Below are 55,946 nucleotides of genomic sequence, written 5' to 3' on the forward strand. Positions count from 1 at the left end.
CGAGATGATGCCGTCGCCACCACAACTGGCCGCCAAATCCTACGTGCTCATGGATGCCAACAGCGGCAACGTGCTGGTGGAGAACAACGGTGACCAGCGTCTGCCACCGGCCAGCCTGACCAAACTGATGACCGCGTACATTGCCACGCTGGAAATCCGTCGTGGCCAGATCGGTGAAAACGACCCGGTGACCGTCAGCGAAAACGCCTGGCGCACCGGCGGTTCGCGGATGTTCATCAAGGTCGGCTCGCAAGTCACTGTCAGCGACCTGCTGCACGGCATCATCATCCAGTCCGGCAACGACGCCAGCGTCGCGGTTTCCGAGCACATCGCCGGCAGCGAAGACGCCTTCGCCGACCTGATGAACAAGACCGTCGCCGATCTGGGCATGACCAATACCCACTTCATGAACCCGACCGGTCTGCCGAACCCTGAGCACTACTCGTCGGCTCACGACATGGCGATCCTGGCGCGCGCGATCATCCACGAAGACCCGGCTCACTATGCGATCTACTCGCAGAAAGAGTTCTTCTGGAACGGCATCAAACAGCCTAACCGCAACCTGCTGCTGTGGCGCGACAAGACCGTCGACGGTCTGAAAACCGGTCACACCGACGAAGCCGGCTACTGCATGGTGTCCTCGGCCGTACGTGACGGCATGCGCCTGATCGCCGTGGTGTTCGGCACCAACAGCGAAGTGGCCCGCGCCGCCGAGACCCAGAAGCTGCTGACCTACGGTTTCCGCTTCTTCGAAACCCAGACCTTCTACCAGAAGGGCACCGAACTGGCTCAGGCTCCGGTGTGGAAAGGCACTACCAGTCAAGTCAAGGCCGGCCTGGCACAAGACCTGACCATGACCCTGCCGAAAGGCCAGCTGAAGAAGCTCGCTGCCAGCATGACCATGAACCCGCAACTGACCGCGCCAATCGCCAAGGGCGACGTGATCGGTAAAGTCGAAGTGAAACTGGACGACAAGGTGGTGCACAGCGCCGACCTGATCGCCCTGGACGCTGTCGAGGAGGGTGGTATCTTCCGCCGCATGTGGGATAGCATCCGTCTATTCTTCTACGGCTTGTTCAACTGATTTGAGTTGACCTGCATGGCCCCGTTCCGATCCGGAGCGGGGCCTTGTTCGTTACCGGGCTTACGCTTACGAGGCCGTTACGCCATGACCGATACCGAAGTAAAGGCGCCAAAGATCGAATTTCCCCAGGTTGATTATCCGGTTAAGGTGATCAGCGATACGGGCGTCGGCAACAAAGACAAGATCATCGACATCGTCAAGAAACACGCCAAGATCAACGATGAGCGTGTCGACGAGCGTCAAAGCAGCAACGGCAAGTACACCACCATCCAGTTGCACATCGTCGCGACCGACCAGGATCAGCTGTACAACATCAACAGCGAACTGCGGGCTACCGGTTTCGTGCACATGGTGCTGTGATGCCGGGCACGCTGGGCTTTCGCGAGCTTGGCCAGATGGCTTACGAGCCGGTCTGGCAGGCCATGCAACGTTTCACCAACGAGCGTGGCACCACGGCCCCGGACGAAATCTGGCTGGTCGAGCACCCGCCGGTGTTCACCCAGGGCCAGGCCGGCAAGGCCGAGCACCTGTTGCTGCCGGGGGATATTCCGGTGGTGCAGGTCGACCGCGGCGGTCAGGTGACCTACCATGGCCCCGGCCAGCTGGTGGCGTACCTGCTGCTGGATGTGCGCCGACTCGGTTTCGGCGTGCGCGATCTGGTCAGCCGCATGGAGCGCTGCCTGATCGAACTGCTGGCCAGCTACGGCGTGACCGCCGTGGCCAAACCGGATGCTCCCGGCGTCTACGTCGACGGAGCGAAGATCGCTTCTCTGGGTTTGCGGATTCGCCACGGTTGTTCCTTTCATGGCCTGGCCCTGAACGTGGACATGGACCTGGAGCCGTTTCGACGGATTAATCCCTGCGGCTATGCCGGGCTGGCGATGACCCAGCTGAGCGAGCACGCAGGATCGATTGAATTTGCCGAGGTAAGTGCCCGGCTGCGCGCGCAGCTCGTCAAACACCTCGACTATGCTGAGCAGACGACCCTGACGGGCGGAATCGACTGATATGACTACTGATGCAGTGCAAACCATGATCCCGACGCTCGACGTGACCGAGCGCCCGGCCCCGCGTCCCAAGGTTGAAGCCGGCGTCAAGCTGCGCGGCGCCGAGAAGGTTGCACGCATCCCGGTGAAGATCATTCCGACCACCGAACTGCCGAAGAAACCCGACTGGATCCGCGTGCGCATCCCGGTTTCGCCGGAAGTCGACCGCATCAAGAGCCTGCTGCGCAAGCACAAGCTGCACAGCGTCTGCGAAGAAGCGTCCTGCCCGAACCTGGGCGAGTGCTTCTCCGGCGGCACCGCGACCTTCATGATCATGGGTGATATCTGCACCCGTCGTTGCCCGTTCTGCGACGTCGGCCACGGTCGTCCGAAGCCACTGGACGTCAACGAGCCGGAAAGTCTGGCCATCGCCATCGCCGACCTGAAACTCAAGTACGTGGTGATCACCTCGGTTGACCGCGACGACCTGCGTGACGGCGGTGCCCAGCACTTTGCCGACTGCATCCGCGAAATCCGCAAACTGTCGCCGAACGTGCAGCTCGAGACCCTGGTCCCGGACTACCGTGGCCGCATGGACATCGCCCTGGAAATCACCGCGGCCGAGCCGCCGGATGTGTTCAACCACAACCTGGAAACCGTACCGCGCCTGTACAAGGCTGCGCGTCCGGGTTCGGACTACCAGTGGTCGCTGACCCTTCTGCAACGCTTCAAGCAGATGATGCCGCACATTCCGACCAAGTCCGGCCTGATGCTGGGTCTGGGCGAGACCGACGACGAAGTCATCGAAGTCATGAAGCGCATGCGCGAACACGACATCGACATGCTGACCCTGGGCCAGTACCTGCAACCGTCCCGCAGCCACTTGCCGGTGCAGCGTTTCGTGCACCCGGACACCTTCGCCTGGTTCGCCGAGGAAGGTTACAAGATGGGCTTCAAGAACGTCGCGTCCGGCCCGTTGGTGCGTTCTTCGTACCACGCCGACGAGCAGGCAAAACTGGTCAAGGCCGAGCTTCTCGGTTCCTGATTCAGCGCTGAATGAAAAAATGCCCGCCGGGGTTTATCGCCCGGCGGGCATTTTTTTGCCCGGCCTACACTCGTGACTGACTTTTCCTGCAATCTGCGGCGCGGCCGAGCCTCTTCTGTTTGTCGCCGTTCCTGACTACTGTGTGAGCATGACTTCACACAGGGAGATCCATGGATGACCGTTCGACCGACCCACACCCTTTTTCCGCACAAGCCTGTGCCTGCGCTGCCGTCGGAAGGGCTGATAGGTGTCATTGCGCCCGCCGGCCCCGGCACGCTGGATACCGAAAAGGCCGTTCAGTGGATGCGCGCCCGGGGTTATGGTTTGCGAGTGTTCCCCGGCGTCTACGAGAAGGATGGCTATCTGGCCGGCAGCGACGAGGTGCGGCTCAACGATCTGCACGCGGCGTTCGCTGACGAAGAGGTGGATGCAATCATTTGCCTGCGCGGTGGCTACGGCACGCCGAGGTTGCTGGACCGGATCGACTACGACCTGCTGAGCCGCCATGCCAAGCCCTTCGTCGGTTACAGCGACATCACCGCGCTGCACCTGGCCATCAGTCGCTACGCCGGGTTCGTGACCTTTCATGGGCCGTTGTTGAATGCCGATCTGCTGGGAGACAAGGAGCCGCCGACGGTGACGTCGTTCTTCGCCATGCTGCGCGGTCAGTTGAAGGCCGGCAGTGTGATGAGTCATCCGGCGGCTTATCCATTGACCACCGTGGAGCCAGGTCTTACCCACGGGCGTTTGCAGGGTGGCAATCTGGCGATGATCGCCGCGACTTTGGGCACGCCTTACGAAATCGATGTCGAAGGGGTGATTCTGCTGATCGAGGACATCAACGAACCGTTGTACCGGATCGACCGCTTGCTGACCCAGATGCGTCTGGCGGGCAAGTTGGCCAGATTGCGCGGCGTGCTGGTCGGGGATGTGGCAGGCGTGGATGTCGAAGCCTTGAACCGCTTGCTCAAGCAGACCTTTGAACCGTTGCGGATTCCGGTGCTGTCCGGCTGGCGCAGCGGGCACTGCGATCCGAACCTGACGTTGCCGCTGGGGGCGCTGGTTCGACTGGACGCAGGGAAGAAGGAGTTGATGCTGGAGCAAGACGTAGTGATTCGCTGACCGAGCCACAAAAAAAGACCGCCGCCTGAAGAGGCGGCGGTCTTTTTGTTTTACTGGTTACGCAGGCTTTCCAGCAGCTTGTGCGTCGGATAACCGTCCGCCGGCCAGCCGAATGATTGCTGTGCACTGCGGATCGCTTTGCGCGTATTGGCGCCGATGATCCCGTCTGCCGCACCGGCGTCATAGTTGCGCGCGGTCAGCAGGTTTTGCAATTCGATCCGTTCGGTGCGGCTCAACGGCAGATCGTCTTTTGGCCAGTTGCCATTGATCAAGCCGGCACCGTTGAAGCGCTCGGACAACAGGCTGACGGCCAGTGCGTAGGACGACGAATTGTTGTACTTGAGGATCGCCCGGAAGTTATCGAGGATCAGGAACGCCGGGCCACGATAACCGGCCGGCAGCAGCAGGGCGGCGGACAGTTGCTCGGAACCGGCCGGCAGCAGCAGGGCGGCGGACAGTTGCTCGGAACCGGCCGGCACCTGGCCGCCGTTCGGCAGGATCACGCCCAGTTGCCGCCATTCGGCGACGCTCTTGCGAATCGCGCCGTCGGCCAGGGTGTAGTTGAAACCGCTCGGCAGTTGCACTTCGAAGCCCCAAGGCTGGCCACGCTGCCAGCCGGAGCTTTGCAGGTAATGCGCGGTGGACGCCAAGGCGTCAGCCGGGCTGCCCCAGATGTCGCGGCGACCGTCACCGTCGAAATCCACGGCGTGGGTGTTGTAGGTGGTCGGGATGAACTGGGTCTGGCCCATGGCGCCAGCCCAGGAGCCGAGCATTTTCTCCGGCGTGATGTCGCCCTGTTGCAGGATCTGCAGCGCCGCGATCAGCTGCGCATGGGCAAAGCCCGGACGGCGGCCTTCATAGGCCAGGGTAGCCAGCGAGTTGATCACCGACTTGCTGCCCTGGAACTGGCCGAAATTGCTTTCCATCCCCCATACCGACACCAGCGCCTGACGATCGACGCCATAACGCTGTTCGATGCTTTGCAGGATGTCGGCGTACTGGCTGATCAGGGCCTGGCCTTTGCGCACGCGCAAGGGCGAAAGGGCACCGTCCAGGTATTCCCACACCGGCCGGGCAAATTCCGGCTGGCTGCGGTCGGCGCGAATCACGCTGGCATCGAAGCTGACATTGGCGAAGGCACGGTCGAACAGGTCGGCACGAATGCCGGCGGCCAGAGCTTCCTTGCGGAAACCGGCCTGCCATTCGGCAAAGGTCTGGGTCGGTTGCAGATCGAGGTTGTCACCGGACGGCACTACCGGCGGGATGACCGCTGGGGCTGGGGCTGTGGCAACGGGGACGGTCTGAAGCGGTTGAGCGTCGGCGGCGGTTGGTTTTTCCGCGCAGGCGACGAGCAGTACGAAGCTGGAGGCAGCGATCAGTTGGCGCAAGGGCCAACGACGGGAAAGACTGAGGGGCATGCACAGGTCCAGGGGATACGAATCAGGTGCAGACCTTAACATGAGGAGGGGGTGCTGTGCTTCAAGCGGCCAGAAAGTAAGAAGCCTCCCAGCTGTCAGACTGGAAGGCTTCGCGGCGGTAGCTGCCTTTACCCTTGGTTGGTCGTTCCTGGCGGCTGCGGAACAGGGGTTGGGCGACGATGGATTTGGCCTTGTTGTGGCCATGTTTCGATGGCTTTTTGCTCATGAGGATTCTCTCGATCGAGTGGGGTTTTGCGCGGCAGATAATCTGCCGATCTCGAGCGTCTGTCTATAGGACCGAGGGCGGGATGTTCTGTAGGAAATGGACTCGGTAAAAAAAAGGGATCGCAGAGTGCGATCCCGGATTTCATTCGGCAGGCAAGGTCAGACGCTGACCGGCCATCAGCAGCGCCAACCGGCTCAGGCTCATCCACGGCGAGCCCGCCGCCTGGCCCTTGATCTGCGCATCGATGCGCTGGGCTTCGAGCAGCAACTGCGCCCAGCGTTGCGCCGAGTAGCGTTGCAAGGCCTTGCTCATCAGCGGTTTGCGCTTGTCCCAGACCGGCGGCTTGGCCTGACTGAAGCACTTGTCCAGCGGCGTGCCCTGACTGTATTGCAACGAGATGTTAGCCAGCAGGCGCAACTCCCGGGCCAGGGCCCAGAGGATCACCGGCGGTTCGACCCCTTCACCGCGCAGCCCTTCGAGCATGCGCAGGGCGTGAGCCGGTTCGCCGTTGAGCACCGCGTCGGTCAGGCCGAACACGTCAAAACGCGCACTGTCGGCCACGGCCGCCTGTACGGTTTCGACGGTGATCTGCCCGCCCTCGGCCATCAGCTTGAGCTTTTCGATCTCTTGCGCAGCAGCCAGCAGGTTGCCTTCGACCCGCGCGGCAATCAGCTCGACCGCGTCCTGGCTGGCTGACAGGCCGGCCTGGGACAGGCGCTGACGAATCCAGCTTGGCAACTGGTTGGCGTCCACCGGCCAGATCTGCACGAACTGGGTCTGCTGACCCTCGACCAGCGCCTTGCCCCACTTGGTTTTCTGCGCGCTGCCGTCCAGCTTCGGCAGGCTGATCAACAGCACCGTGTCTTCAGCCGGGCGCGAGCAGTATTCGATGAGTGCGGCAGCGCCCTTGTCACCGGGCTTGCCCGAAGGCAGGCGCAGTTCCAGCAGGCGTTTTTCGGCGAACAGCGACATGCTGGCGCCGGCCTGCAGCAACGTCCCCCAATCGAAATTGGCGTCGGCGGCGAAGACCTGGCGTTCGTCGAATCCTTGCTGACGGGCAGCGGAGCGAATGGCGTCGGCAGCTTCCTGGCACAGCAGCGGGTCATCGCCGCTGATGATGTAGACCGGCGCAAGGGCGCCTTGCAGGTGTTTGCCGAGTTGGGCGGGAGCGAGCTTCATAAGAAAGGGCGAACGGGGCGCCTGAGCGCCCCGAACGTCTTACTGCTGCGGCAGTTCGAGCGGCGACTGACGCGGAGTTTCCGCTTCAGCCTTCTGCGCCGCTTCGAGGGCGTCGGCCTCTGCCTTGGCACGGGCGTTGGCGGTTTGCTGCAGAGCGTCCAGCTGTGCCGGCGTCAGCTGTTGCAGACGCAGCATCATGCGCTGAACCAGCTCGCGGCGGGTTTCACGGCGTGCATCGTTGGCTTCCTGGTCGGAACCCACCAGGTTGTTGCCGTCGTGGATGAACACTTTCTGCACTTCAAGCTTGTCGCTTTTGAGCAGCAGGTCTTTTTCGCCACGGATATCGTAGGTCAGCACGGTGCTCACCTGATATTCGCCAGTACGACCGGCGCCGGCATAGCTGAGGATGCGCTGAGTTTCTTGCTCATCGGCCAGGTACAGTTTGTATGGCGCACCGGAAATGATCTTGACGCCGCTGGCCTCCAGCACCTGACGCAGTTGCGTCACGGTTTCGCCGTAGGCGTTGCGGGCGCTCAGATCGAGCTCCTTGATCGACAGTTCGTTGGTGCCGGTACCACGCAGCTGGAAACCGCAGGCGCTCAACAGGACGGCGAGGCCCATCACCAGCAGATTGCGTTTGATCATTGTGTTGCTCCCCTTGAAACCATGTGGGCCGACTCTGTGGCCCGAAAGGTTTTACTGGGCGTCAGGCTCACCTGACGCCCGATCCAATTAGCTGGCGACGATATTGACCAGTTTCCCGGGCACTACGATCACTTTGCGAATCGTCAGGCCGTCAACGAAACGCAGCACGTTTTCGTTGGCGCGGGCTGCCGCTTCGACTTCTTCACGGGTGGCGGCGGCCGGCATTTCGATCTGGCCACGCAGCTTGCCGTTGACCTGGATCACCAGGGTCAGGCTGTCCTGCACCAGCGCGCTTTCGTCCAGCACCGGCCAGCCGGCGTCGATCACCGGATCGGCGTGGCCCAGGCGGTTCCACAGCTCGTGGCTGATGTGCGGCGTGATCGGAGCCAGCAGCAGCGTTACGGTTTCCAGACCTTCCTGAACCAGTGCGCGATCCTGTTCGGTCGCTTGCGCGGCTTTTTCCAGCACGTTCATCAGCGTCATCACCTGAGCGATGGCGGTGTTGAATTTGTGGTTCTGGCCGACGTCGTGGCTGGCCTGCTTGATCGCCTGGTGGATCGCGCGGCGAATGACTTTCTGCTCGTCATTCAGGCCGGCGATGTCCAGTTTGCCCGGCAGGCCCTGAGTGATGTGGGCCTGAGCCAGACGCCAGACGCGCTTGAGGAAGCGGTGCGAGCCTTCCACGCCGGAGTCCGACCATTCAGCGCTCATGTCAGGTGGCGAGGCGAACATCATGAACAGACGGCAGGTGTCGGCGCCGAACTGGTCGATCATCGACTGAGGGTCGACACCGTTGTTCTTCGACTTGGCCATCTTCTCGGTGCCGCCGATTTCCACCGGCAGGCCGTCGGCGATCAGCTTGGCGCTGATGACCTTGGCCTTGCTGTCACGCTCGAGTTCCACGTCCGCCGGGTTGAACCAGGTGTAGGCACCGTTGGCTTCGCGACGATAGTAAGTCTCGGCGACCACCATGCCCTGGGTCAGCAGGTTCTTGAACGGCTCGTTGGAGCTCACCAGGCCTTCGTCGCGCATCAGCTTGTGGAAGAAGCGCGCGTAGAGCAGGTGAAGAATGGCGTGTTCGATACCGCCGATGTACTGATCCACCGGCAACCAGTGGTCGGCCGCGGATTTTTCCACCAGACCGCCTTCAAAGTGCGGCGAGGCGTAACGGGCGTAGTACCAGGACGACTCGACGAAGGTGTCCATGGTGTCGGTTTCACGCTTGGCAGGCTGACCGCATTTCGGGCAAGCGCACTCGTAGAACTCCGGCATGCGCGCCAGCGGCGAACCGGCGCCGTCCGGCACCACGTCTTCCGGCAGAACGACAGGCAGTTGGTCTTCCGGCACCGGCACGTCACCGCAGGCATCGCAGTGGATGATCGGGATCGGGCAGCCCCAGTAGCGCTGACGGCTGATGCCCCAGTCGCGCAGGCGGAACTGGGTGCGCGAGGCGCCCAGCTCTTTCTTGATCAGGGCGACTTCCATGGCGTCAAACGCGCCAGCGAAATCCAGACCGTCGAATTCGCCGGAGTTGATCAGCGTGCCGTGCTCGCCGTAGGCGTCCTGCCATGGCGCCGGATTGGTTTCACCGGAGCTGGTGCGCACCACGGATTTGACCGGCAGGTTGTACTTGTGGGCGAACTCGAAGTCGCGCTCGTCGTGCGCCGGCACAGCCATGACCGCGCCGTCGCCGTAGTGCATCAGCACGTAGTTGGCGACCCACACCGGCAGTTTTTCGCCAGTCAGCGGGTGCTCGACGAACAGGCCGGTCGGCAGGCCTTTCTTCTCTTGGGTGGCGACGTCGGCTTCGGCGACGCTGCCGCCCTTGCATTCGGCGATGAACGCTTGCAGCTCGGGGTTGTTCTTCGCGGCGAGGGCGGCCAGGTGGTGCTCGGCGGCTACGGCGACATAAGTCGCGCCCATCAGGGTGTCCGGACGGGTGGTGAAAACTTTCAGGGTGCCGCTTTCGCCGATCGAGTCGACGTTGTACGGGAATTGCACTTCCATCCCGCGCGACTTGCCGATCCAGTTGCGCTGCATGGTCTTGACCTGCTCGGGCCAGCCAGTCAGTTCGTCGAGACTCTCCAGCAGCTCATCCGCATAGGCGGTGATCTTGAAGTAGTACATCGGGATTTCGCGCTTTTCGATCAGCGCGCCGGAACGCCAGCCGCGACCGTCGATCACCTGTTCGTTGGCCAGAACGGTCTGATCGATCGGGTCCCAGTTCACGGTGCCGTTCTTGCGGTAGATCACGCCTTTTTCGAACAGGCGAGTGAACAGCCATTGTTCCCAGCGGTAGTAATCCGGTTTGCAGGTGGTGACTTCGCGCGACCAGTCCACCGCCAGGCCCAGGCTGCGCAGCTGGGATTTCATGTAGGCGATGTTTTCGTAGGTCCACTTGGCCGGGGCCACGTTGTTCTTCATCGCGGCGTTTTCCGCCGGCATGCCGAAGGCGTCCCAACCCATAGGTTGCAGAACGTTCTTGCCGAGCATGCGCTGGTAGCGGGAGATCACGTCGCCGATGGTGTAGTTGCGCACGTGCCCCATGTGTAGCTTGCCGCTGGGGTAAGGGAACATCGACAGGCAGTAGTAAGTCTCCTTGCCTGGCTGTTCACTGACTTCAAAGGACTTTTGCTCGTCCCAGAACGACTGGGCGGCGGCTTCGATTTCACGGGGCTGATATTGTTCGTGCATGGCTACTTTTGTACTGGATAGGGGTGGCCTAATCCTCTTCAATGCGACGTTCGGGGCGTGCCGGACGAGCTGGAAGTGGAGTTACAGGAAGCGCCGTAGCATACATGACCGCGCTCGGCCTAGGGAAACCCTGATTGCAGCCGTTTGACCGGCTGAAATCGCGGCGAGGGCCGTTGGTCGCGGCGTGCAGCCGGTTTGTGCAGCGAAGCTAAGCTCTAACTGGGGAGTGAGTCTTATCTTCAATGAGGTGAGGGATGGTGGAGTCACAGCAAAAAAACGTTACCAAACCCGAGTTGTACGAGCGGTTGATCGATCGTCTGGGTATGGCCCTGGACGCGGCAAAAACCGCTGGAAGGCTGCGCGACGAGCGCCCCCTGGAGCTGGAATTGCGTGGCTTGAGTCCCGCCGAGTTCAAACTGGTCAAGGCCTATCTGGATCGCAGTGAGCGTGAAACCCACGGATACCTGTCACAAGCGGTGAAACAACTCGATGCAGCCCATACGGCCAATGTCATCTGGCTCAAGGACAAGGCGCCCGGCAGAGACCCCGTCAAGGTTCGGACTCTGCAGGCCAAGTAAACGCATGGCAGGTCAAAAAGCGGATCTTTTTCAACAGGATCCGACCCTACTGGTTGTCGCGCTGTATCAACCCACTTAGGCTTCGGGCATCTCTGGAGATGCTCGATGCCTTTTCGTTATTTCATTAAACAACTTCTATTGCCGCCCGGCCTTCTTTTGCTGCTGTTGCTGGCGGCCTGGTGGCTGCGTCGCTCGCGGCCACGGCTGGCGGGGCTGTGTTTTGCCCTGGGGTTTGGTGGCTTTTTGCTGATGAGTCTGCCGGTGGTCGTGCAGTGGGGCGCCAAGGCGCTGGAGCGCGAGCCGCCGCTGGCCCGGGAAGCATGGACAGGCCTGGCGCAGCGCGCCGATGCGATTGTGGTGCTGGGCTCCGGTCGCGAGCGCGGCGATCTGGCCTGGGGCGAAGATCAACCGACCGGTGTTGGACTGGAGCGCCAACGTTATGCGGCGCGACTGGCCAAGGCGTCGGGGTTACCGATTCTGACCAGCGGTGGCCTGCATTACGGTACGCCGCCGACTGAAGCCAAATTGATGGCCGACTCGTTGCGTGATGATTTCGGTGTGACGGTGCGCTGGCAGGAAGGGGAAAGCCGCACCACTTGGGAAAACGCCGAATTCAGCGCCAAAGTGCTGTTGCCGGAAGGCGTCAAACGCATCGTGCTGGTGACCCAGGCCTGGCACATGCCGCGTGCGGTGTGGAGTTATCAACAGGCTGGATTTGAGGTGGTGCCGGCGCCGGTCGGTTTTCTCGGTACGGACAATGCCCGGCCATTTGGCGGCTGGCTGCCGGAGTTCAAATCGATCTGGCAGAGCGGGCAGTTGATGAACGAGGCGGTGGGGCAGATCGGTTATTCGCTGTTCTACCGAGGAGGTGACAGCGCCGAATGATCACTCCCGCGCAGAACGCGGGAGTGAGCGGGTTTTCAGAGTGTCTTGGACATCCGGTTGGTCATCAGCGCCCAGCCGAACAGCACTACGCACAGGATGATCAGCGGCCACGAGCGCCATTGCAGATACGGCGTCAGGTTGTGCATCGGCACCACTTCACCGTACAGCACGCCCTGTTCAAACTGCGGAATGCGCTCCGTGATCTGGCCGAACGGGTTGATCAGCCCGGTCACGCCGTTGTTGGTCGCGCGAATCATCCAGCGTCCGGCTTCAAGCGCGCGCATCTGCGCCATTTGCAGGTGTTGCAACGGGCCGATCGACGTACCGAACCAGGTGTCGTTGCTGATCGTCAGCAGCAGATCGCTGCGTGCCGCCAGGCCTGCGGCGAACTCCGGATACACCACTTCGTAGCAGATGAACGGCGCGATCTGATATCCCTTGGCCTGCAACAGGGCCTGATCGGCAGGGCCGCGGGCGAAGTCGGACATCGGCAGGTCGAAGAATGCGATCAGCCCGCGCAGGATGTCCTGCAACGGTACGTATTCGCCGAACGGCACCAGTTTCTGTTTCAGATAAGTGCCATCGCCTTCGCCGACTACGGTGATGCCGTTGAAGAAGCGTTTTTCGTGACGGACCATTTCGCGGATCGGCACGCCGGTGATCAGCGCCGATTTACGCTCGGCGGCGAAGTTGCCCATCATGGTCAGGTAGCCCTCGGCGGACTCCTTGAGCACCGGGACAGCGGTTTCAGGCCAGATCAACAGGTCGACCGGTTTGGAGCGGAAGCTCAGGTCGCGGTACAGCGCCAGTTGCGCATTGAGCTCGGCCGGGTCCCATTTCATGCTTTGTGCGACGTTGCCCTGAATCGCGGCAACGGTCAGCGGCGCGCCCGCCGGGCTGGTCCAGGCATGGCCCTTCAGCGCAATGCCCGCCGCCCATGGGCCGATCAGCAATAGCAGGCCAGCGGCGATGAAGGCTTTGCGGCGGGTTTGCAGCAGCCGCGGAGCGTTGTAGATCAGTGCAGCAGTCAGTGCCAGGACAAACGACACCAGCCACATGCCGCCCACGGGTGCGAGCCCGGCCAGCGGGCCGTCGAGCTGGCTGTAACCGGAATACAGCCACGGGAAACCGGTGAGAAACCAGCCACGGAAAGCTTCCTGGCCTACCCATAGCGCCGCAAACGCCAGGGCGTCGGCCACCGGCGCTTCATTGCGCCGCAACCAGCGCGCCCAGAGCCACGCGGGCAGGGCGAAGAACCAGGCAATGGCCGCCGTAAAGATCAGCATCAGGAAACCGGCCAGCAGCACCGAAGCGCCGCCGAAATGGTGGATGCTGTAATAGATCCAGCTGGTGCCGGCGCCAAACAGGCCGAAACCGAAGCACCAGCCACGACCCAGAGCCTGGCGCGGACTCAGCTCGCGCAGGCCCGCATAGAACAGGCCGACCGCCAGCAAGGCCAGCGGCCAGAGATCGAACGGTGCCAGAGCGAAGGTGGTGATTGCACCGGCCGCCACGGCCAGCAGGTTACCGGGCCAGCCGGGGCGGGTTGTCCAGCGCATTTCAGTCCTTAAATTTACCGGGCGATTGGCGTGAGTCGCAGCAAGTGAATCCGACGGCTGTCGGCGTTCAGGATGCGGAAACGATAGGCGCCGATTTCAGTGATTTCGTTGCGTTTTGGCAAGTGCCCGAACGCGCTCATCACCAGCCCGCCGACGGTATCGAACTCGTCGTCGGAGAATTCGCTGTCGAAGAACTCGTTGAAATTCTCGATCGGCGTCAGGGCCTTGATCAGGAAATCACCGCTGGGCAGTGGCTTGATGTAGCTGTCTTCTTCGACGTCGTGCTCGTCTTCGATGTCGCCGACGATTTGTTCAAGCACGTCTTCGATGGTCACCAGACCGGCCACGCCACCGTATTCGTCGATCACGATGGCCATGTGGTTGTGGTTGGCGCGGAATTCACGCAGCAACACGTTCAGGCGCTTGGACTCCGGCACGAAGGTGGCCGGGCGCAGCAAGTCCTTGATGTTGAAGCTGTCGCCGTTCTCCTTGAGGATCAGCGGCAGCAGATCCTTGGCCAGCAGCACGCCCATCACGTCGTCATGGCTTTCGCCGATGACCGGGTAGCGCGAGTGGGCCGAGTCGACCACGGCAGGGAGGAATTCGCGGGGTGTCTGGGTCGCCTTGATGCTGATCATCTGCGAGCGCGGCACCATGATGTCGCGAACCTGCAGGTCAGCCACCTGGATGGCGCCTTCGACGATGGCCAGCGCTTCGCTGTCCAGCAGTTTGTTCTGATGTGCATCGCGCAGCAGCTCAAGTAGCTCCTGACGGTTCTTCGGCTCGTGGGCAAAAGCCTGGGTCAGTTTACCCAGCCATGACTTTTGCCCGTTGCTCGATCGATCTTCGCTCATAGCGATTACTCTGAATCCTTTGTTGTAACAGTAGGGGATGTTTCGGTTTCGTCGTCCGCGTACGGATCGGGATAACCCAATTCGGCAAGCAACTCGCGTTCCAGTGCTTCCATTTCCTCGGCTTCCTCGTCATCTATATGGTCGTAACCAAGCAGATGCAAGCAGCCGTGAATGACCAGATGTGCCCAGTGGGCCTTTAGTTCCTTGCCCTGTTCGGCAGCTTCGCGCTCGACCACTGCCACGCAGATCACAAGATCGCCCAGCAATGGAATGTCGAGAAACTCATCGGGCACTTCGGCGGGGAAGGACAGGACGTTGGTCGCGTAATCCTTGTGCCGCCAGGTGTGATTCAGTTCGCGGCCTTCTTCCTCGTCGACCAGACGAATGGTCATTTCCGAGTCAGCGGTGCGCTGGCGCAGGGCCAGTTCGCACCATTGGCGGAACTCGGCTTCGGTCGGCGCAGACGCTTCGGTCGCGATTTGCAGGTCAAGCTCAAGCATCGTGGCGGGTGTCCTTTGGCGCTTCATCAGCGACACGCGTCTCGAAGCGCTCGTAGGCTTCGACGATGCGTTGCACCAACGGATGGCGCACCACGTCTTTGGGCTGGAAGTGGGTGAAGCTGATGCCCGGCACATCTTTCAAGACTTCGATGACGTGATGAAGTCCGGATTTGGTGCCGCGCGGCAGGTCGACTTGGGTGATGTCGCCGGTGATCACGGCCGTTGAGCCGAAACCGATCCGGGTCAGGAACATCTTCATCTGCTCGACGGTAGTGTTCTGGCTTTCGTCGAGAATGATGAAACTGTTGTTCAGCGTACGGCCGCGCATGTAGGCCAGCGGCGCAACTTCGATCACCTGACGCTCGATAAGCTTGGCCACGTATTCGAAACCGAGCATCTCGTAGAGCGCGTCGTAGAGCGGGCGCAGGTACGGGTCGATCTTCTGCGACAGATCGCCGGGCAGGAAGCCGAGTTTTTCACCCGCTTCGACCGCCGGACGCACCAGCAGGATGCGGCGGATCTGTTCACGTTCCAGCGCATCGACGGCGCAGGCGACAGCCAGATAGGTCTTGCCGGTACCGGCCGGGCCGATGCCGAAGTTGATGTCGTTGCCGAGGATTTCCTTCACGTAGCGCAGCTGATTCAAGCCGCGTGGGCGAATCATGCCTTTCTTGGTGCGCAGGGCGACGGAGGCTTCGGCGGGGGCGTGGTTGTCCAGTTGCTCGACGGCCGATTCCTGGAGGAACAGGTGAACCGTATCCGGCGACAGCTCTGAACCCTTGGTTTCCCGGTACAGGCGGCGAATCAGGTTTTCCGCGGAAGTGGTGAGCTTGGGTTCGCCGATCAGCTCGAACTGATTGCCGCGGTTGCGGATCTCGATGGCCAGGCGCTGTTCGATCAGGCGCAGGTGCTCGTCGAACTGCCCGCACAGATTGGCGAAGCGGCGAGCCTCAAAGGGCTCGAGGATAAAACGATGTGGTTCGATGGGTGCGTTCAAGGTCGTATTTAGCCGCCCTGGGGCAATTAGGATGAAATCAAGGATAACGCCAGCGGCGTGGGTGCGAAAGCTCTTAAAAAGCCTTGCATCGATTCAGCCGTCTGGCGGGGTCTCCTTGCGGTGTTACGGGATCAGCGAGCCGCGCAGCGAGTGCGGTTGCGCCGCGTCGATGTGCACGTCGGCGAACTGGCCGATCAGGGTCGGATTATCGCAGCGGAAGTTGACGATACGGTTATTCTCGGTGCGCCCTTGCAGCTCGCCCGGGTCTTTCTTCGAATAATCGGTCACCAGAATCCGCTGGACCGAACCGACCATTTGTCGGCTTATCTCGAACCCTTGCTGATTCAAGCGGTGCTGCAAGGCGTTCAGGCGTTCTTTCTTCAGTTCTTCCGGGGTGTCGTCGGCCAGATCGGCGGCCGGAGTGCCCGGGCGCTGGCTGTAGACGAACGAGTAGGAAAAATCGAAACCGACGTCGGCAATCAGCTTCATGGTCTGTTCGAAATCTTTCTCGGTTTCCCCCGGGAAGCCGACGATGAAGTCCGAGCTGATGCAGATGCCCGGTACGGCGGCGCGCAGCTTGCGCAGCTTGGATTTGTACTCCAGCGCCGTGTGGTTGCGCTTCATCGCGGCCAGGATCCGGTCCGAACCCGACTGCACCGGCAAGTGCAGGTGCTTGACCAGTTCCGGCACTTCGGCGTGGGCCTGGATCAGGCTGTCGGAAAACTCCAGCGGGTGCGAGGTGGTGTAGCGGATGCGGTCGATGCCATCGACCGCCGCGACGACGCGGATCAGTTCGGCCAGGTCCGCCAGGCGACCGTCGTGGGTCAGCCCGCGATAGCCGTTGACGTTCTGCCCCAGCAGGGTCACTTCACGCACGCCGTGTTCGGCCAGGTGAATGATCTCGGCGATCACGTCGTCGAACGGCCGGCTGACTTCTTCGCCGCGGGTGTAAGGCACCACGCAGAACGTGCAGTACTTGCTGCAGCCTTCCATCACCGACACGTAGGCGCTTGGTCCATCAATGCGCGGCTCGGGCAGGTGGTCGAATTTTTCGATCTCCGGGAACGAGACGTCGACTTGCGGCAGCTTGCTGATGCGCGCGGCGTCGATCATTTCCGGCAGGCGGTGCAGGGTCTGCGGGCCGAACACCACGTCGACGTACGGGGCGCGATCACGGATCGCCGCACCTTCCTGGCTGGCCACGCAACCGCCGACGGCGATCACCATGTCCGGGTTTGCCAGTTTCAGTTCGCGCCAGCGGCCGAGCTGGGAATACACCCGGTCCTGGGCGCGTTCGCGGATCGAGCAGGTGTTGAGCAGGATCACGTCGGCATCTTCGGCGCGCGCCGTGACTTCCAGGGCCTGGTGTTCGCCCAGCAGATCGACCATGCGCGAGCTGTCGTACTCGTTCATCTGGCAACCGTGGGTTTCGATGTAAAGCTTCTTGGCCATGGAATAGGGTCGTCACGTGGTTCAAAGAACCGCGCATTATAGGGAACATGTCCCCAGGTTCCTACCGCTGCGCGTCCGGTGGCTATGCTATAGTTCGCGCCCTCATTTTTACCCCGATGTCGTCCGCCCGCCATGACCAAACGCGAAGCTCCAATCTACAAGGTGATTTTCCTCAACCAGGGCCAGGTGTTCGAAATGTACGCCAAGCAGATCTATCAAAGTGATCTGTGGGGTTTCCTGGAAGTGGAAGAGTTCGTCTTTGGCGAGCGCACGCAAGTGGTCGTCGACCCGAGCGAAGAAAAGCTCAAGGCGCAGTTCGAAGGCGTGGTGCGCAGCTTTGTGCCGATGCACTCGATCGTGCGCATCGATGAAGTCGAGCGTCTGGGTACGCCAAAGATCAGCGAAGCCCGTGGCGGCGTTGGCAACGTGATGCCGTTTCCGGTGCCGATGCCCGAGAAGTAAACCGTAAGACCGAGTCGCCTCATTCACGAGCAAGTCCGCTCCCACAGGGATATTCATTCCTATGTGGGAGCGGGCTTGCTCGCGAAGAGGCCAGAAAAATCTATAGAGAAATCAGGGAAGAGGCGAAAACGGCGTACGCCCGTCGGCGCTCTGCAATTCCATCAGGTATTTACGGAAAATTTGCCCGAGCACTTGCGTGGCAGTCTCAAGATCTTCGCGGGACATTTTTTCGGAGACTTCGTCGGCCGTATCCAGCGCATCTTCAGCACCGTTGACCGCCGCCATTTTCAGCACGATGTAGGCCTGAATGTTGTTGGCCTGCACGCCTTCGCCGTGGAAGAACATGGTGCCGAGCTTGAATTGCGCCTGGGCGTGGCCTTGCAGCGAGGCCTTTTCGAAATAGCTCAGGGCTTGATTGAGGTCGCGCGGCGCGTTTTTGCCGTCGTAGTAGAACTCACCCAACTCGTATTGCGCTTGCGCATCCCCTTCATCCGCTGCCTTTTGGCAGGCGGCGAGGGCCTGCGTGACATCTTGCGGCTGAGTATTGAGGGTGCAGCGACCCATCGCCGGGATCAACAACGAGTTGCCGCCTGCTTGTGCATGTGCGAGCAGCGGCTGAAGGAGCAACAGGCAGCCCAAGGCAAGGGTGCGGCCGGTGCGGTTCATGGGAATCGACTTACCTCTGAAGGGCGCGCGGACCCGTCGAGGGATCCAATAAGCGCGCATTATGAAATAAGCAGGGCCATCCTTACAAAGTCTTTACTCGATTTTCTGCTGCGCGGGAAATATATCGCCCACTTTAGGGGAGATTTTTGGCAGGAGTGTCGGAAAAGACGTGCGGATGTAGGAGAACGCTGACGCTGGCAATGGCCAACGTCAGCGGCGGGGCGTTTTACTTCAACCTGGCGAAGGCGCGCTCGGCGGCGTCGAGGGTCAGTTTCAGCTCGGCTTCGCCATGGGCGATCGAGGTGAAACCGGCTTCGAAGGCGCTCGGTGCCAGGTACACGCCACCTTCCAGCATCAGGTGGAAGAAGCGGCCGAACAGCGCTGCATCGCTGGCCATCACGTCTTCAAAAGTAACAATGTCGTCGGCACCGCTGAAGTACAGACCGAACATGCCGCCCGCCTGGGTGGTCACGAACGGAATGCCGGCGGCATCGGCGCGCTGTTGCAGGCCGTCTAGCAGACGTGTGGTGTAGTCGGTCAGCTCGGCGTGGAAACCCGGACGGCTGATCAGGCGCAGAGTGGTCAGGCCGGCGGCCATCGCCAGCGGGTTACCCGACAAGGTGCCCGCCTGATAGACCGGGCCCAGCGGCGCGATGCGCTCCATGATCGAGCGCTTGCCGCCGAAGCAGCCGACTGGCATGCCGCCGCCGATGATCTTGCCGAAGGTGGTCAGGTCCGGGGTTACGCCGTAGTAAGCCTGGGCACCGCCGAGGGCGACGCGGAAACCAGTCATCACTTCGTCGAAAATCAGCACCACGCCGTGTTTGTCACACAGGCTGCGCAGGCCTTCGAGGAAACCCGGCGCCGGCGGTACACAGTTCATGTTGCCGGCCACTGGCTCGACGATGATGCACGCGACGTCCTGGCCGACTTCGGCGAGCATTTTTTCAACCGCGTCGATGTCGTTGAACGGCAGGGTCAGGGTGTGTTTGGCGAACGCTGCCGGTACACCGGCCGAGCTTGGTACGCCCTGGGTCAGTGCGCCGGAACCGGCCTTGACCAGCAGGCTGTCGGAGTGACCGTGGTAGCAGCCTTCGAACTTGATGATGCTGTCGCGGCCGGTGAAACCGCGGGCCAGACGGATCGCGCTCATGGTCGCTTCGGTGCCGGAACTGACCATGCGCACCATCTCCATCGACGGCACTAGCGAGCAGACCAGATCGGCCATCTCGGTTTCCATCGCGGTCGGCGCGCCGTAGGACAGGCCGTGTTGCAACTGGTTACGCACCGCGTCCAGCACGTCCGGGTGGCTGTGGCCGAGGATCATCGGGCCCCAGGAGCCGACGTAATCCACATAACGCTTGTCGTCTTCGTCAGTAACGTAGGCGCCTTCGGCGTGCTTGAAGAACAGCGGCGTGCCGCCAACGCTCTTGAACGCGCGAACCGGCGAGTTCACGCCACCGGGAATGTGTTTCTGGGCGTTGGCAAACAGGGTTTCGGAACGAGACATGATCGGGCTCTCAGACTTTTAGTAATTCATTGAAGGCGCGGGCGCGGCGGGTCACTTCGGCGGTGCTGTCGGCGCCGAACAGGCCGTGGACCACGGCCAGCAGATCGACACCGTGGGCCACCAATGGCGCAGCGTTGTCGAGGGTGATGCCGCCGATCGCGCAGATCGGCAGGTGCAGGGTGCGTTTGGCCTCGTCGAGCAGATCGAGGCTGCAACTCGGTGCACCAGGTTTGGTACTGGAATTGAAGAAACGACCGAAGGCGACGTAACTCGCGCCTTCTTTGGCGGCCTGTTCGGCCAGTTCAAGCTGCGCGTGGCAGGTCGAGCCGATGATCGCCTTGGAACCGAGCAGGGCGCGGGTCGGCGACAGCGGGCCGTCGGTCTGGCCCAGGTGTACGCCGACGTTCAGTCGTGCGGCCAGTTCGGCGTCATCGTTGATGATCAGTTGCGTCTTGTAGCGTTCGCACAGATCGCGCAGGGCTTCGGCCTCACGCAGGCGACGGGCTTCGTCGCTGCTCTTGTCGCGGTATTGCAGCAGGGTGACGCCGCCTTCCAGCGCCGCCTCCACGTAGGACAGAAACTTGCCGGCCAGCAACTGGCTGTCGGTGATGGCATACAGGCCACGTAGTTTCATCGCGCAGACCTCAGGCTCGGAACATCAGGAACAGAAATCCAGCGGCAGGCGACGCGGCACGAACTGGCCTTTGCCCAGCTGTTCGGCATCGCGCAGGGTGCGCCAAGTGTAATCCAGCGCAGTGCGCACGGCGCTGGCGAGGTTTTCGCCCAGTGCCAGGCGACCGGCGAGGGTGCTGGCCAGGGTGCAACCGGAACCGTGATAGCTGCCCGGCAGGCGCTGGCACTTGAAGGTTTCGCGCAGGCCGTCGCGGCTGTACAGGCGATTGTGGATTTCGGTTTCGTCGCCGTGACCGCCGGTGATCAGCAGGTTCTTGATGTACGGCAACAGTTTTTCAGCACACTCGTCCGCGGTGCCTTCTGGCAGTTCGGCGAGGATCCGGGCTTCGGGAAGGTTGGGGGTGGCGATGATCGACAGTGGCAGCAGGCGTTCGCGCATGGCGTAGCCGACTTCGTCCTTGCCCAGGCGTCCGCCGCCGCCGGCGCGCAGCACCGGGTCGCAGACCACTGGCAAGTGCGGGTGCGCCTGGAGCAGTTCGACGACGGTGTCGACCATTTCCAGGGAACCGAGCATGCCCAGTTTCACTGCCGCGACTTCTGAATCGTTGAGCACGGCATTGGCCTGGGCCAGTACCCACTCACGGTCGAGGACGCGAAAGTCAGTGACGTTGACGGTGTCTTGCACGGTCAGGGCGGTGACGGCCGGAGCCGCATGGCAACCCTGAGCGAGCAGGGCTTCGATATCTGCCTGCAGGCCGGCGCCACCACTGGGGTCGTGGCCGGAGAGACAGAGGACAACGGGGCGTGAGCTGTAGATATTCATGGTGCGCGAGCTTACCACCAAACCTGTTTTTCGGGTGTTGTGGCGCAGCGTCCTGCCGATAACACGGATAGCGGATCCGCAGCGCTTGTCACAATTTGACCGAGCAAACAGCTCTAGTCCGGCGCTCTGCTCTGGAACGCCCGTTCTAGAGCCTTCGTCGAAAAAATTTCCATGGTGCTCAATGGCCATCAACGGCTATGCTAGAGTGGATCCAAACCAATAACAGGTAATACCGGTTTTACGTCATCTCAAAGGGAATGGGGGGCTTCCTGACACAACCGGCCAAGCCACGCTGGGGCTTCAATGCGCTATTTGTTGATGTTGCTGTTCTGTTTGCCCCTCCTGGCAAGCGCCGTCGAGTTCGACGAGTTCACCCAGAGCCTCCCGCTGGGTCGATCCCTGCAAGTTTTCGAAGACCCGAGCGGTCAGGCGAGCATTGCCGACGTCCGCGCGCAAGCCGCCGCCGGAAACTTCAAACCCCATGACAAAGCCACGCTCAATGCCGGTTATTCGCGCTCGGCGTTCTGGCTGAAGATCGACCTGCATTACCGCCCGACCAATCCGTCGGCACAGCGCAGCTGGTTGCTGGAGCTGGCGTATCCGCCGCTCGATCATCTCGACCTGTATCTGCCCGATGCCGCCGGCGACTACCGTCTGGTGCGGCAGACCGGGGACGCCTTGCCGTTCGCCAGTCGCGAGATCCGCCAGAACAATTACCTGTTCGACCTGGCGTTCAAGCCGGATCAGCAGCGAACCGTTTATCTGCGGTTGTCCAGTGAAGGCTCGATCCAGGCGCCGGTGACGCTGTGGTCGAGCACCGCGTACCTCGAAGACCAGCCGGTGCGCCTGTATGTGCTGGGGATCATTTATGGCGTGCTGTTGGGGATGCTGGTCTACAACCTGTTCATCTACCTCAGCGTGCGCGACACCAGTTACCTCTATTACATCTTCTATATCGCTTCGTTCGGCCTTTATCAGCTGTCGGTCAATGGCGCGGCGGTCGAGTATTTCTGGCCGGACAACCCATGGTGGGCCAACGCCGCCACGCCGTTCTTCATCGGTTGTGCAGGGCTGTTCGGCAGCCAGTTCGCCCGTAGTTTCCTGCAGACGAAGAACCACAGCCGCTGGCTCGATCGCCTGCTGATCGCCCTGATCGTTTTTGGCGCCGTGGTGATCGGCCTCTCGTTGATGACCAGTTATGGCCTGGCCCTGCGTCTGGCGACGACCCTTGCGCTGACCTTTACCGTGGTGATCTTCGCCGCCGGGATCCTGGCCTGGTGGCGTGGCTTGCGGGTGGCGCGCTATTTCATCATCGCCTGGTCGGCGTTCCTGATCGGCGGCATCGTCAACACCATGATGGTGCTGGGCCTGCTGCCGAATGTGTTCCTGACCATGTACGCCAGCCAGATCGGTTCGGCGATTGAAGTTGCGCTGCTGTCGCTGGCGCTGGCCGACCGCATCAACGCGATGCGCGAACAACAGGCGCAGACCCTGTTCGACGCCGGCCAGAAACTTGAAGTGCTGAACCAGCAACTGGCCCACAGCAACAAGCTCAAGGACGAATTCCTCGCGACCCTGACTCACGAATTGCGCACGCCGATGAACGGTGTGATCGGTTCGCTGGAGCTGATGCAGACCGTCGAGCTCGATCCGGAACTGGAGCAATACCAGCAGACCGCCGCCGGTTCGGCGCGGGACATGATGCGCATGGTCAACGGCATCCTGACCCTGACCGAATTGCAGGCCGGCAAGCTCAAGGCGACGCCGGGCAGTTTCAGCCTGCGCGGGGTGGTCGAGGCATTGCGGATGCAGTTCGATGGCAACGCTTCGAGCAAGTCGCTGGACTTCAAGGTCGACGTACTGCCGACCCTGCCGGATCGCCTGCATGGCGACAGCGCCAAACTCGCGCAATGCCTGGAATGCCTGCTGGACAACGCGATCAAGTTCACCCGCGTCGGCGGTCTGGCTTTGCGGGTCACTGGCAAGCCATCGGCGGACAATCGCCTGGCGCTGTCCTTCGCGGTGATCGATACCGGCATCGGTTTCACCGATCTGGGCGAGGCGACAATGTATCAGCGCTTCTTCCAGCTCGATGGTTCGATGACCCGCGAGTACGGCGGGCTGGGTGTCGGTCTGGCGATCTGCCGTCAATTGGTGGAATTGCTCGGTGGCAAGCTCACGCACCGTTCCGAGCCTGGGAGTGGCAGCCGTTTTCAACTGGATGTCGAGTTTGAGTTGCCGGAAGTGGAAGCCGTGCCCGCGTTCAGCCGCGACACCGTGCGCGCGCCGCAGGATTGCACCGTGCTGCTGGTGGACGACAACAGCGTCAACCAGTTGGTGATGCGCGGCATGTTGCTCAAGCTCGGTTTCCGCGTGCGTACCGCCGACCACGGCGCGGCGGCGCTCGACTGTTTGCAGCGCGAGCGCTTCGATGCGGTGCTGATCGACTGCCAGTTGCCGCCGCTCGACGGGGCATCGCTGTGTTGCCAGATTCGTGACCTGCCGGGATGCGCCCATCTGCCGGTGTTCATGATCGCGCTGGGGGCGGATCGAGAGCATTGCGCGTCGGGTGGCTCGATCGATTACCTGAGCAAACCGGTGAAATTCGAGGATCTGCAGGTCGCGATGCAGCGGCGGGTGTTGAGTTGCTGACAGGGTGAAAGCGCCGGTATTTAGGCCGATATGACACTTTGATCGGTTCGGGGGCGGTGCTTAACTGAAGCTCTGGCCGATCAAGGAGCCCCGTCATGAACCTGCATCAGTTCGCCGAAACCCACGAAGTCACCAACCAGCCACCGTCGCTCGACGGCACCAACCTGTATCGCATTGACCTGCCGTTACAGGAGTGGTCGCGGCGGTTCGGTGCCGGCTGGGCCGAGTCGCGGATCGACGCCTACGGCGCACTGGCCGGCGGGCCGCTGATGGAGGCCGGGTTCCTCGCCAACCAGAACAAACCGGTGTTCGCCAGCCATGACCGCTACGGTCATCGCATCGATCTGGTGGAATTTCATCCGGCGTATCACGAGCTGATGCGCACCGCCATTGAACATGGCCTGACGTCGTTGCCCTGGGCTCATCCACAGGACGGCGCCCATGTTGCCCGCGCCTCCATGAGCTATCTGCACAGTCAGGCCGAGGCCGGCAGCGGCTGCCCGCTGACCATGACCTTCGCCAGTGTGCCCGCGATGCGTTTGCAGCCGAATCTGGCCGAACAGTGGCTGCCGAAAATTCTCGCAACCGAATACGACCCGCGCAATGTCGGCATGGCCCACAAGGCTGGCGTGACCATCGGCATGGCGATGACCGAGAAACAGGGCGGCACCGACGTCCGTGCCAACACCACCAAGGCTTATCCGGTCGGCGCCAGCGGCCCGGGCCAGGCCTATGAACTGGTGGGGCACAAGTGGTTCTGCTCGGCGCCGATGTGCGATGCGTTCCTGACGCTGGCGCAAACCGACAAGGGCTTGAGCTGCTTCCTGCTGCCGCGCCATCGCCCGGACGACACGCGCAATCAGTTCTATATCCAGCGTCTGAAAAACAAGCTCGGCAACCAGTCCAACGCCTCCAGCGAAGTGGAGTTCCGTGGCGCGCTGGCGTGGATGGTCGGTGAGGAAGGGCGCGGCGTGCCGACCATCATCGAGATGGTGGCCATGACCCGTTTCGATTGCATGGTCGGCTCCAGCTCGCTGATGCGTCAGGCGCTGACCCAGGCCAGCCATCACTGCGCCCATCGCAAGGTCGGCGGCAAACTGCTCAGCGAACAACCGCTGATGCAAAACGTGCTGGCCGATCTGGCGCTGGAAAGCGAAGCCGCGCTGGCGTTGAGCCTGCGCATGGGCAAGGCGCTGGATCATCTGGACGATCGCCATGAAGCGCAGTTCGCCCGACTGGTGACGGCGGTGGGCAAGTACTGGATCTGCAAACGCGCGCCGGGGATGATCAACGAAGCCGCCGAGTGCATGGGCGGCGCTGGTTATGTCGAAGAGAGCATCCTGCCGCGGCTGTACCGCGAAGCGCCGGTGAACTCGACGTGGGAAGGCTCCGGCAACGTGCAATGCCTCGATGTGTTGCGCGCCTTGTCGAAAGAGCCGGGCGTACTCGATGTGTTGTTCAGCGAGTTGGGCGACGGCCATGGCGACAAGCGACTGGCCGCGCACATTCAGCAATTGCAGGCGCAGTTCAAGGACACCGGTGACATTCAATACCGCGCTCGGCAACTGACCGAAGACATCGCTTTGGGACTGCAAGCGAAGCTGCTGCTGGAGGCCGGGAATTCGGCGGTCAGCGATGCGTTCATCGTCAGTCGTCTGAACGGAGGCGGGCGGGTCTACGGCGCGTTGCCGCGCGGCCTGGATGTCGAAGCCATCGTCGCCCGCTCTACGCCGCAAGGTTTCTGACCCTGTTTTTTGAACAATACGAAACCTTGTGGGAGCGAGCTTGCTCGCGAAAGCGGTAGTTCAGTTAAGTAGAGGGTGGCTGACATACCGCTATCGCGAGCAAGCTCGCTCCCACAGGGATCTTCATTGTTTGAATGATTAGGGTGAACCCACAACGCCACTGTTTCCGTGACGCCACGATGCAGGCAAGATGAAGCTCTGCAAGTCAGAACACAGGAAGCTGATCGTGACCGAAGCGTTTATTGTCGTTCAAACCGCCGAACAGGCCGTGGATCGTCTCGCCGAGCTGCATGAGCGGGCCACCACGGCGCTGAACTCGGCGCTCAAGCGTTATCTCAAGGATCGCGTCGAACCCGACGCCGAGCAACGTGCCCTGTTCCGTTATCCCGAACTGCGTCTGACCTACCACTGCCAGGGCGAAGTCCCGCAGACCACCCGCGCTTACGCCAAGGTGCAGTTGCCGGGCACCTACAGCGTGACCGTCACTCACCCGGCAGCGTTTCGCAAATACCTGCTGGAACAGCTCACGCCGCTGATGCACGACTTCACCGTGACCGTCGAAGTCGGCGTCAGCGAGCAGAACATTCCATATCCGTACGTGGTCGAGCAGGGTGATGAACTGGCCGGCTCCGGTGTCACCGCCGCCGTGCTGGCGCGAGTGTTCCCGAGTACTGACCTGTCCGCCGCCACCGATGGCATCGCCGACGGTCTCTACGACTGGGAAAACACCGATCCGCTGCCGCTGGCGCTGTTTGACGCCGCGCGCGTCGACTTCTCGCTGCGTCGTCTGGTGCACTACACCGGCAGCGACTGGCGCCATGTGCAGCCGTGGATTCTGCTGACCAACTACCACCGTTATGTCGACCAGTTCATCGTCCATGGCCTGGAGCAACTGCGTCGCGACCCGCGTTTCGTACGCATGGTGTTGCCGGGCAACGTGATCATCGAAAAAGGCATGGATCACGGTGAAGCGTCGGCGATTGCGGCCGGCGTGGTCTGGCACCGCTACCAGATGCCGGCCTATCACCTGATCGCCAGCGATGGCCATGGCGTGACCCTGGTGAACATCGGCGTCGGCCCGTCCAACGCCAAGAACATCACCGACCACCTGGCGGTGCTGCGTCCGCATTGCTGGCTGATGATCGGTCACTGCGGCGGCCTGCGTCAGTCGCAGACCATCGGCGACTACGTGCTGGCCCACGCCTACATGCGTCGCGACGGAATTCTCGACCGCGTGGTGCCGCCGAACATTCCGATCCCGGCGCTGGCCGAAGTGCAGTTGGCGTTGCAGCAAGCGGCGGCCAACATCACCGGCGAAAAAGGCGAAGAGCTGAAAAAACGCCTGCGCACCGGCACCGTGCTGACCTACGACGACCGTAACTGGGAATTGCGCTGGGCCCAGGAGCGACCGCTGATCAACCTGTCTCGCGCCGTGGCGGTGGACATGGAAAGCGGCACCATTGCCGCCCAGGGTTATCGCCTGCGAGTGCCCTACGGCACGTTGCTGTGCGTTTCGGACAAACCGCTGCACAGCGAAATCAAGCTGCCGGGTTCGGCCAACGCGTTCTACGAACGTGCGGTCAGCCAGCACTTGAAGATCGGCATCGAAGCAGTGGATCTGCTGCGCACCGAACTCAACTCGCTGCACTCGCGCAAACTGCGCAGCTTCGACGAGCCGCCGTTCCGCTAACGGTTTGTCGTGGTCATTTGGCGGTCGGGGCACTAGCATTAGCAGCCCCGACCGTTAGATGTTCTTTTCGCCATGTCCCGTCCCCAACGTCCACCTTCCCGCCGCCCCGGCGCGAAGCCAGCTTCTTCAGCCCCGCGCCGTGTCGCCAAGGCACCACCCGCCGAGCCGAAGCTGATCCTGTTCAACAAACCGTTCGATGTGCTGACGCAGTTCAGTGACGGAGAAGGGCGGGCGACGCTCAAGGATTACATCGACATTCCTGGCATTTATCCGGCCGGACGGCTGGATCGCGACAGCGAAGGTTTGCTGCTGCTGACCAACGACGGTCAGTTACAGGCGCGGATCGCCGACCCGAAGCACAAACTGGCGAAAACCTATTGGGTGCAGGTCGAAGGCGTGCCGACGGACGAGCAGTTGCAGCGCCTGCGTGACGGCGTCGAGTTGAATGACGGCATGACCTTGCCCGCCGAAGCGCGGCAACTGGATGAACCGGAGCTGTGGCCGCGCAATCCGCCGGTACGCTTTCGCGCAACGATTCCGACCACCTGGCTGGAATTGGTGATTCGCGAAGGGCGCAACCGTCAGGTGCGGCGGATGACGGCGGCGGTGGGGCTGCCGACGTTGCGGCTGGTGCGGGTCAGGATTGGTGACTGGTCGATCGAAGGGCTCGATCAGGGCCAGTGGAAAGAAGTGCCGGCGCGCTTATAAGGCGCCGGATTCGATCAGGCCGATCACCACGCTCTTGATGATGAACGCGGCCACGCCCAGGCCCAGCACGAAGAACAGAATGAACGAGCCGAAGCGCCCGGCCTTGGACTTCTTCGCCAGATCCCAGACGATGAAACCCATGAAAATGATCAGGATGCTGACCAGACCGGTCATCATCCACTCTTCAAATACTGCTGGATCCATCGGGCATCTCCGGCGCTGCGCGGCTGAAAGGGCGGCCGGGAGTATACGCCAGCGGCGAACGACGCAGCATTGACCTGCGTCGGTGTGCCGCAGTCATTCGTCGATTTCAGCTGCGCAGATGAGTCAGCGGCAGTTCGGTGCTGTTGAGCACCTGATTCAACACAAAACTCGAGCGCACGCTGGTCACGCCTTCAATCCGCGTCAGATGCCCCAACAGCAGCTTCTGATAGTGATCCATGTCCGGCACCACCACTTTCAGCTGATAGTCGGCATCCACGCCGGTCACCAGGCTGCACTCCAGCACCTGCGGCAAGGTACGGATCGCCGCTTCGAAGTTCTCGAAACGCTCCGGCGTGTGCCGGTCCATGCCGATCAGCACGTAGGCGGTCAGGCTCAGGCCGAGCATCTTGCGATCGAGCAGGGCGACCTGACGGGAGATGTAGCCGTCGTCCTCCAGTTGCTTGACCCGGCGCGAGCACGGGGAGGGCGACAGACCGATGCGCTCGGCCAGTTCCTGGTTGGAGATGCGGGCGTCGCGCTGCAATTCCGCCAAAATACTGAGGTCGTAACGGTCGAGTTTGCTCATCAAACGATCCTTTGTCTTAACTATTGCGGCGGATTATCTATCCAGGGTTAAAAATTGCGCAAGTGATGTTTATTTGAGCAATCTTCGCAATCATCTGTCGCAGCTCCGGGCCTATTCTTATCACCAGAATCACTGCTCGGTAACACAGTCCACGCGGCCCGCCCAATCCGGCCTGCCGCGGCCGCCACCCCCACCGGGGTTGTGCCGGCCCCCGAGCTGCACACTGTCCAGAAGACGGCGTGAGGTGAGCCGACGTCAAAAGCGTCGAGCCAGGACGAAGTTCTCTAGAAGGGAGGCCGACGGGTCTCCCTTTTTTCTTGCCCGCGGTTTGACTCTTCTTGCTCAATAAATAAATGACGTGACTGATAACCTGTAGCAGAACCCGGTGTGCCCATCCCCGGTCTTAGCTACACGCCCTCTCAATTTCAGGCTCTAGTCCGCAGTGAGGAATTTCATGAAGTCGCGCATCTGGCGTCTGGCCAGTGTTGGTTTGCTGTGTGTGAGTGTCGGTGCGCAAGCGCTGGCGGATGAGCCGCAGAATCGCGGCCCCGACGGCGGCGGACGCGGGCCGGAGCATCAGGGCAACAATCAGGGCCATGGCGGCGGTGATCAGCAGCGCGGCCAGAACAATCCGCAGCGGCAGAACAACGACATCATCCGTGGCGACAACAGCCGCCAGTTCGAGCACAACGGCCAGCAGAACCACGGCCAACCGAACAATGGCCAGTGGCAGAACCAGAACCAGCCGCGTCCGGCGTACAACCCCAACCCGGTGCGCCAGCCGCCACCGCCGCCGCAACTGCCGGCCAATGACTTGCCGATCCAGCCGCGCCCCGACACCGTGCGCCAGACCCAGGAACCGCGTCAGGGTTACTACCGCGACGAGCGCCCGCAGAATGGATATCACCAGAACTGGCAGACCGGCAACCGTCCCAACGACAACCGCTGGCCGGGTCGCCCCGACGGGCATGGCAATGGTTGGGGCCCCGGCCCGCAATACCGGCCGGGCCATGTGATCGACCGTTTCCCGGATCGTGACTACCGAGTGCCGTATCGCGGCCAGGACTATTTCTACTCCGGCGGCTACTGGTATCGCCCGCAAGGCCCGCGCTACATCGTGGTTCAGCCGCCGCGCGGGATTCGCATCCAGTACCTGCCGGATTACGCCCGTGAGGTGTGGATCGGCGGTTCGCTGCTGTTCCTCGCCGCCGGTTCGTACTACGCGTATCAGGAAGCGACCCAGGATTACGTGGTGGTCGAGCCGCCGGCGCAGCAGCCACCGCAGCCGACCGGCAATGGTTATGACGTGGAAGCGTATCCGGCCAACGGCCAGTCACCGGAACAGGTTCAGCGCGACGGGTACGAGTGCTATCAGTACGCGGTGCAGCAGAGCGGCTTCAATCCGCGCACCGCGACCTACCAGCCGGCGCCCGAAGTGGTGCAGGCCTACCGTCAGGCCCAGGGCAATTGCCTGAGCAGTCGCGGTTATCAGGTCAACTACTGAGCCCGGGCGGCTTTGACCACTTCTTGCGGGTCGGCGTGCACCAGCACTTCGGCCCGTGGGTAGGCTTTGTGAATGGCATCTGCTGCCTGATCGCTGATGCCGTGGGCGACTGACAGCGTCAATTCCCCCGGCAATTCCAGGTGCAACTGCACGAACCAGTGATTGCCGGAAATCCGTGTGCGCAGATCGTGTGCGCCCAATACTCCCGGGACGCCGCACGCCAGTTCGAGCATGTGCTGACTGACATCCGTCGGCAGCTCTTCATCCATCAGCACCGAAAAGCTTTCCCGGGCGATCTGGATCGCGCTCCACAGAATGTATGCCGCGATCCCCAGACCAAACCACGCATCCAGCTGATCGAACCCCAGCCCTGCCAACACCAGCGCAATCAGAATGCTGCCGTTGAGCAACAGGTCAGAACGGTAATGCAGCGAATCCGCCCGCACCGCGTTGGAACCGGTTTGCTTGATCACCCGATGCTGCAGCATCAACAGCGCCGCCGTCAGCAACAGGGAAAACACGATCACCCCGATGCTCAGCCAAGGCGCGCCGAGCGGTTCAGGATTGTTCAAACGCTCATAAGCCTGAAACGCGATCAGCACCGCACTACCGCCAATGAACAACGCCTGTGCCATGCCCGCCAGTGATTCGGCCTTGCCGTGGCCATAACGGTGATCGTCATCCGCCGGGCGCAGCGCGTAATGCACCGCCAGCAAATTGAGCAACGAGGTGACGCCATCGAGGGCAGAGTCGGTGAGGCCGGCGAGCATGCTCACCGAACCGCTCAGCCACCAGGCGATGGCTTTGGCGATGATCAGCGTACAGGCCACCGCCACCGAGGCGCGGGTCGCCAGCCGCAGCAGGCGGGCGTGTTCGGGGCTTGTGGTCATGGGTGCGTCAATTCCTCATGCGGCAGGTTGCAGGCCGAACATCGCCAGTTGTTGGGTGCTGCCCTTGTGCTGGATCAGGCGCGGGTCGTCCAGCGGCAGATTGCGGCCCAGCTCCGTTTCGAGAATAGCCTGCAACTTCAAGTTATCGACCTGTCCGTCCGGGCCGATGGCTTGCTTGAGCTTGGCCGGATCGACCTGCGCCGTGTGGCCCGGTTCGAAGTAGATCGCGCCGGTGGCGAAGTCCACGGCAAACGCGATCAGGCCGGGCACGATGTAGAACAACAGGCCCACGGCATCGAGCACGGCAATCGCTGGGTCGATCTTGCCGTCGATCTGGCCGCGCCGGTCTGGGTAGAAAATCGAACCGCACGCGGTGATCTGAGTGAGCAGGGTGGCAACCAGTACACCGCCGATCAGGCGAAAAGGTAAGCGCATGGGAATCTCCTGAGTCATCTATTAACGAAGCGTCATCGTGTGAAGTTAAGACCCTGACGAACGCCTGGCAGTTCGCCGTTATACTCGCGGCTCTGTTTGGGAGCCAGCATGATTTCTTTGCCGATCGATGACGTTTTACCCGCCCTGCGTGAAGCCCTCGCGACACGCCACGAAGCCGTGCTCGAAGCACCGCCCGGCGCCGGTAAAACCACCCGCGTGCCCTTGGCCCTGCTCAATGAAGCGTGGCTGAACGGGCAGACCATTCTCATGCTCGAACCCCGTCGGTTGGCCGCGCGCGCAGCGGCGGAACGGCTGGCCAGCGAGCTGGGCGAGAAGGTCGGTGAAACCGTCGGTTATCGCATCCGCCTCGACAGCAAGGTCGGCCCCAATACGCGCATCGAAGTGGTCACCGAAGGCATTCTCACCCGTCGTCTGCAGGACGACCCGGCGCTGGAAGGCGTGGGCCTGCTGATCTTCGACGAATTTCACGAACGCAGCCTCGACGCCGATCTGGCGCTGGCCCTCAGTCTGAACGGTCGCGAGCTGTTCCGAGCTGAACAACCGCTGAAGATTCTGCTGATGTCCGCCACCCTGGAAGGCGAACGTCTGGCCGGGTTGCTCGACGACGCACCGATCCTGCGCAGCGAGGGCCGGATGTTCCCGGTGACGATGCGCTGGGGCCGGCCGTTCCAGCCCGGCGAATACATCGATCAACGCGTCACGCAAACGGTGCTCGAAGCGCTGCACGATGAAACCGGCAGCCTGTTGGTGTTTCTGCCGGGGCAGGCGGAAATCCGGCGTGTCCATCAACAGCTGGTGGACGCTATCGGCGAGCGCAGCGACGTCTTGCTCTGCCCGCTGCACGGCGAACTCGACCTGAATGCCCAGCGTGCCGCCATCGACCCGGCCCCGGCGGGCCAGCGCAAAGTGGTGCTGGCCACCAACATCGCCGAGACCAGCCTGACCATCAATGGTGTGCGCGTGGTGATCGACGCCGGGCTGGCGCGGGTGCCGCGTTTCGATCCGGGCAGCGGCATGACTCGGCTCGACACTCAACGTATATCCAAAGCCAGTGCCACCCAGCGAGCGGGCCGGGCAGGGCGTCTGGAGCCGGGCGTGTGTTATCGCCTGTGGTCGCAGGATCAGCACGAACAACTCGCGGCTTATGGCAGTGCGGAAATCCTCTCGGCGGATCTCGCCGGGTTGGCCTTGCAGCTCGGACGCTGGGGCGTGGCGCCGAGTGATCTGATCTGGCTGGACGTGCCGCCGGCCGCCGCTTATGCACAGGCTCAGGATCTGTTGCAGCGCCTCGGTGCGCTGGACGGTGAAACCCTCAATCGCCACGGTCAAGCCATGGCCGAATTGCCGGCCCATCCGCGCATCGCTCATTTGCTTTTGCGCGGTCAGGCACTGGGGCTGGCGAACATGGCGTGCGATGTCGCTGCATTGCTGGGTGAACGAGATATCTTGCGCGGTGCCGGGGCGGATCTGCACAGTCGTCTGGTGCTGCTGTCCGGCGAAGAACGCGCGGCGCGGGGTGCCCAGGGCGGCGTGCAGCGCGCCCGGCAACTGGCGCGGCAATATCGCGGCTACCTGCGCGCCAAGGCGAGCGAGCCGGTCGCCGACCCGGATCACCCGCGCTGGCTTGGCGCCTTGCTGGCGCTGGCCTACCCGGACCGCGTCGCCCAGCAGCGGCGTGCCGGTGGTGCCGAATATCGACTGGCCAACGGCCGCGCGGCGCTGTTCGCCGAAGCCGACAGCCTGATGAAGGAACCGTGGATCGTAATCGCCGACCTCGGCAGCCGCCAAGGTCAGCGCGAAGAGCGGATTTATCTGGCGGCGGATTTCGATCCAGCGCTGTTCGACTCGGTGCTCGCCGAACAGGTGCACAACGTCGATCAACTGGACTGGGACGAACGCGAAGGCGTGTTGCGCGCAGAGCGTCAGCGCAAGGTTGGCGAACTGATCCTCAGCCGCGAACCACTGACCGGCCTCGACGAAAACGCTCGCAGTCAGGCGCTGGTCAATCTGGTGCGGCGCAAAGGTCTGGAGCTGTTGCCGTGGACCCCGGAGCTGCGCCAGTGGCAGGCGCGAGTAGCCTTGCTGCGTCAGCTCGACCTGGACGCCAAAGGCGACAGCCAATGGCCGGATGTCAGCGACACCACGCTGCTGAAAACCCTCGAAGACTGGCTGTTGCCTTACCTGGGCAAGGTCTCGCGGCTCAGCCATTTCGCCAACCTCGACCTGTCGAGCATCGTGCGCAATCTGCTGCCATGGCCACTGCCGCAACAGCTCGATGAACAGGCACCGCATCACCTGAGCGTGCCGTCAGGATCGTCGATTCGCCTCGACTACAGCGAACAACCACCGATTCTCGCCGTGCGCTTGCAGGAGCTATTCGGCCTGGCCGACACACCACGCATCGCCGGCGGCCGGCAAGTGGTCAAACTGCACCTGCTGTCGCCAGCGCGGCGTCCGGTGCAGGTGACTCAGGATCTGGCCAACTTCTGGCGCAGCACTTATGCCGAAGTGAAGAAGGATCTGAAGGGGCGGTATCCGAAGCATTACTGGCCGGATGATCCGCTGGTGGCTGAAGCCACGGCGCGGGCCAAACCACGCGGTACGTGAGGGTCAGCGACTGGCCTTCGCGGTCAGCTGCTCCCGGCAATAATCGGCAAACAACTGCGCCGGTTTGGTCAGTTGTCCGCGTTTGAGCCACGCGGCCACGAGGCCTGAGCCGGTGACGTCTTCGACGATGTCGACGCACACGACTTTCTTGCCGTCGTAGGTGCATTCCGAATGCGGGCGGGTGACCAGGATCGAGAAGCCGAAACCTTGGCCGACCATGCCGCGCACCATTTCGATCGACGGCGAGCTGAACTCGATGCGCGGCGACAGGCCGAGTTCTTCGAATAGGCTGACGAAGTAGGTGCGGCTCGGTTGCACGTCGAGCAGGATCATCGGCTCGAGGCACAAGTCCCGCAGCGAAACCTGCTTGAGCTGGGCGAAGCGGTGATCTGCCGGGAGCAGGGCGTAAGGCCGTTGGGCCGGCATCAAGGGTTCGGTTTCGATGGTGGCGTCGAGGTCGTGCTTGTACAGGATTGCCAGGTCGAAGGTGCCCGAGGTCAGGCCTTGCACCAGTTCCTGTTGTTCGCCGTCGCGTATGCGGATCTTCACCCCCGGATACAGCGCCGAGAACCCGGCAATCAGCTGCGGCAGGTAGAGCGGTGCGACCGTTTCAAAACAGCCGATATCGATCTGCCCGGCTACCACGTCGTTGTCGGCGAGGGCGTTCTGTTCGAACTCCTTGGCCATGCGCAGCAGTTCCTGGGCCTTGCGGAAGAACCGCGCGCCGCTCGGCGTTAGCGACACGCCCTGAGCGTGATGGCGGATCAGCAGTTGCACGCCGAAGCTGTCTTCCAGCCCCTTGATCGCCGTGGAAATCGCCGGTTGCGCGATGTACAGCTTGCGCGAGGCTTCGGCGACGCTGCCGCATTCGACGGTGGTGATGAAGTATTTCAACTGACGCAGGTTGTAAGCGGCCACGGTGAACCTCAAAGCGAACGGATTCCACATCCAAGCAATTTGTACGCCGCCGGCCTCCGTTCTGTCGGCGGTTTTTTTGTCCCTGAACAATAGCCCCATACGCGCGCGAAGGGGCCATCGGCTGGTTACCTTTTTTATTGTCTGCGAAGACATTTTTACTGGTTTTAGCCCGCACGGGCCTGAGCGACTATCACTGCGCACTGTTCTCAAAAGATTAAAAGTCCAAGGAGCAACCACCGTGTTCGAGCTTGCAGACTGGCAGCGCAAGGCCGCTGAATTGAGCTACCCGTACCAGGCCGTGATCGACGGCAAGCTGTGTGCGGCGCAGTCGGGGCAGACCTTTGCCGCGATCAACCCGGCCACCGGCCAGTTGCTGGCAAACGTCGCTGCGTGCGGTGAAGAAGATGTCGATGCGGCGGTGAAAAATGCGCGGCAGGTGTTCGAGGCCGGCACCTGGGCCGGGCGTTCTCCCACCGAGCGCAAGCAAGTGCTGCTGCGGCTGGCGGATCTGATTCTGGCCAATCGCGAAGAACTGGCGCTGCTCGACTCGCTGAACATGGGCAAACCGGTGATGGACGCTTACAACATCGACGTACCGGGCGCCGCCGGGGTGTTCCGCTGGTACGCCGAAAGCCTCGACAAGCTCTACGATCAGGTCGCGCCGAGTGCCTCGAATGTGCTGGCGACCATCACCCGCGAAGCGTTGGGCGTGGTCGCCGCCGTGGTGCCGTGGAACTTCCCGCTGGACATGGCCGCGTGGAAACTCGCGCCGGCGCTGGCGGCGGGCAACTCGGTGATTCTCAAACCCGCCGAGCAATCACCGTTCTCCGCGTTGCGTCTGGCCGAGCTGGCGTTGGAAGCCGGGCTGCCGGCCGGTGTGCTGAACGTGCTGCCGGGGCTTGGAGAGCAGACCGGCAAAGCTTTGGGCTTGCACCCGGATGTCGATTGCCTGGTGTTCACCGGCTCGACCCAGGTCGGCAAATATTTCATGCAGTACTCCGCGCAGTCGAACCTCAAACAAGTGTGGCTGGAGTGCGGCGGCAAGAGCGCCAATCTGGTGTTCGCCGACTGCAATGATCTGGATCTGGCGGCGCAGAAAGCCGCGTTCGGGATCTTCTTCAATCAGGGCGAAGTCTGCTCGGCCAACTCGCGATTGCTGGTGGAGCGCTCGATTCATGACGAGTTCGTCGAGCGGCTGAAAGCTCAGGCCGAACGCTGGCAGCCGGGCGATCCGCTGGACCCGGCGAGTGCGGCCGGGGCGATTGTCGACACCCGTCAGACGGAAAGCATTCTGCGCTTCATCAACCAGGCCGAACGCGAAGGCGCGACCCGCATCTGCGGCGGGCGGCAGCTGAGTTTCAACGGCTCCGACAACTTCATTCAGCCAACGATTTTCACCGACGTGCAGCCGCACATGACCCTGTTTCGCGAAGAAGTCTTCGGTCCGGTGCTGGCGGTGATTCCGTTCGATGACGAGGCCCACGCCTTGCAACTGGCCAACGACAGCGTCTACGGTCTGGCGGCGTCGCTGTGGACCGATGATCTGCACCGCGCGCATCGGGTGGCGCGGCAATTGCGAGCCGGTACGGTGTCGGTCAACAGCGTCGATGCGCTGGACGTGACCGTGCCGTTCGGCGGTGGCAAGCAATCCGGTTTCGGCCGCGATCTGTCGCTGCACTCGTTCGACAAATACACCCAGTTGAAAACCACCTGGTTTCAACTGCGCTCATGACAGCCGCTCACAACAAGAAAGGAGATCCGGCGATGACCACCTCACGTGAAACCCGCGACTACCAGGCCGCCGATGCAGCGCACCACATTCATGCGTTCGTCGACCAGAAGGCCCTCAACGACGAAGGCCCACGGGTGATGGTGCGCGGTGACCGCCTGCACCTGTGGGACAACGACGGTCGGCGCTACCTCGACGGCATGTCCGGGCTGTGGTGCACCAACCTCGGTTACGGGCGCAAGGATTTGAACGCGGCGGCGAGCCAGCAACTGGAGCAGTTGCCGTACTACAACATGTTTTTCCACACCACCCACCCGCAGGTGATCGAGCTTTCCGAGCTGCTGTTCAGTCTGCTGCCGGGGCACTACAGCCACGCGATCTACACCAACTCCGGCTCCGAGGCCAACGAGGTGCTGATCCGTACCGTGCGCCGTTATTGGCAGGTGCTGGGCAAGCCCGAGAAGAAAATCATGATCGGCCGCTGGAACGGTTATCACGGTTCGACTCTCGCGGCGACGGCCCTCGGCGGCATGAAGTTCATGCATGAAATGGGCGGGATGATTCCCGACATCGCGCACATCGACGAGCCGTACTTCTTCGCTCACGAAGGCAACCTGACCCCGGCAGAATTCGGCCTGCGTGCGGCGCAGCAACTGGAAGCGAAGATCCTCGAACTGGGCGCAGACAAAGTCGCCGGGTTCATTGCCGAACCGTTCCAGGGCGCGGGCGGGATGATCTTCCCACCGGAAAGCTACTGGCCGGAAATCCAGCGCATCTGCCGCAAGTACGACGTGCTGTTGTGTGCCGATGAAGTGATCGGCGGCTTTGGTCGCACCGGCGAATGGTTCGCCCACGAATACTTCGGTTTCGAGCCGGACACCCTGTCCATCGCCAAGGGTTTGACCTCCGGTTACATCCCGATGGGTGGCCTGATCCTGTCGAAAAAAACGGCCGACGTGCTGGTGGAGCAGGGCGGCGTATTCGCCCACGGCCTGACCTATTCCGGGCACCCGGTGGCGGCGGCGGTGGCGATTGCGAACCTCAAGGCATTGCGCGATGAAGGCGTGGTGACGCGGGTCAAGGATGACATCGGCCCGTACCTGCAACAGTGCCTGCGCGAGGTGTTCGGCAATCACCCGCTGGTGGGCGATATTCAGGGCACGGGCATGGTCGCGGCGTTGCAACTGGCCGAGGACAAGGCCACGCGCAAGCGCTTCGCTAATGAGAACGATATTGCTTGGCGCTGCCGCACGATTGGTTTTGAAGAGGGGGTGATCATTCGCTCGACCCTGGGGCGGATGATCATGGCGCCGGCGTTGATTGCCAGCCGTGAAGAGATTGACGAGCTGGTGGGCAAGACGTTGAAAGCGCTGGATCGTACGGCGCAGGAATACGGTCGGCTCTGATTTGAATCCTGCATGAACCGTTAACAATCGCAGCCTTCGGCTGCGATTTTTTTTGGCTTTGCACCCACCTCGGGCACCCCCGCCCGATGCGCCCTTTCGCGGTGCGCACTACCCAGTTTTTTCATCGTTCGCGTCTAACTATTTCCTCGTTTTCCTGACGCCGAGCCTGGGTCAACATCGATTTCGCCAGCCAAGGCATTGCCCGCCAGAGTCCAGCAGAGACCGCAGCGTGCAATCGCGACACCACGGCTGGCCGTACTGCCCATGACAACTAAATCAACAGCGTTGGGAGTGCTCCATGAACAAGTTCTTGTTTACCCGTCTTGCATGTCCTCTGGCGATTTCCGCCCTTTCCGTCACCGCCGCCCAGGCTGGCACCTTGTCGATCGGCCACACCACGTGGGTCGGTTACGGCACCCTGTATCTGGCCCAGGATCTGGGCTACTTCAAGGAAAACGGCCTGACCGTCGAATTGCCGGTGGTCGAAGAAGCCTCGATGTACATGGCCGCCCAGGCGTCCGGGCAATTGTCCGGCTCGGCGTCGACCATCGACGAAGTGCTCAAGTACCGCCCGCAGTTCTGCTTCAAGGCTGTGGCTGCGCTGGATGACAGCCATGGCGGTGACGGTGTGCTGGTCGGCAAGAACGTGAAGAGCCTGCAAGAACTCAAGGGCCAGGCGGTGGCCGTGAACGAAGGTTCGACCTCGCAGTTCTGGCTGTCGTACCTGCTGAAAAAGAACGGCATGAGCATGAGCGACATCACCGTGCAGAACATGACCGCCGACGATGCCGCCACCGCGTTCATCGCCGGTCGCGTACCGGCCGCCGTGACCTGGGAGCCGCACCTGTCGATGGTGCGCGACAAGCAACAGGGCAAGGTGCTGATCGACAGCAGCAGTACGCCGGGGGTGATCGTCGATGTGGTGGCGCTCAACTGCACAGTGATCGAGAAGCAGCCGGAAGACGTCAAAGCGCTGGTCGCCGGCCTCTACAAAGCCGTGCAGTTCACCAAGGATCATCCACAGAAAGCCTACGAAATCATGGCCAAGGGCGTCGGCGGTTACTTGTCCGATCCGAAGGAACTGGCCGCCGCCGCGCAAGGCGTGCGCTTCTACGATCAGGCCATGAGCGAGAAGCTGCTGGGCAAACCCGGCGCGCCGGGTGACAGCGCACCGCTGATCAAACTGGCCAACGAAACCGCCAGCGAATTGCAGGGCAAGCCCTACAACGTCAGCAACGACGATCTGGTGGATAACCGTTTCGTCAGCCCGCTCTAGGAGACTGGTCATGTTCAAGCGCAATTCATGGCTGAGCCGCTGCATTACGCCGAAGACCGGGTTGCCGGTGCCGGTAGTGTGGAGCGCCAGCGGTCTGGCCTGGGTGTTGCTGGTCGGCCTCTGGGCCGGGTTGTCCTACGGCGGCATCGTGCCGGGGATGTTCCTGCCCACACCGGGCGCGGTGGTTGAAGCCGCCGTGCGCCTGAGCCGCGACGGCACCCTCGGCCAGCATGTCTGGGCCAGTGTCGAAGTGGTGATGGTCGGCTTTATCGTGTCGTCGCTGGTGGCGGTGCCGCTGGGCTTGCTGATGGGCAGCTTCCGCATCGTCCAGGCGTTCCTCGAACCGCTGGTCAACTTCATCCGCTACCTGCCGGTGACCTCGTTCGTGCCGCTGTTCATCCTCTGGATTGGCATTGGTCTGGAGCAGCGGGTGTCGGTGATCATTTTTGGTGTGTTCTTCCAGCAACTGGTGATGATCGCCGACGTGTCCAAAGGCATTTCCAAGGACTTGATCAACGCTTCCTACACCCTTGGCTCCAACCGGCGTGACGCGGTGCTGCACGTGATCGCCCCGGCGTCGTTGCCCGGTGTGCTCGACACTCTGCGGGTGACCATGGGCTGGGCCTGGACCTATCTGGTGGTCGCCGAACTGGTCGCCGCTTCCAGTGGCCTCGGTTACTTGAGCCTCAAGGCCATGCGCGGCTTTCAGGTCGATGTGATTTTTCTCGCCATCGCGATCATCGGCCTGCTCGGCCTGGTCACCGATCAACTGTTCCGCTTCTTGCGTTTGAGGATTGCCGCATGGGCTCAGTAACCGCTGCCAACCGTCGTTTCATCGAGCCGGTCGCCGCACCGGCACACGCCGCGCCAAGGTTGCAGGTGGACAAGGTCAGCCTGCGTTACACCAAGCCCGGCGGCGGAACCTTCACCGCGCTGGAAGAAGTGTCGTTCGAAGTGCCGGATCAGCAATTCGCGGTGCTGGTCGGGCCGTCGGGCTGCGGCAAGTCGAGCCTGCTGTACCTCACCGCCGGCCTGGCCGAGCCGACCTCCGGCGAGATCTACGTCGGCGGCCAACAAGTGCAGGGCCCCGGCGCGGATCGCGGGATGGTGTTCCAGAGCTACACGCTGTTTCCGTGGCTGACGGTGCGGCAGAACGTTGAATTCGGCCTCAAGCGTCGGGGCATGCCGGCGGCGCGGCGCAAGGAAATCGTCGATCACTATGTCCACGAAGTCGGCCTGTCCGGGTTTGCCGACAACTACGCCAAGCAGTTGTCCGGCGGCATGATGCAGCGGGTGGCGATTGCCCGGGCATTGGCCAACGACCCGCAGATCCTGCTGATGGACGAACCCTTCGGCGCCCTCGACAGCCAGACCCGCCTGCAAATGCAGCAGCTATTGCTGCGGGTGTGGGGCAACAGCAAGAAAACCGTGCTGTTCGTTACCCACGATATCGACGAAGCGATCCTGCTCGGCGATCGGGTGTATGTGATGGGCGCCAGGCCGGGACGGATCAAGCAAATTCTGGATGTGCCAATCGAACGCCCACGCACGCTGGACATGGTGATGGAGCGCTCGTTCATCGACATGAAGCGGCAGATCTTCGGGCTGTTACACGATGATCTCGAAGACGCTCACTGAGACCACCAACCATCATGTGGGAGCGAGCCTGCTCGCGATGGTGGAAGATCAGTCAGAAAACCTTCGCCTAACACTCCGCTATCGCGAGCAGGCTCGCTCCCACAAGGACGGCATTTAGTTGGGAGGTAACAGGAACCGCGCAATCACCGGCAGGTGATCGGAAATGCGCAACGTATCGTCCTGCCGCACCGTGGCTTCGACCCGTTTGATCTTCGGGCTGTAGAACAGGTAATCGACCGTGCGGTCCGGGCCGTTGAGGCCGGAGTCGTTGGGATAGTGGGTCAGCCACTTGGCGCGGTCGATGCCGCTGGCTTCGTTGTTGGTCGGGATCATCGGGTATTTGTCCCACAGCACATGCAGCGCACTGTCGGCGGAGTACGGCGTGCGCTGCTCGGTGGGCAGGCGTCGGTACTGGCCGAGCGGTAAGAGGTTGAAGTCACCACCGATCAGCCACGGCGTGCCGTGGCTTTCGTGTTTATCGAGGACCTTGGCCACCGCTGTCACCTGTGCCTGCAAGGTGTCGTCCGGTTGGGTGGCGCGATCCAGATGGGTGTTAAACACCACCAGTTGCCCGCCATCACTGAGCGGCAGAGTGGTGGCGAGCAGGGCGTTTTTCGGCTGGAACTGACGGCTGATGATGTTCGCCGGCTGCACCGGCAATTGCAGGCGTTCGGCGTGTTCGATGCGGTAGCGGCTGAGGGTGGCGAGCTGCCGGCCGACGCTGCCGAAGATGTGCGGGTCCGGGACGAAATCGGCCTTCCAGTCGAAGGCGTGGGCGCTGCACGGGTAGAGGTCGGTGAGGCGTTCCTGCAACAGCTTGAGCTGATTCTGATAGTCGCTGGCCTTGGCGCCGTCATCCAGTTCCTGCAACAGCACCACGTCCGGCTGTTCGTCGCGGATCACCCGCGCCACTTCATCGAGACTGAACGCCATGTCTTCCGGAGTCGGGGCTTCGTCGTCGCCTTGCGCCAGGTCATTCCAGAACACGTAGCGCTTGCCGGCCAGGTATTGCACGTTCCAGGTCATGACTTTCAGGGCCTGGCCGGGGACCAGCGTCGGCGGTTGCCCGGTGCAACTGACCGGCAGGGTTTCCCGGGCATCGGGGCGCCAGGTCAGGCTGTAGATCAGCGTGCCGATCAGGGCGAGGGCGAGCAGTGCGGGCAACAGGATGTAGCGCAGTAGACGGGTCATGGCTCGGCTTATAGCGATACGGAAGTGGTCCCGAGCATACCCGAGACCCATCCATCAGCCCAAGCGCGGCGCAGTCAGACTATTCCGTCACGTTTGTCGGGCAATTCGCTGATCAACATGAACAGGCGGAACAGCACTACGCTGGTGAACAGTTGCAGGAAGCTGTGGCCACTGTCGATCAGCACCGCAATCAACGGGTTCTGCGGATCGGGATAGACCTGCAGGGTCAGGCCCTTGAGCAGCCACAACGGCCCCATCACACAGAGGATGCACACCAGAATCCGCAGAAAATGCCCACGGCTCAGGCGCAGGCTTTCCTTCATCGCCTGCAACGGGCCGTAACCACGCAGCACCAGCAGGTATTCACCGAAGGCCAGAGTGACCATCAGCCACAGCCCCGGCAGGAAATACAGCGACAGACCGAGCAGGATCAACAGCGTGTTCAGTGCAGTCAGCAGGGCGAAGCGCGGCCACAGACGAGCGGCCATCGCCAGCAGATCGCGGGTTTGCGGGGATTCGCCGCGGGTGCGGGCATCGAGAAACAGAATCAGCGCGGCGGTGTACAGCGGATACACCAGCAGGCCGACGATCACGCTGATGGCCGAGTAACCGTCCGGGTCGCTGGCATGGTCGACCACCTGTTGCAGCACGGCTTCGAAAATCACCAGCGGCAGGCACAACTGGACGATCCGGCCCAGATTGCGTTTGAAGAAATACAGGGAGTCGCGCAGCACATCGAAGGCATTCATCAGTCGGTATCGCAGGTCAAAAACAGTGGCCCACTTTAACCGATGATCCGTTTCGCTGCGCAAACGTAAACGTTCGGTAAAGGTCATTGAAACATTCTGTTGCTGCCTCCATTACAGAGGTGCGCCTCCTCCGACGTGGAAGAGGGCAACGTTATCCCCGGCAATCTACGAGGTCGCCATGAACAGCGAAGAACAAACCCTGATCGATGGACTGTTTTCCCGGCTGCAACAGGCCGAAACGGAGGCAGCCCCGCGCGACGCACTGGCTGAAGCGCGGATCAAGGAACACCTGACGCGCCAGCCGGCCGCAGGTTATTTCATGACCCAGGCGATTCTGGTGCAGGAGGCTGCCCTCAAGAGCCTCGACGAACAGAACAAACAACTGACTCAACAGGTCAAGCAATTGCAGGCCGAACTGCAATCGGCCAAGGCGCAGAGCGCGCCGCCGGCCTCCAGCGGTGGTGGCTTCCTGTCGAGCATCTTCGGTGGCAGCAGCCCGCGCCCGGCACCAACCCAGAGCGCCCCGGCGTCCACTGGCGGCTGGCGTGAACCGCCCCCACAACAGAACTTCGGAGCACCCGCGCCACAACAGAACTTCGGCGCGCCACCACCGGGTTATGGCCAGCAACAAGCGGCCCCGGCGGCCGGCAGCAGCTTCCTCGGCGGTGCCCTGAAAACGGCCGCCGGTGTGGCGGGTGGCGTAATGCTGGCACAAGGCATCAGCAGCCTGTTCCATCACAACCAGCAGCCGGAAGAAATCGTCGAAGTCATCAAGGAAGAGCCGGCCCAGGTCAACGACCAGAGCAACAACGGCTGGGGCGATGACCAGCGCATGGCCAACAACGACTCCTACGGTAATGATCAGGGCGGCTTCACCGACACTGACTACAGCGATGACAACTCATCGTTCTTCGATGACGACGATTCCTTCGTCTGATTCACCATTCGTCCGGGGCGCCTGATCGCCCCGGGCCGATTATTCGCGGAACCTTCCTTCGGGCTGGCATACTGAGCGCCTTTTTCGGGCCTGGTGCCTGATCCGGCTCATGCGCGTCAGCGCTCACAGGAACTCCGGTGAAAAAAATCGCAGTGTTCGCCGATGTGCAGAACCTCTACTACACCGTGCGTCAGGCCTATGGTTGCCACTTCAACTACGCGGCGCTGTGGGCGGATGTCAGCCAGCACGGGCAGATCGTCGAGGCCTACGCCTATGCGATCGACCGGGGCGACAGCAAACAGCAGCAGTTCCAGCAGATCCTGCGCAACCTCGGTTTCACCGTGAAACTCAAACCCTACATCCAGCGCAGCGACGGCTCGGCCAAGGGTGACTGGGACGTGGGCATCACACTCGACATCATGGACGCCGCCGACCACGTCGACGAAATCGTCCTGGCCTCCGGTGACGGCGATTTCGACATGCTGCTCGAACGCATCATCAACAAACACGGCGTACAAGCGGTGGCCTACGGCGTTCCCGGCCTGACCGCCAACTCGCTGATCCGCGCCGCCAGCCGTTACGTGCCGATCGAAGGCGCACTGCTGTTGAAAAATTGAGCCCTGCTCAAGAATTGATTTAAACGGAGTACCACCCGGTTTGGAACGCATTGCAGTCATCGACTTTGAAACCACCGGCATCTCGCCGAGCAGCAGTTGCCGGGCCACGGAAATCGCCGTGGTCATGCTGGAAAACGGCCGCATCGTCGAGCGTTACCAGAGCCTGATGAACGCCGGCGTCCGCGTCCCGGCCTTCATCGAACAACTCACCGGCATCAGCAACGCCATGCTGCGCGCCGCGCCTTCGGCCGAACAGGTGATGAACGAAGTCAACGAATTCGTCGGCTGCACGCCGCTGCTGGCGCACAACGCCGCGTTCGACCAGAAGTTCTGGGACTTCGAACTGGGCCGGATCAAACGCACCCGTTTGCAGAACTTCGCCTGTTCACTGCTATTGGCCCGCCGCCTGATGCCGGCGGCGCCGAACCACAAGCTCGGCACGCTCACCACGTTTGCCCAGTTGCCGCATACCGGCCAGGCGCACAGGGCGATGGCGGATGCGGAGATGGCGGCAAATTTGATGGCGCATCTGGCGGATGAGTTGCGGCACAAGCACGGCGTGCGGGAGCTATCGCACGACCTGCTGTGCAAATTGCAGAAAGTGCCGGCCGCTAAAGTCGGCGAGCACCTTCAGCGCTATCGCTGACTTCAGGTTTCAGGGACCGCAGCCTGAGACGGCTCCTGCTTTGACGACTATCAAGTAAGAGCTGTCGAAAGGCTGCGAATTTTCTGCGTCAGGCCAGACTGGCAAAATGTTGACTGTCGACTTTGCTCACCGGCATGAACCCCGTTGTTTTCTTGAAGTTCATGGTGTGCACAAAGTTCTTCATCGAGTCTGAGGGGTCGATGCTTTGCATGTTGAGTTTGAACAGCGTGTCGCGAGAAATAGCGACACTGAGGATAGGTTGATCCTCCAGATGGCCAGTTGCGGAGTTAAGAAGTGAGTCAACGGCAGTCACGATCACCATGCGCTCTGGAAGGATACTGAGCAACTCTTGGCCTACTCGCAGAACGCAGCTACACACATAGTCCTGCAGCAGCTCGTTGAACTTGCTGATCGGCATCTTTTTAACGGAGAGTTTCCCACTCTGCAGCAGTGACTTGATCTCCTGGGGAATCACTTTCTCACCGTGAACCGAAAGCGTGCATTCAAATATGCCGGTTTCTCCAACCGAGAAAGTGATGGAGGTGCCGAGATGTGAGATATCTGTGAAAGGGTTCACTTGCATGACGGCATCAATCTTGGATTGGCCGTTACCGGCGAGCACTCCCGTCGCAAGATCGTAGTCTTCCTGCCATTCGCGATGCTGCGCTTCCCACTCTTTCAATTCTTCAGCCAGTTTCTGCGTGTCTTTGGCCACTGCTGCGGGAATGGCTTCCTCAAGCTTTCTGCGCTTTCTGGCTTCCAGTTTCAAAGTGCGAACAATGAAGCCCGGTTTGTAGCTGGAATGTTTCTCTCTGGCATGGATTTCATGCGTATTGAGCTCTACGGGTTTGATCGGTGCCGGTTGGCTAACGAACTCACCCCAGTTGATCTGTTCACCACAGTCCTTGTGCACTGAAAGCAACAGTTCAATGTGGTTTTCGTAGACTTCAACTTCATGCGCAGCCTGCTCGCGAGCCTCCATTTTCGCGAACTCTTTCTGTCGTACTTCCAGTTCACGCTGGCGTCGTTTCGAATTTCGTTCGGCTCTTCGCGCTGACGCTTGCATCGAGCGTAGGGTTCCCTTCCAAGTCATCGCTGAGTTCCTCTCTTTTTTATTGAATTCTTGTTTTTTCGAGCGCCGAAGATCGACCTTTTGAAGGACATTATCGGTCGCATCTGGCGGTGTCCATAGGCCACAGAAATCTCGTGTAAATAGGCTGTTTAGCCGTGTGTAGCGTTTGTCGAAGTGTCCTACCGAAAGTTAGGGATAATCTGTCTTGAGCTCCAACAAGCCCACCGATAACCTCTGTTTGTCGCTGCCAATTCAGCGACCGGGACTGCAAGCCCGCCGATAATTTGTTAGGCACTGACCGGTGCACCTATAATCGCGTCGCTCTTTTGGCGACCAACGATTTTATGGTGGCTGTGTGCGGGAGACCCTCGGGTCTGCCGAGGTTGCCTAACGACTCGGTCTTGCAGACCCGCGCACAGCTGCCACCCATCATCTGCAAGTGATGCTGGCGGCTCCAACTTTCGTTAGGTGATTTGCCATGATCAAAGTAATTCCCAACGCTCCAAAAAACGCCGGCTCGTCATTCAGCCGTGAGTCGCTCGTAAAACCCCAAACCTTCATCCGCCATCACATCCAGCTGCAAGCCGCTCTGGTACATGGCGAAGCCTGGTTCTGCGCCCGAGGTATTGGTCGTCTGATGGGGTTGGAAATCAATGACCGACAGGTGCTCAAGCTTGATTCGGATCAGCGACGTACGATTTGCCTCTCGGGACCTGATGGCACTCAGGAAACCCTGATGCTCAGCGAGTCAGGTGTCTATGCAATGCTGGTTTATCACTACTCTCCGGAAAACCGCCATCTACGCCGTTGGCTGACTCATGAGGTAGTGCCGTTACTGCACGAGGATGTGTTGTCTTCTTTCAGTCCGCGCCCACATCTGCAGTTGATGCTATGTGCGGGGCAGACCTTGAAGCTGTTGCATTGGCGCAATGAGCCGTGGATTCGCTTGCGGGACATGCCAAGCCTCTTGAGCCAAGAAGGCTACAGCTACGGCTGATGACCCTCGCGATGAACGTTCCCACGCAAAGCGTGGGAACGAGCGGGACGGGAAGGTTACTTTCCGTTGCCTTCGATGTGGCCGAGCGGCACCCGCTTCTCTATCGCGCTCGACAACACGATCGACGTCTTGCTGAACCCGAATTTTGCCACCCGGTTGATCAGCTCTTCCAGCTCGGTCATCGAACCCACCGCGGCCTTCATGATCACGCATGGATCGCCCGTCACTCGAAAGCACTCGGTCAGTTGTGGAATTTTCACCAGTTCGTCGTAGACCTTTTGGCTGCCGTTCTGGTGGAGGCGCAATTCGATCACACACTGGATCGGCAAGCCGATTTTCGACAGGTCGATGTTCGCCTGATACCCGGTGATGACTCCGGCCGCCTCCAGTTTGGCCACGCGCTCGGCGACGGCGGGGGCGGAGAGGTTCACTTTGCGGGCGAGGTCGGCGTAGGACGCGCGACCGTTTTCGAGCAGGGCGCTGAGCAGCATGCGGTCGTATTTGTCCAAGGTTGGACTCCTGAAAATGCCAGACTTTCGAAATCGCGGTTCAGGCCGTCGATCTCCGTGTTTTCGAAAGTGTACCGGCGCTATAAACAGGTTTTGTAACTTATTTTTAGCGGTTGGCCTTTCTAGAATAATCAATCCCCTGAGTCTGACTTTCGAGCTGCCCATGTCTGCCTTGCGCCGTTTTTCCTTGCCCTTGATCGCAGCGTTTTTTGCGTTGTACGTGATTTGGGGATCGACCTATCTGGTGATCCGCATCGGCGTCGAATACTGGCCACCGCTGATGCTTGGCGGCGTGCGCTTCGTGATTGCCGGCACCCTGATGTACGCCTTCCTGCGCTGGCGTGGGGCACCGGCGCCGACCTGGGCGCAGTGGAAAGCGGCGGGGATCATCGGGATTCTGTTGCTCAGTTTCGGCAACGGCGCGGTGACTTTGGCCGAGCACAGCGGCGTGGCGTCGGGTGTTGCCGCGCTGGCGGTGGCGACGGTGCCGCTGTTCACTTTGCTCTGCGGCTATTTCTGGGGCGCGCGCAATACCCGTCTGGAGTGGGCCGGGGTGGCGATGGGGATTATCGGCATCGCCATGCTCAACATGGGCTCCAACCTGCAATCGAGTCCGCTGGGCGCGGCGCTGCTGATTTTCGCGGCGGCGAGTTGGGCGTTCGGCTCGGTGTGGAGCAAACACCTGCCGCTGCCTCAAGGCGCAATGGCCAGTGCCGTGGAAATGCTGGTGGGCGGCGTGGTGCTGTTGATCGGCAGCGCGGCCAGCGGTGAACACCTGCAGGCCATGCCGCCGCTGGAAGGCTGGCTGGCGCTGGCGTACCTGATCTTCTTCGGCTCGATCATCGCCTTCAACGCTTACATGTACCTGTTGAAAAACGTTCGCCCGGCGGCGGCCACCAGTTATGCCTATGTGAACCCGGCGGTGGCGGTGTTGCTGGGGATCGTGTTTGTCGGCGAGACCATCGGGATCGAAGAGGCGCTGGCGATGCTGGTGATCATCGGTGCGGTGGTGCTGATCGGTCTGCCGCAGTGGCGGCGTCCGGCGCGGTCGCCGGTGGTCAGCGAGCCGGCTGCCGCAGCGAAGGTCATAGCGACGGAGCAACGTGCGAATTAGGGTAAACTGCGCGCCATCGCACACTTGCTCTGATTTTTCCTACGGTACTCCCATGACTTTCGCCACCCTTGGCCTGATCGAACCCTTGCTGCGCTCCCTTGAGAAGCTCGGCTACCAGACCCCGACGCCGGTGCAGGCGCAAGCCATTCCGGCCGTGCTGGCCGGTCGCGACCTGATGGCTGCGGCCCAGACCGGCACCGGCAAGACCGCCGGTTTCGCCTTGCCGCTGCTGCAACTGCTGGCGATGGAAGGGCCGAAAGTCACCGCGAACTCGGTGCGTGCGCTGATTCTGGTGCCGACCCGCGAGCTGGCCGAACAAGTCCACGAAGCCGTGCGCCAGTACGCCGAAAACCTGCCGCTGCGCACTTACGCGGTGTACGGCGGCGTCAGCATCAACCCGCAGATGATGAAACTGCGCGGTGGCGTCGATCTGCTGGTCGCGACCCCGGGCCGTCTGCTCGACCTGTTCCGTCAGAACGCGCTGAAGTTCAACCAGTTGCAAACCCTGGTGCTGGACGAAGCCGACCGTATGCTCGACCTGGGCTTTTCCGAGGAGCTGGCGAACATTTACCGCGCGCTGCCGAAGAAACGTCAGACGCTGCTGTTCTCCGCGACCTTCTCCGATGACATCCGCCTGCTGGCCGGGCAGATGCTCAACGATCCCCAGAGCATCGAAGTCAGCCCGCGCAACGTGGCCGCCAACACCGTCAAGCAGTGGGTGGTGACGGTGGACAAGAAGCGCAAGCCGGAACTGTTCGTGCACTTGATGCGCAAGAACAAGTGGAAGCAGGTGCTGGTATTCGCCAAGACCCGTAATGGTGTGGACGCACTGGTCGAAAAACTTCAGGGCCTGGGCGTGAACGCTGACGGTATCCACGGCGACAAGCCGCAAGCGACCCGGCAGCGCGCGCTGGATCGTTTCAAACTGAGCGAAGTGCAGATTCTGGTGGCCACTGATGTTGCTGCCCGTGGTCTGGATATCGAAGACCTGCCGCTGGTGGTCAACTTTGATCTGCCGATCGTGGCCGAGGATTACATTCACCGTATCGGCCGGACTGGCCGCGCGGGTTCGACCGGTGAGGCAATCTCGCTGGTGTGTGCCGATGAAGTGAACATGTTGTCGGCGATTGAAATGCTGACTCGCAGCACGTTGAAGCGCGAGGTTGAGCCGGACTTCGTGCCCGAGCACCGCGTGCCGGACACTGATGCCAGTGGTCAGGTGATCAAGAAGCCGAAGAAACCGAAAAAGCCGAAAGCTTCCGGTGGTGGCGGTGGCAAGCGCAATCTGGGCAAGTGGGTGGACAGCGGCGAGACTCAGGCGCCGGAGCCTTCGATCAAGCCTGTGCGCAAAGTGCCGGTGTTTAATACCGGGCCGCGCAAGCGTAAGCCTTAAACGTCAGACAGGGTCGTTCCCGCGCAATGCGGGAACGATCAGTTACGCTGTTTCAACCAGTCCAGCATTCCAGCTCCGGCCGCCCGGCCACTGGCAAAACACGCCGTCAGCAAATACCCCCCAGTCGGCGCTTCCCAATCCAGCATTTCCCCCGCGCAAAACACCCCCGGCAACGCCTTGAGCATCAAGCGCTCATCCATCGCCTCAAACGTCACGCCACCGGCACTGCTGATCGCTTCATCCAGTGGTCGGGTTTTCACCAGCGTCAGCGGCAAGGCCTTGATCGCCCTGGCCAACAACGCCGGATCAGCAAACGTCGCAGCATTAGTGAGTTCTCGCAGAAGCGCCGCTTTCACCCCATCAATCCCGACCTGACTGTGCAAATGCTTGGCCATCGAGCGCGAACCCCGTGGTTTGCTCAACGCCGCCTGCAATTTATCCACAGGCCGGCCGGGCAGCAGGTCGATGTGAATGGTCGCGGCACCGTGCACATTGATCGCCTCACGAATCGGCGCTGACAGCGCATAAATCAGACTGCCCTCGATGCCGGTCGCGGTAATCACGCATTCACCCAGACGCGGAACATCGTCGTTCAAACCGATGGCGATATTTTTCAGCGGCGCGCCGGCGAATTTGCTGACCATCACTTCGCTCCAGGCCTGCACCTCAAAGCCGCAATTGCTCGGCTGCAAGGGCGCCAGTCCTACGCCGCGTTGCTCCAGCGGCAGCATCCACGCGCCGTCGGAACCCAGCCGCGACCAGCTGCCGCCGCCGAGGGCCAGCAGGGTGGCGTCGGGATTCAGGGTTTTCTCGCCTTCCGGGCTGTCGATGCGCAGCGCGCCGTTTTCATCCCAGCCGAGCCAGCGGTGGCGGGTGTGGATAACCACGCCGCTGTCGCGCAGGCGCTTGAGCCAGGCGCGCAGCAACGGCGCGGCTTTCATGTCGGTGGGGAACACGCGGCCGGAGCTGCCGATGAAGGTTTCGATGCCCAGTTCGTGAATCCAGCGGCACAGAGCATCGGCGTTGAACGCGCGCAACAGCGGGGCGATGTTCGGGGCGCGTTCGGCGTAGCGCGAGAGGAAGGCCGGGTAGGCTTCGGAGTGAGTGATGTTCATGCCGCCGACCCCGGCCAGCAGGAACTTGCGGCCTACCGAGGGCATGCCGTCGTACAGATCGACGCGGACTCCGGCCTGGCTCAGCACTTCGGCGGCCATCAGGCCGGCGGGGCCACCGCCGATGATGGCGACGTGAGCGGGAAGGGCGGCGGAAGTCTGGGTCATGGCAGCGGCAATAGCGTGGCGGAATAAGCCGCGCATTCTAGCAGCAGCGAGCATCGTCAGGCCTGATCAAAAAACAACCAGCGCGCTGCAGGCCATGTTCAGCGTGGGCTGTAGTCCCTTTCGCTCAGGTTATCCACAGGCCGTTCCACAGCCATTGTGGGTAACGCAGCACAACTCAATGACAACCCGATGACTGCCAGACGCGCTGCGCACTGTGATGCAGGATGCCGTGGCGGCGGGCGAGGGCGTGGCGATCCTTGCTGTAACCGCCGCCGATCACCCCGACCACCGGGATGTCGCGGCCCAGGCAGTGGCGCATCACGCTTTCATCGCGGGCGGCAACGCCTTCATCGGTCAGTTGCAGATAACCGAGGGCGTCGTCCTTGTGCACGTCGACGCCGGCGTCGTACAGCACCAGATCCGGCTGATACAGCGGCAGCAGATAGTTGAGCGCGTCATCGACAACCTTCAAGTAGTCGGCGTCGCCCATGCCGTTGGGCAGCGGAATGTCCCAGTCGCTTTCGGCTTTGCGTGCAGGAAAGTTCTTTTCGCAGTGCAGGGAAACGGTGATCGCTTCCGGGGTGTTGTGCAGAATCCGTGCAGTGCCGTCGCCCTGATGCACGTCGCAGTCGAAGATCAGCACCCGGTTCACCCGGCCGCTTTGCAGCAGGTAGTGGCTGATGATCGCCAGGTCATTGAAGATGCAGAACCCGGCGGGGTAATCGTAGTGGGCGTGATGGGTGCCACCGGCGAGGTGACAGGCCAGGCCATGTTCCAGGGCTTTCTCTGCCGCGAGAATCGATCCGCCGACCGCCCGCACCGTGCGCCGGGCCAGGGCTTCATTCCACGGCAGACCGAGGCGCCGCTGGTCTTCGCGGGACAACTCGCCGCTCATGTAGCGTTCGATATAACCGCGGTCATGGGCCAGGGCGAGAATGTCGGCAGGACACAATTCAGGGCGCAGCAGGTCTTCATCGCGGGTCAGGCCGCTGTCCACCAGGTGATCGCGCAGCAGGCGGAACTTGTCCATGGGGAAGCGGTGATCCGCCGGAAATTCCGGGCTGTAGTCTTCGTGGTAGATCAGCGGCAACGGCATGGTGGACTATTCATAAAGGCTGCAGGAAAGAGTGCAAAGCCTAACAGCGATGTAGACTGACGGCATCAAGCGGAGGGGCGGGATGGAACCGATACTGGAGCTGGAAAGCGCAAGGCTGCTGATGCGCCAATGGCAGGACGGGGATTTGCCGGCGTTCGCGGCCATGTGCGCCGACCCGCAGGTGATGCGCTACTTCCCCGCGCCCTTGAGCCGGCTGGAAAGCGCCGCGCTGATCGGCCGGGTGCGTGGGCATTTTGCCGAACACGGTTACGGCCTGTGGGCGCTGGAGCGCAAGGACAGCGGCGAGTTCATCGGTTTTACCGGGCTCGGCGTGGTCGGTTTCGATGCGCCGTTCACCCCGGCGGTGGAAATCGGCTGGCGCCTGGCCAAAGAGCATTGGGGCCTCGGTTATGCCAGCGAAGCGGCCTGGACCGCTCTGCGTTGCGGCTTTGACCGGGTAGCGCTGAATGAAGTGGTGTCGTTCACCAGCGAAACCAATCTGCCGTCGCAGAAAGTCATGCAGGCGATCGGCATGCACCACGCCCCGCAGGATGATTTCGACCACCCGCGTCTCGTGGACGGTCACCCGTTACAGCGACATGTGTTGTACCGCATCACGAGGGAGCAGTGGCTGGAAACCTTGCATGGATAAGCAGGCGCGGACGTTTACAATGGCCGGCACCCTGGGGGGCGCCGGCCAGAACCTGAATCCCCCGCCGCAGCCAAGACTGCGCGGCATAGCTTTGTGTGAGGAGAGTCTGAATGAGCCAAGTGTTGGAAGATCTGGTGGATCTGCTGACCCTCGAACCGATCGAGGAAAACCTGTTCCGTGGTCGCAGCCAGGATCTGGGCTTTCGCCAGTTGTTCGGCGGCCAGGTGCTCGGCCAGTCGCTGTCGGCGGCCAGTCAGACCGTTGAAGAAGCGCGCCATGTGCATTCGATGCACGGTTATTTCCTGCGTCCGGGCGATGCCAAGTTGCCGGTGGTCTACTCGGTTGACCGCGTGCGTGACGGCGGCAGTTTCAGCACCCGCCGCGTGACCGCGATCCAGAAGGGCCACCCGATTTTCACCTGCAGCGCTTCGTTCCAGTACGACGAAGAAGGCTTCGAACACCAGAGCCAGATGCCGCAAGTGGTCGGCCCGGAAAACCTGCCGTCGGAGCTGGAGTTGACCCAGCAACGCGCGCACCTGATCCCGGAACACATGCGCGAAAAGCTGCTGTGCCCGAAGCCGATCGAAGTGCGCCCGGTCACTGAAAAAGACCCGTACAACCCGCAACCGGCGGATCCGGTCAAGTACGTGTGGTTCCGTGCCGACGGCGCGTTGGCCGACATCCCGGCGCTGCACAAATACCTGCTGGCCTACGCCTCGGACTTCGGCCTGCTGACCACCTCGATGCTGCCGCACGGCAAATCGGTCTGGCAGAAAGACATGCAGGTCGCCAGCCTCGACCACGCGTTGTGGTTCCACAACGACCTGCGCGCCGATGACTGGTTGCTCTACGCCATGGACAGTCCGTGGGCCGGCAATTCCCGCGGGTTCTCCCGTGGCAGTGTGTTCAACCGTGCCGGGCAACTGGTGGCGTCGGTGACCCAGGAAGGCCTGATCCGTCATCGCAAGGACTGGGCATGAGTCTGGCGGATGTGCGGCACTGGGTGTTCGACATGGACGGCACCCTGACCGTCGCCGTGCACGACTTCGCGGCAATCCGCGTGGCGCTGTCGATCCCGCCGGAGGACGACATCCTCACTCACCTCGCGGCATTGCCCGCCGAGGAAGCAGCGGCGAAACATGCGTGGCTGCTGGAACATGAGCGCGATCTGGCGCTCGGCTCGACCCCGGCGGTCGGCGCGGTGGAGCTGGTGCGCGACCTGCACGCCCGGGGTTATCGCCTGGGCATCCTGACCCGCAATGCGCGGGAACTGGCCCATGTGACGCTGGAGGCCATCGGCCTGGCCGACTGTTTTGCGGTGGAGGATGTGCTGGGTCGCGATGAAGCACCGCCGAAACCGCATCCGGGCGGTTTGCTGAAACTGGCCGAAGCCTGGCAAGTGCCGGTGAGCGAGATGGTGATGGTCGGAGATTACCGCTTCGACCTCGACTGCGGTCGGGCAGCGGGCACCCACACGGTGCTGGTGAACCTGCCGGATAATCCGTGGCCGGAGTTGACCGACTGGCATGCGAAGGATTGTGTGGAGTTGCGGCGAATGTTGTTCGCCTGAAAAAAAACGGGGGCTTGGGCCCCCGTTTTTTATTGCTCGAATATCGCTTTCTGGCCTTCCGGCGAGGTCAGCATGCCGTCGCCGTTATGCCCGACGCCGGGCACTTCGATCAGGCGCTGATTGACCCCTTCAGGGTGACGACGCAGCAAGTAACCGAAAAACAGCTTCCCGCGCTCCAGGCGATAAGCCCCCTGGGCTTTGGCGGCGCAGCTCTTGTCCAGCGCCGGGTGTTGCGGGTCGGTGTCCTGCTGGCCCAGCAGATAAATCACCTCGCGTTTGACGTAACGGCCTTCAAGCTGCGCGGGCGTTTGCCCACCCGAGTAGATCGGCGGATCTACCAGGCCGTACTTCCAGCGGTTGAAACCGGGGCACTTCGCATGATCGAAGGCCACCGGGCGTTGCTCATTGAAGTAGGCGTAGGACGACGGGTTGGCCACCACATAGCGCAAACGAATGCCTTCGGTCTTGAGCGCCGGCTGTTCCTGGGCCAGCAGCGCATAACGCTGCACCACCTGGGCACCGCCGGAGTGACCGAAGATCACGATCTGCTTCACGTCCGGAAACTGCTTGCGATCGCTCAGCCTTCCGACGATTTCGTCCAGTGCGGCGTAGGAACTCAGCGGATTCGGCCCTGTGGATAACCCGCCGCCCATCCAGTCGTTGCCTTGCCAGCGCAGCACGCTGGCGGGTAACGAGTAGAGCGACACATCGCTTTCGTTGAGAAACTGCGGGGCGATCACCAGGGTGTTGGCGGTTTGCCCGGCCAGTTCCGCCGCGACTTCGCCGCTTTTGCGAT

The 55,946-nt window shown here is 61.7% G+C and carries 54 protein-coding genes (2 of these 54 cut by a window edge); 28 read left to right on the forward strand and 26 right to left on the reverse strand.

Going from position 1 to position 55,946, the window contains the following annotated elements:
* The 5 genes from PMI24_RS24250 to PMI24_RS24270 form a co-directional block, all read left to right on the forward strand.
* Positions 1-1,084: the 3' portion of a D-alanyl-D-alanine carboxypeptidase family protein gene (locus PMI24_RS24250; protein WP_007958662.1), read on the forward strand. It extends 74 nt beyond the left edge of the window; the window shows 1,084 of its 1,158 coding nt (coding positions 75-1,158); the start codon falls outside the window, past its left edge; its stop codon occupies positions 1,082-1,084.
* A gap of 84 nt (positions 1,085-1,168) precedes the next feature.
* The gene (locus tag PMI24_RS24255; protein WP_007958664.1) at positions 1,169-1,444 is read left to right on the forward strand and encodes a DUF493 domain-containing protein; all 276 of its coding nucleotides are present in this window, start codon (positions 1,169-1,171) and stop codon (positions 1,442-1,444) included.
* On the forward strand, positions 1,444-2,091 hold the full coding sequence (gene lipB, locus PMI24_RS24260) for a lipoyl(octanoyl) transferase LipB (protein WP_007958665.1): 648 nt from the start codon (positions 1,444-1,446) through the stop codon (positions 2,089-2,091). The genes PMI24_RS24255 and lipB overlap by 1 nt, the downstream gene beginning before the upstream one ends.
* A gap of 25 nt (positions 2,092-2,116) precedes the next feature.
* Positions 2,117-3,115: a lipoyl synthase gene (gene lipA / locus PMI24_RS24265; RefSeq protein ID WP_162130488.1), complete on the forward strand. Its 999-nt coding sequence runs from the start codon at positions 2,117-2,119 to the stop codon at positions 3,113-3,115.
* A gap of 174 nt (positions 3,116-3,289) precedes the next feature.
* Entirely contained in the window at positions 3,290-4,237 is a 948-nt protein-coding gene (locus tag PMI24_RS24270) for a S66 peptidase family protein (protein WP_007958669.1), read from the forward strand.
* A 50-nt stretch (positions 4,238-4,287) separates the two neighbouring features.
* On the opposite strand, the gene PMI24_RS24275 is transcribed toward PMI24_RS24270, so the two are convergent.
* From PMI24_RS24275 to leuS, 5 genes are all read right to left on the reverse strand, one after another.
* On the reverse strand, positions 4,288-5,655 hold the full coding sequence (locus PMI24_RS24275) for a lytic murein transglycosylase (RefSeq protein ID WP_007958671.1): 1,368 nt from the start codon (positions 5,653-5,655) through the stop codon (positions 4,288-4,290).
* Positions 5,656-5,716: 61 nt separating this feature from the next.
* Positions 5,717-5,881 (reverse strand): alternative ribosome rescue factor ArfA, encoded by a 165-nt coding sequence (gene arfA / locus PMI24_RS24280; protein WP_007958672.1) that lies wholly within the window; start codon positions 5,879-5,881, stop codon positions 5,717-5,719.
* A gap of 141 nt (positions 5,882-6,022) precedes the next feature.
* The gene (gene holA, locus PMI24_RS24285) at positions 6,023-7,060 is read right to left on the reverse strand and encodes a DNA polymerase III subunit delta (RefSeq protein WP_007958673.1); all 1,038 of its coding nucleotides are present in this window, start codon (positions 7,058-7,060) and stop codon (positions 6,023-6,025) included.
* A 39-nt stretch (positions 7,061-7,099) separates the two neighbouring features.
* Entirely contained in the window at positions 7,100-7,705 is a 606-nt protein-coding gene (locus PMI24_RS24290) for an LPS-assembly lipoprotein LptE (protein WP_007958674.1), read from the reverse strand.
* 87 nt (positions 7,706-7,792) lie between these two features.
* A complete protein-coding gene (gene leuS / locus PMI24_RS24295; protein WP_007958675.1) occupies positions 7,793-10,399 on the reverse strand; it encodes a leucine--tRNA ligase in 2,607 nt (868 codons plus the stop codon).
* Positions 10,400-10,653: 254 nt separating this feature from the next.
* On the opposite strand from leuS, the gene PMI24_RS24300 reads away from it, so the two are divergent.
* Both PMI24_RS24300 and PMI24_RS24305 read left to right on the forward strand, forming a co-directional pair.
* Complete coding sequence (locus PMI24_RS24300; RefSeq protein WP_007958676.1) at positions 10,654-10,977, forward strand: hypothetical protein; 324 nt, start codon at positions 10,654-10,656, stop codon at positions 10,975-10,977.
* Positions 10,978-11,082: 105 nt separating this feature from the next.
* Positions 11,083-11,862 carry a YdcF family protein gene (locus PMI24_RS24305; protein ID WP_007958678.1) on the forward strand — a complete coding sequence of 260 codons (780 nt, stop codon included), beginning with the start codon at positions 11,083-11,085 and terminating at the stop codon, positions 11,860-11,862.
* Between the two features lie 35 nt (positions 11,863-11,897).
* Here the strand turns inward: PMI24_RS24305 and lnt are convergent, their stop codons facing one another.
* The 5 genes from lnt to miaB all read right to left on the reverse strand — a co-directional run bounded on the left by lnt (position 11,898) and on the right by miaB (position 17,224).
* On the reverse strand, positions 11,898-13,421 hold the full coding sequence (gene lnt / locus PMI24_RS24310; RefSeq protein ID WP_007958680.1) for an apolipoprotein N-acyltransferase: 1,524 nt from the start codon (positions 13,419-13,421) through the stop codon (positions 11,898-11,900).
* A gap of 14 nt (positions 13,422-13,435) precedes the next feature.
* On the reverse strand, positions 13,436-14,275 hold the full coding sequence (locus tag PMI24_RS24315; RefSeq protein ID WP_007909641.1) for an HlyC/CorC family transporter: 840 nt from the start codon (positions 14,273-14,275) through the stop codon (positions 13,436-13,438).
* 5 nt (positions 14,276-14,280) lie between these two features.
* Positions 14,281-14,775, reverse strand: a complete 495-nt coding sequence (ybeY, locus tag PMI24_RS24320; protein ID WP_007958682.1) for an rRNA maturation RNase YbeY — start codon at positions 14,773-14,775, stop codon at positions 14,281-14,283.
* The gene (locus tag PMI24_RS24325) at positions 14,768-15,772 is read right to left on the reverse strand and encodes a PhoH family protein (protein WP_007958684.1); all 1,005 of its coding nucleotides are present in this window, start codon (positions 15,770-15,772) and stop codon (positions 14,768-14,770) included. Before PMI24_RS24325 ends, ybeY begins: the two co-directional genes overlap by 8 nt.
* 123 nt (positions 15,773-15,895) lie before the next feature.
* Positions 15,896-17,224, reverse strand: coding sequence for a tRNA (N6-isopentenyl adenosine(37)-C2)-methylthiotransferase MiaB (miaB, locus tag PMI24_RS24330; RefSeq protein ID WP_007958685.1), 1,329 nt, complete (start codon positions 17,222-17,224; stop codon positions 15,896-15,898).
* 132 nt (positions 17,225-17,356) lie between these two features.
* Here miaB and PMI24_RS24335 point away from each other — a divergent pair, with 132 nt between their 5' ends.
* Complete coding sequence (locus PMI24_RS24335; protein WP_007958692.1) at positions 17,357-17,686, forward strand: DUF1820 family protein; 330 nt, start codon at positions 17,357-17,359, stop codon at positions 17,684-17,686.
* Positions 17,687-17,797: 111 nt separating this feature from the next.
* On the opposite strand, the gene PMI24_RS24340 is transcribed toward PMI24_RS24335, so the two are convergent.
* From PMI24_RS24340 to PMI24_RS24355, 4 genes are all read right to left on the reverse strand, one after another.
* On the reverse strand, positions 17,798-18,352 hold the full coding sequence (locus PMI24_RS24340; protein WP_003228518.1) for a tetratricopeptide repeat protein: 555 nt from the start codon (positions 18,350-18,352) through the stop codon (positions 17,798-17,800).
* A gap of 226 nt (positions 18,353-18,578) precedes the next feature.
* Positions 18,579-19,862, reverse strand: a complete 1,284-nt coding sequence (hemL, locus tag PMI24_RS24345; RefSeq protein ID WP_007958695.1) for a glutamate-1-semialdehyde 2,1-aminomutase — start codon at positions 19,860-19,862, stop codon at positions 18,579-18,581.
* A gap of 10 nt (positions 19,863-19,872) precedes the next feature.
* Entirely contained in the window at positions 19,873-20,496 is a 624-nt protein-coding gene (gene thiE, locus PMI24_RS24350) for a thiamine phosphate synthase (RefSeq protein WP_007958698.1), read from the reverse strand.
* 24 nt (positions 20,497-20,520) lie between these two features.
* Positions 20,521-21,318: a hydroxymethylpyrimidine/phosphomethylpyrimidine kinase gene (locus tag PMI24_RS24355; RefSeq protein ID WP_007958699.1), complete on the reverse strand. Its 798-nt coding sequence runs from the start codon at positions 21,316-21,318 to the stop codon at positions 20,521-20,523.
* A 303-nt stretch (positions 21,319-21,621) separates the two neighbouring features.
* Here PMI24_RS24355 and PMI24_RS24360 point away from each other — a divergent pair, with 303 nt between their 5' ends.
* From PMI24_RS24360 to PMI24_RS24375, 4 genes are all read left to right on the forward strand, one after another.
* Entirely contained in the window at positions 21,622-23,970 is a 2,349-nt protein-coding gene (locus PMI24_RS24360; RefSeq protein ID WP_007958701.1) for a hybrid sensor histidine kinase/response regulator, read from the forward strand.
* Positions 23,971-24,065: 95 nt separating this feature from the next.
* On the forward strand, positions 24,066-25,715 hold the full coding sequence (locus tag PMI24_RS24365; protein ID WP_007958703.1) for an acyl-CoA dehydrogenase family protein: 1,650 nt from the start codon (positions 24,066-24,068) through the stop codon (positions 25,713-25,715).
* A gap of 190 nt (positions 25,716-25,905) precedes the next feature.
* A complete protein-coding gene (gene amn / locus PMI24_RS24370) occupies positions 25,906-27,405 on the forward strand; it encodes an AMP nucleosidase (RefSeq protein WP_162130486.1) in 1,500 nt (499 codons plus the stop codon).
* 72 nt (positions 27,406-27,477) lie between these two features.
* On the forward strand, positions 27,478-28,113 hold the full coding sequence (locus PMI24_RS24375) for a pseudouridine synthase (protein WP_007958707.1): 636 nt from the start codon (positions 27,478-27,480) through the stop codon (positions 28,111-28,113).
* Here the strand turns inward: PMI24_RS24375 and PMI24_RS24380 are convergent.
* Positions 28,108-28,317, reverse strand: coding sequence for a DUF2788 domain-containing protein (locus PMI24_RS24380; protein ID WP_003228500.1), 210 nt, complete (start codon positions 28,315-28,317; stop codon positions 28,108-28,110). The two genes, PMI24_RS24375 and PMI24_RS24380, sit on opposite strands and share 6 nt — an antisense overlap.
* Before the next feature lie 106 nt (positions 28,318-28,423).
* Positions 28,424-28,903 carry an Lrp/AsnC family transcriptional regulator gene (locus PMI24_RS24385; RefSeq protein ID WP_007909658.1) on the reverse strand — a complete coding sequence of 160 codons (480 nt, stop codon included), beginning with the start codon at positions 28,901-28,903 and terminating at the stop codon, positions 28,424-28,426.
* Positions 28,904-29,357: 454 nt separating this feature from the next.
* Here PMI24_RS24385 and PMI24_RS24390 point away from each other — a divergent pair, with 454 nt between their 5' ends.
* The gene (locus tag PMI24_RS24390) at positions 29,358-30,407 is read left to right on the forward strand and encodes a DUF6515 family protein (protein WP_007958711.1); all 1,050 of its coding nucleotides are present in this window, start codon (positions 29,358-29,360) and stop codon (positions 30,405-30,407) included.
* On the opposite strand, the gene PMI24_RS24395 is transcribed toward PMI24_RS24390, so the two are convergent.
* A complete protein-coding gene (locus PMI24_RS24395) occupies positions 30,401-31,297 on the reverse strand; it encodes a cation diffusion facilitator family transporter (protein WP_007958713.1) in 897 nt (298 codons plus the stop codon). The genes PMI24_RS24390 and PMI24_RS24395 overlap by 7 nt on opposite strands.
* 15 nt (positions 31,298-31,312) lie before the next feature.
* The gene (locus PMI24_RS24400; RefSeq protein ID WP_007958714.1) at positions 31,313-31,732 is read right to left on the reverse strand and encodes a hypothetical protein; all 420 of its coding nucleotides are present in this window, start codon (positions 31,730-31,732) and stop codon (positions 31,313-31,315) included.
* Between the two features lie 108 nt (positions 31,733-31,840).
* Here PMI24_RS24400 and hrpB point away from each other — a divergent pair, with 108 nt between their 5' ends.
* The gene (hrpB, locus tag PMI24_RS24405; RefSeq protein WP_007958715.1) at positions 31,841-34,360 is read left to right on the forward strand and encodes an ATP-dependent helicase HrpB; all 2,520 of its coding nucleotides are present in this window, start codon (positions 31,841-31,843) and stop codon (positions 34,358-34,360) included.
* Between the two features lie 3 nt (positions 34,361-34,363).
* Here the strand turns inward: hrpB and PMI24_RS24410 are convergent, their stop codons facing one another.
* On the reverse strand, positions 34,364-35,278 hold the full coding sequence (locus PMI24_RS24410; protein WP_007958716.1) for a LysR family transcriptional regulator: 915 nt from the start codon (positions 35,276-35,278) through the stop codon (positions 34,364-34,366).
* A gap of 238 nt (positions 35,279-35,516) precedes the next feature.
* Between PMI24_RS24410 and PMI24_RS24415 the strand changes: the two genes are divergently transcribed.
* The 5 genes from PMI24_RS24415 to PMI24_RS24435 all read left to right on the forward strand — a co-directional run bounded on the left by PMI24_RS24415 (position 35,517) and on the right by PMI24_RS24435 (position 41,327).
* Positions 35,517-37,010, forward strand: a complete 1,494-nt coding sequence (locus PMI24_RS24415; protein ID WP_007958717.1) for an aldehyde dehydrogenase — start codon at positions 35,517-35,519, stop codon at positions 37,008-37,010.
* Between the two features lie 32 nt (positions 37,011-37,042).
* Positions 37,043-38,413 carry an aspartate aminotransferase family protein gene (locus PMI24_RS24420; protein WP_007958718.1) on the forward strand — a complete coding sequence of 457 codons (1,371 nt, stop codon included), beginning with the start codon at positions 37,043-37,045 and terminating at the stop codon, positions 38,411-38,413.
* Between the two features lie 298 nt (positions 38,414-38,711).
* Complete coding sequence (locus PMI24_RS24425) at positions 38,712-39,689, forward strand: ABC transporter substrate-binding protein (protein WP_007958720.1); 978 nt, start codon at positions 38,712-38,714, stop codon at positions 39,687-39,689.
* Between the two features lie 10 nt (positions 39,690-39,699).
* Positions 39,700-40,503 (forward strand): ABC transporter permease, encoded by an 804-nt coding sequence (locus PMI24_RS24430; protein WP_007958721.1) that lies wholly within the window; start codon positions 39,700-39,702, stop codon positions 40,501-40,503.
* Positions 40,491-41,327, forward strand: a complete 837-nt coding sequence (locus PMI24_RS24435; RefSeq protein WP_007958723.1) for an ABC transporter ATP-binding protein — start codon at positions 40,491-40,493, stop codon at positions 41,325-41,327. The genes PMI24_RS24430 and PMI24_RS24435 overlap by 13 nt, the downstream gene beginning before the upstream one ends.
* 114 nt (positions 41,328-41,441) lie before the next feature.
* Here the strand turns inward: PMI24_RS24435 and PMI24_RS24440 are convergent, their stop codons facing one another.
* Positions 41,442-42,518, reverse strand: a complete 1,077-nt coding sequence (locus tag PMI24_RS24440) for an endonuclease/exonuclease/phosphatase family protein (protein ID WP_007958725.1) — start codon at positions 42,516-42,518, stop codon at positions 41,442-41,444.
* Positions 42,519-42,592: 74 nt separating this feature from the next.
* Positions 42,593-43,267 carry a YciC family protein gene (locus tag PMI24_RS24445; RefSeq protein ID WP_007958726.1) on the reverse strand — a complete coding sequence of 225 codons (675 nt, stop codon included), beginning with the start codon at positions 43,265-43,267 and terminating at the stop codon, positions 42,593-42,595.
* A gap of 178 nt (positions 43,268-43,445) precedes the next feature.
* On the opposite strand from PMI24_RS24445, the gene PMI24_RS24450 reads away from it, so the two are divergent.
* The 3 genes from PMI24_RS24450 (at position 43,446) to PMI24_RS24460 (ending at position 45,467) form a co-directional block, all read left to right on the forward strand.
* Positions 43,446-44,204, forward strand: coding sequence for a DUF2076 domain-containing protein (locus PMI24_RS24450; protein WP_007958729.1), 759 nt, complete (start codon positions 43,446-43,448; stop codon positions 44,202-44,204).
* A gap of 137 nt (positions 44,205-44,341) precedes the next feature.
* Positions 44,342-44,821 carry an NYN domain-containing protein gene (locus PMI24_RS24455; protein WP_007958730.1) on the forward strand — a complete coding sequence of 160 codons (480 nt, stop codon included), beginning with the start codon at positions 44,342-44,344 and terminating at the stop codon, positions 44,819-44,821.
* Between the two features lie 40 nt (positions 44,822-44,861).
* Complete coding sequence (locus tag PMI24_RS24460; RefSeq protein WP_007958732.1) at positions 44,862-45,467, forward strand: 3'-5' exonuclease; 606 nt, start codon at positions 44,862-44,864, stop codon at positions 45,465-45,467.
* Positions 45,468-45,555: 88 nt separating this feature from the next.
* Here PMI24_RS24460 and PMI24_RS24465 read toward each other — a convergent pair whose 3' ends face one another.
* Entirely contained in the window at positions 45,556-46,560 is a 1,005-nt protein-coding gene (locus PMI24_RS24465; RefSeq protein ID WP_007958734.1) for a hypothetical protein, read from the reverse strand.
* 457 nt (positions 46,561-47,017) lie between these two features.
* On the opposite strand from PMI24_RS24465, the gene PMI24_RS24470 reads away from it, so the two are divergent.
* Positions 47,018-47,536, forward strand: coding sequence for a BRO-N domain-containing protein (locus tag PMI24_RS24470; RefSeq protein WP_007958735.1), 519 nt, complete (start codon positions 47,018-47,020; stop codon positions 47,534-47,536).
* A gap of 56 nt (positions 47,537-47,592) precedes the next feature.
* On the opposite strand, the gene PMI24_RS24475 is transcribed toward PMI24_RS24470, so the two are convergent.
* Positions 47,593-48,045 carry an Lrp/AsnC family transcriptional regulator gene (locus tag PMI24_RS24475; protein ID WP_007958738.1) on the reverse strand — a complete coding sequence of 151 codons (453 nt, stop codon included), beginning with the start codon at positions 48,043-48,045 and terminating at the stop codon, positions 47,593-47,595.
* Between the two features lie 163 nt (positions 48,046-48,208).
* Here PMI24_RS24475 and yedA point away from each other — a divergent pair, with 163 nt between their 5' ends.
* Positions 48,209-49,159 carry a drug/metabolite exporter YedA gene (yedA, locus tag PMI24_RS24480; RefSeq protein WP_007958740.1) on the forward strand — a complete coding sequence of 317 codons (951 nt, stop codon included), beginning with the start codon at positions 48,209-48,211 and terminating at the stop codon, positions 49,157-49,159.
* A 52-nt stretch (positions 49,160-49,211) separates the two neighbouring features.
* Positions 49,212-50,552 (forward strand): DEAD/DEAH box helicase, encoded by a 1,341-nt coding sequence (locus PMI24_RS24485; protein ID WP_007958742.1) that lies wholly within the window; start codon positions 49,212-49,214, stop codon positions 50,550-50,552.
* Between the two features lie 38 nt (positions 50,553-50,590).
* On the opposite strand, the gene PMI24_RS24490 is transcribed toward PMI24_RS24485, so the two are convergent.
* Both PMI24_RS24490 and PMI24_RS24495 read right to left on the reverse strand, forming a co-directional pair.
* Positions 50,591-51,832, reverse strand: a complete 1,242-nt coding sequence (locus tag PMI24_RS24490; protein ID WP_045121879.1) for a TIGR03862 family flavoprotein — start codon at positions 51,830-51,832, stop codon at positions 50,591-50,593.
* Positions 51,833-52,007: 175 nt separating this feature from the next.
* The gene (locus PMI24_RS24495) at positions 52,008-52,928 is read right to left on the reverse strand and encodes a histone deacetylase family protein (protein ID WP_007958746.1); all 921 of its coding nucleotides are present in this window, start codon (positions 52,926-52,928) and stop codon (positions 52,008-52,010) included.
* 82 nt (positions 52,929-53,010) lie between these two features.
* Here PMI24_RS24495 and PMI24_RS24500 point away from each other — a divergent pair, with 82 nt between their 5' ends.
* The 3 genes from PMI24_RS24500 (at position 53,011) to PMI24_RS24510 (ending at position 55,150) form a co-directional block, all read left to right on the forward strand.
* Complete coding sequence (locus PMI24_RS24500) at positions 53,011-53,580, forward strand: GNAT family N-acetyltransferase (protein WP_007958748.1); 570 nt, start codon at positions 53,011-53,013, stop codon at positions 53,578-53,580.
* Between the two features lie 110 nt (positions 53,581-53,690).
* A complete protein-coding gene (gene tesB / locus PMI24_RS24505; RefSeq protein ID WP_007958750.1) occupies positions 53,691-54,560 on the forward strand; it encodes an acyl-CoA thioesterase II in 870 nt (289 codons plus the stop codon).
* Positions 54,557-55,150: an HAD family hydrolase gene (locus PMI24_RS24510; protein WP_007958753.1), complete on the forward strand. Its 594-nt coding sequence runs from the start codon at positions 54,557-54,559 to the stop codon at positions 55,148-55,150. The genes tesB and PMI24_RS24510 overlap by 4 nt, the downstream gene beginning before the upstream one ends.
* 29 nt (positions 55,151-55,179) lie before the next feature.
* Here PMI24_RS24510 and PMI24_RS24515 read toward each other — a convergent pair whose 3' ends face one another.
* Positions 55,180-55,946 carry the 3' portion of an alpha/beta fold hydrolase gene (locus tag PMI24_RS24515; protein ID WP_007958755.1) on the reverse strand. 187 nt of this gene lie beyond the right edge of the window, so 767 of the gene's 954 nt are visible here — the last part of the coding sequence; its start codon lies off the right edge, out of view; it ends in the stop codon at positions 55,180-55,182.

The sequence above is a fragment of the Pseudomonas sp. GM25 genome, assembly GCF_000282255.1.
In the GTDB taxonomy this organism is placed as follows: domain Bacteria; phylum Pseudomonadota; class Gammaproteobacteria; order Pseudomonadales; family Pseudomonadaceae; genus Aquipseudomonas; species Aquipseudomonas aphyarum.

Excerpts from the sequence above, each read along its gene's own strand:
- PMI24_RS24300 (WP_007958676.1), top strand. The coding sequence starts at position 10,654 with ATGGTGGAGTCACAGCAAAAAAACGTTACCAAACCCGAGTTGTACGAG.
- PMI24_RS24315 (WP_007909641.1), bottom strand. The coding sequence starts at position 14,275 with ATGAGCGAAGATCGATCGAGCAACGGGCAAAAGTCATGGCTGGGTAAA.
- PMI24_RS24425 (WP_007958720.1), top strand. The coding sequence starts at position 38,712 with ATGAACAAGTTCTTGTTTACCCGTCTTGCATGTCCTCTGGCGATTTCC.
- PMI24_RS24275 (WP_007958671.1), bottom strand. The coding sequence starts at position 5,655 with ATGCCCCTCAGTCTTTCCCGTCGTTGGCCCTTGCGCCAACTGATCGCT.
- PMI24_RS24440 (WP_007958725.1), bottom strand. The coding sequence starts at position 42,518 with ATGACCCGTCTACTGCGCTACATCCTGTTGCCCGCACTGCTCGCCCTC.
- PMI24_RS24435 (WP_007958723.1), top strand. The coding sequence starts at position 40,491 with ATGGGCTCAGTAACCGCTGCCAACCGTCGTTTCATCGAGCCGGTCGCC.
- lnt (WP_007958680.1), bottom strand. The coding sequence starts at position 13,421 with ATGCGCTGGACAACCCGCCCCGGCTGGCCCGGTAACCTGCTGGCCGTG.
- leuS (WP_007958675.1), bottom strand. The coding sequence starts at position 10,399 with ATGCACGAACAATATCAGCCCCGTGAAATCGAAGCCGCCGCCCAGTCG.
- tesB (WP_007958750.1), top strand. The coding sequence starts at position 53,691 with ATGAGCCAAGTGTTGGAAGATCTGGTGGATCTGCTGACCCTCGAACCG.
- PMI24_RS24385 (WP_007909658.1), bottom strand. The coding sequence starts at position 28,903 with ATGAGCAAACTCGACCGTTACGACCTCAGTATTTTGGCGGAATTGCAG.
- PMI24_RS24390 (WP_007958711.1), top strand. The coding sequence starts at position 29,358 with ATGAAGTCGCGCATCTGGCGTCTGGCCAGTGTTGGTTTGCTGTGTGTG.
- yedA (WP_007958740.1), top strand. The coding sequence starts at position 48,209 with ATGTCTGCCTTGCGCCGTTTTTCCTTGCCCTTGATCGCAGCGTTTTTT.
- PMI24_RS24290 (WP_007958674.1), bottom strand. The coding sequence starts at position 7,705 with ATGATCAAACGCAATCTGCTGGTGATGGGCCTCGCCGTCCTGTTGAGC.
- holA (WP_007958673.1), bottom strand. The coding sequence starts at position 7,060 with ATGAAGCTCGCTCCCGCCCAACTCGGCAAACACCTGCAAGGCGCCCTT.
- PMI24_RS24380 (WP_003228500.1), bottom strand. The coding sequence starts at position 28,317 with ATGGATCCAGCAGTATTTGAAGAGTGGATGATGACCGGTCTGGTCAGC.
- PMI24_RS24335 (WP_007958692.1), top strand. The coding sequence starts at position 17,357 with ATGACCAAACGCGAAGCTCCAATCTACAAGGTGATTTTCCTCAACCAG.
- lipB (WP_007958665.1), top strand. The coding sequence starts at position 1,444 with ATGCCGGGCACGCTGGGCTTTCGCGAGCTTGGCCAGATGGCTTACGAG.
- amn (WP_162130486.1), top strand. The coding sequence starts at position 25,906 with ATGAAGCTCTGCAAGTCAGAACACAGGAAGCTGATCGTGACCGAAGCG.
- PMI24_RS24500 (WP_007958748.1), top strand. The coding sequence starts at position 53,011 with ATGGAACCGATACTGGAGCTGGAAAGCGCAAGGCTGCTGATGCGCCAA.
- PMI24_RS24450 (WP_007958729.1), top strand. The coding sequence starts at position 43,446 with ATGAACAGCGAAGAACAAACCCTGATCGATGGACTGTTTTCCCGGCTG.
- hemL (WP_007958695.1), bottom strand. The coding sequence starts at position 19,862 with ATGTCTCGTTCCGAAACCCTGTTTGCCAACGCCCAGAAACACATTCCC.
- PMI24_RS24395 (WP_007958713.1), bottom strand. The coding sequence starts at position 31,297 with ATGACCACAAGCCCCGAACACGCCCGCCTGCTGCGGCTGGCGACCCGC.
- PMI24_RS24510 (WP_007958753.1), top strand. The coding sequence starts at position 54,557 with ATGAGTCTGGCGGATGTGCGGCACTGGGTGTTCGACATGGACGGCACC.
- PMI24_RS24255 (WP_007958664.1), top strand. The coding sequence starts at position 1,169 with ATGACCGATACCGAAGTAAAGGCGCCAAAGATCGAATTTCCCCAGGTT.
- PMI24_RS24270 (WP_007958669.1), top strand. The coding sequence starts at position 3,290 with ATGACCGTTCGACCGACCCACACCCTTTTTCCGCACAAGCCTGTGCCT.
- PMI24_RS24445 (WP_007958726.1), bottom strand. The coding sequence starts at position 43,267 with ATGAATGCCTTCGATGTGCTGCGCGACTCCCTGTATTTCTTCAAACGC.
- PMI24_RS24470 (WP_007958735.1), top strand. The coding sequence starts at position 47,018 with ATGATCAAAGTAATTCCCAACGCTCCAAAAAACGCCGGCTCGTCATTC.
- PMI24_RS24365 (WP_007958703.1), top strand. The coding sequence starts at position 24,066 with ATGAACCTGCATCAGTTCGCCGAAACCCACGAAGTCACCAACCAGCCA.
- PMI24_RS24360 (WP_007958701.1), top strand. The coding sequence starts at position 21,622 with ATGCGCTATTTGTTGATGTTGCTGTTCTGTTTGCCCCTCCTGGCAAGC.
- PMI24_RS24465 (WP_007958734.1), bottom strand. The coding sequence starts at position 46,560 with ATGACTTGGAAGGGAACCCTACGCTCGATGCAAGCGTCAGCGCGAAGA.
- PMI24_RS24490 (WP_045121879.1), bottom strand. The coding sequence starts at position 51,832 with ATGACCCAGACTTCCGCCGCCCTTCCCGCTCACGTCGCCATCATCGGC.
- PMI24_RS24400 (WP_007958714.1), bottom strand. The coding sequence starts at position 31,732 with ATGCGCTTACCTTTTCGCCTGATCGGCGGTGTACTGGTTGCCACCCTG.
- arfA (WP_007958672.1), bottom strand. The coding sequence starts at position 5,881 with ATGAGCAAAAAGCCATCGAAACATGGCCACAACAAGGCCAAATCCATC.
- PMI24_RS24305 (WP_007958678.1), top strand. The coding sequence starts at position 11,083 with ATGCCTTTTCGTTATTTCATTAAACAACTTCTATTGCCGCCCGGCCTT.
- PMI24_RS24485 (WP_007958742.1), top strand. The coding sequence starts at position 49,212 with ATGACTTTCGCCACCCTTGGCCTGATCGAACCCTTGCTGCGCTCCCTT.
- PMI24_RS24495 (WP_007958746.1), bottom strand. The coding sequence starts at position 52,928 with ATGCCGTTGCCGCTGATCTACCACGAAGACTACAGCCCGGAATTTCCG.
- ybeY (WP_007958682.1), bottom strand. The coding sequence starts at position 14,775 with ATGCTTGAGCTTGACCTGCAAATCGCGACCGAAGCGTCTGCGCCGACC.
- PMI24_RS24420 (WP_007958718.1), top strand. The coding sequence starts at position 37,043 with ATGACCACCTCACGTGAAACCCGCGACTACCAGGCCGCCGATGCAGCG.
- PMI24_RS24355 (WP_007958699.1), bottom strand. The coding sequence starts at position 21,318 with ATGAATATCTACAGCTCACGCCCCGTTGTCCTCTGTCTCTCCGGCCAC.
- hrpB (WP_007958715.1), top strand. The coding sequence starts at position 31,841 with ATGATTTCTTTGCCGATCGATGACGTTTTACCCGCCCTGCGTGAAGCC.
- PMI24_RS24430 (WP_007958721.1), top strand. The coding sequence starts at position 39,700 with ATGTTCAAGCGCAATTCATGGCTGAGCCGCTGCATTACGCCGAAGACC.
- PMI24_RS24340 (WP_003228518.1), bottom strand. The coding sequence starts at position 18,352 with ATGAACCGCACCGGCCGCACCCTTGCCTTGGGCTGCCTGTTGCTCCTT.
- thiE (WP_007958698.1), bottom strand. The coding sequence starts at position 20,496 with ATGAAACTACGTGGCCTGTATGCCATCACCGACAGCCAGTTGCTGGCC.
- lipA (WP_162130488.1), top strand. The coding sequence starts at position 2,117 with ATGATCCCGACGCTCGACGTGACCGAGCGCCCGGCCCCGCGTCCCAAG.
- PMI24_RS24375 (WP_007958707.1), top strand. The coding sequence starts at position 27,478 with ATGTCCCGTCCCCAACGTCCACCTTCCCGCCGCCCCGGCGCGAAGCCA.
- miaB (WP_007958685.1), bottom strand. The coding sequence starts at position 17,224 with ATGGCCAAGAAGCTTTACATCGAAACCCACGGTTGCCAGATGAACGAG.